This is a genomic window from Enterobacter sp. RCC_40 (genome assembly GCF_041360735.1).
GTDB lineage: Bacteria > Pseudomonadota > Gammaproteobacteria > Enterobacterales > Enterobacteriaceae > Enterobacter > Enterobacter ludwigii.
The window spans coordinates 795,307-850,902 of sequence record NZ_JBFUPR010000001.1 but is presented as its reverse complement, the minus strand read 5'-3'; the positions used below and the strand labels follow the sequence as shown (position 1 = coordinate 850,902).

Annotated in this window: 59 protein-coding genes, 1 pseudogene and 1 other annotated feature (1 of these 61 only partly in view); of the genes and pseudogenes, 35 read left to right on the top strand and 25 right to left on the bottom strand. The window is 53.1% G+C overall.

Translation table 11 applies throughout. The annotated features are described in order from the left end of the window. The 3 genes in view from sapC to sapF are tightly spaced (at most 1 nt apart) and all read left to right on the top strand, a layout consistent with a single transcriptional unit that may run on beyond the window. Positions 1 to 869, top strand: partial view of a putrescine export ABC transporter permease SapC gene (gene sapC / locus AB6731_RS04010; RefSeq protein ID WP_014170349.1) — the 3' portion only. 22 nt of this gene lie to the left of the window's left edge; 869 of the gene's 891 nt are visible here — the last part of the coding sequence; its start codon lies beyond the left edge, outside the window; it ends in the stop codon at positions 867 to 869. After that, entirely contained in the window at positions 869 to 1,861 is a 993-nt protein-coding gene (gene sapD / locus AB6731_RS04005) for a putrescine export ABC transporter ATP-binding protein SapD (protein ID WP_014170350.1), read from the top strand. The genes sapC and sapD overlap by 1 nt, the downstream gene beginning before the upstream one ends. Position 1,862: 1 nt before the next feature. Further along, complete coding sequence (sapF, locus tag AB6731_RS04000; RefSeq protein ID WP_014170351.1) at positions 1,863 to 2,669, top strand: putrescine export ABC transporter ATP-binding protein SapF; 807 nt, start codon at positions 1,863 to 1,865, stop codon at positions 2,667 to 2,669. Between the two features lie 147 nt (positions 2,670 to 2,816). Here the strand turns inward: sapF and AB6731_RS03995 are convergent, their stop codons facing one another. After that, on the bottom strand, positions 2,817 to 3,407 hold the full coding sequence (locus AB6731_RS03995; protein ID WP_020882452.1) for a TetR/AcrR family transcriptional regulator: 591 nt from the start codon (positions 3,405 to 3,407) through the stop codon (positions 2,817 to 2,819). Positions 3,408 to 3,539: 132 nt separating this feature from the next. On the opposite strand from AB6731_RS03995, the gene AB6731_RS03990 reads away from it, so the two are divergent. Both AB6731_RS03990 and AB6731_RS03985 read left to right on the top strand, forming a co-directional pair. Next, positions 3,540 to 3,935 (top strand): RidA family protein, encoded by a 396-nt coding sequence (locus AB6731_RS03990; protein ID WP_020882451.1) that lies wholly within the window; start codon positions 3,540 to 3,542, stop codon positions 3,933 to 3,935. 72 nt (positions 3,936 to 4,007) lie between these two features. Continuing rightward, positions 4,008 to 4,832: a helix-turn-helix domain-containing protein gene (locus AB6731_RS03985; protein ID WP_371005911.1), complete on the top strand. Its 825-nt coding sequence runs from the start codon at positions 4,008 to 4,010 to the stop codon at positions 4,830 to 4,832. A gap of 52 nt (positions 4,833 to 4,884) precedes the next feature. Here the strand turns inward: AB6731_RS03985 and AB6731_RS03980 are convergent, their stop codons facing one another. From AB6731_RS03980 to AB6731_RS03965, 4 genes are all read right to left on the bottom strand, one after another. Beyond that, entirely contained in the window at positions 4,885 to 6,234 is a 1,350-nt protein-coding gene (locus AB6731_RS03980; RefSeq protein WP_134178752.1) for a GGDEF domain-containing protein, read from the bottom strand. A gap of 323 nt (positions 6,235 to 6,557) precedes the next feature. Further along, the gene (locus AB6731_RS03975) at positions 6,558 to 6,701 is read right to left on the bottom strand and encodes a hypothetical protein (RefSeq protein ID WP_371005910.1); all 144 of its coding nucleotides are present in this window, start codon (positions 6,699 to 6,701) and stop codon (positions 6,558 to 6,560) included. Positions 6,702 to 6,808: 107 nt separating this feature from the next. Beyond that, on the bottom strand, positions 6,809 to 7,045 hold the full coding sequence (locus AB6731_RS03970; RefSeq protein ID WP_279257595.1) for a hypothetical protein: 237 nt from the start codon (positions 7,043 to 7,045) through the stop codon (positions 6,809 to 6,811). 113 nt (positions 7,046 to 7,158) lie between these two features. Beyond that, complete coding sequence (locus tag AB6731_RS03965; protein ID WP_371005909.1) at positions 7,159 to 7,983, bottom strand: helix-turn-helix transcriptional regulator; 825 nt, start codon at positions 7,981 to 7,983, stop codon at positions 7,159 to 7,161. Between the two features lie 317 nt (positions 7,984 to 8,300). Here AB6731_RS03965 and fabI point away from each other — a divergent pair, with 317 nt between their 5' ends. The 4 genes from fabI (at position 8,301) to pdeR (ending at position 14,571) form a co-directional block, all read left to right on the top strand. Next, positions 8,301 to 9,089: an enoyl-ACP reductase FabI gene (fabI, locus tag AB6731_RS03960; RefSeq protein WP_020882447.1), complete on the top strand. Its 789-nt coding sequence runs from the start codon at positions 8,301 to 8,303 to the stop codon at positions 9,087 to 9,089. 156 nt (positions 9,090 to 9,245) lie between these two features. Beyond that, entirely contained in the window at positions 9,246 to 10,232 is a 987-nt protein-coding gene (locus tag AB6731_RS03955) for a CMD domain-containing protein (RefSeq protein WP_371005908.1), read from the top strand. An 88-nt stretch (positions 10,233 to 10,320) separates the two neighbouring features. Then, positions 10,321 to 12,255: an exoribonuclease II gene (locus AB6731_RS03950; protein ID WP_020882446.1), complete on the top strand. Its 1,935-nt coding sequence runs from the start codon at positions 10,321 to 10,323 to the stop codon at positions 12,253 to 12,255. A gap of 324 nt (positions 12,256 to 12,579) precedes the next feature. Then, positions 12,580 to 14,571 carry a cyclic di-GMP phosphodiesterase gene (pdeR, locus tag AB6731_RS03945; RefSeq protein WP_014170361.1) on the top strand — a complete coding sequence of 664 codons (1,992 nt, stop codon included), beginning with the start codon at positions 12,580 to 12,582 and terminating at the stop codon, positions 14,569 to 14,571. On the opposite strand, the gene AB6731_RS03940 is transcribed toward pdeR, so the two are convergent. Continuing rightward, a complete protein-coding gene (locus AB6731_RS03940; RefSeq protein ID WP_014170362.1) occupies positions 14,568 to 15,434 on the bottom strand; it encodes a crotonase/enoyl-CoA hydratase family protein in 867 nt (288 codons plus the stop codon). The two genes, pdeR and AB6731_RS03940, sit on opposite strands and share 4 nt — an antisense overlap. Positions 15,435 to 15,626: 192 nt before the next feature. On the opposite strand from AB6731_RS03940, the gene AB6731_RS03935 reads away from it, so the two are divergent. The 3 genes from AB6731_RS03935 (at position 15,627) to osmB (ending at position 17,087) form a co-directional block, all read left to right on the top strand. Continuing rightward, complete coding sequence (locus AB6731_RS03935) at positions 15,627 to 15,809, top strand: hypothetical protein (RefSeq protein ID WP_025204000.1); 183 nt, start codon at positions 15,627 to 15,629, stop codon at positions 15,807 to 15,809. Between the two features lie 43 nt (positions 15,810 to 15,852). Then, positions 15,853 to 16,605: a DNA-binding transcriptional regulator YciT gene (locus tag AB6731_RS03930; RefSeq protein WP_020882444.1), complete on the top strand. Its 753-nt coding sequence runs from the start codon at positions 15,853 to 15,855 to the stop codon at positions 16,603 to 16,605. Between the two features lie 263 nt (positions 16,606 to 16,868). Then, positions 16,869 to 17,087, top strand: a complete 219-nt coding sequence (gene osmB, locus AB6731_RS03925) for an osmotically-inducible lipoprotein OsmB (RefSeq protein ID WP_008501216.1) — start codon at positions 16,869 to 16,871, stop codon at positions 17,085 to 17,087. Positions 17,088 to 17,191: 104 nt separating this feature from the next. Here osmB and yciH read toward each other — a convergent pair whose 3' ends face one another. The 5 genes from yciH to pgpB form a co-directional block, all read right to left on the bottom strand. Next, positions 17,192 to 17,518: a stress response translation initiation inhibitor YciH gene (gene yciH, locus AB6731_RS03920; protein WP_014170365.1), complete on the bottom strand. Its 327-nt coding sequence runs from the start codon at positions 17,516 to 17,518 to the stop codon at positions 17,192 to 17,194. Then, positions 17,518 to 18,255, bottom strand: coding sequence for an orotidine-5'-phosphate decarboxylase (gene pyrF, locus AB6731_RS03915; RefSeq protein WP_020882443.1), 738 nt, complete (start codon positions 18,253 to 18,255; stop codon positions 17,518 to 17,520). The genes yciH and pyrF overlap by 1 nt, the downstream gene beginning before the upstream one ends. Positions 18,256 to 18,440: 185 nt before the next feature. Then, positions 18,441 to 19,610, bottom strand: coding sequence for a lipopolysaccharide assembly protein LapB (gene lapB / locus AB6731_RS03910; protein WP_014170367.1), 1,170 nt, complete (start codon positions 19,608 to 19,610; stop codon positions 18,441 to 18,443). 6 nt (positions 19,611 to 19,616) lie between these two features. Then, positions 19,617 to 19,925, bottom strand: coding sequence for a LapA family protein (locus AB6731_RS03905; protein WP_013096374.1), 309 nt, complete (start codon positions 19,923 to 19,925; stop codon positions 19,617 to 19,619). Between the two features lie 148 nt (positions 19,926 to 20,073). Beyond that, positions 20,074 to 20,841, bottom strand: a complete 768-nt coding sequence (pgpB, locus tag AB6731_RS03900) for a phosphatidylglycerophosphatase B (protein ID WP_020882442.1) — start codon at positions 20,839 to 20,841, stop codon at positions 20,074 to 20,076. Between the two features lie 197 nt (positions 20,842 to 21,038). Here pgpB and ribA point away from each other — a divergent pair, with 197 nt between their 5' ends. Further along, positions 21,039 to 21,629: a GTP cyclohydrolase II gene (gene ribA / locus AB6731_RS03895; RefSeq protein ID WP_003856813.1), complete on the top strand. Its 591-nt coding sequence runs from the start codon at positions 21,039 to 21,041 to the stop codon at positions 21,627 to 21,629. 44 nt (positions 21,630 to 21,673) lie between these two features. On the opposite strand, the gene acnA is transcribed toward ribA, so the two are convergent. The 6 genes from acnA to topA form a co-directional block, all read right to left on the bottom strand. Beyond that, a complete protein-coding gene (acnA, locus tag AB6731_RS03890; protein WP_073397298.1) occupies positions 21,674 to 24,349 on the bottom strand; it encodes an aconitate hydratase AcnA in 2,676 nt (891 codons plus the stop codon). A 163-nt stretch (positions 24,350 to 24,512) separates the two neighbouring features. Beyond that, on the bottom strand, positions 24,513 to 24,611 hold the full coding sequence (ymiC, locus tag AB6731_RS03885; protein ID WP_032669830.1) for a small membrane protein YmiC: 99 nt from the start codon (positions 24,609 to 24,611) through the stop codon (positions 24,513 to 24,515). A 140-nt stretch (positions 24,612 to 24,751) separates the two neighbouring features. Then, the gene (locus AB6731_RS03880) at positions 24,752 to 24,922 is read right to left on the bottom strand and encodes a hypothetical protein (protein WP_032669764.1); all 171 of its coding nucleotides are present in this window, start codon (positions 24,920 to 24,922) and stop codon (positions 24,752 to 24,754) included. A 2-nt stretch (positions 24,923 to 24,924) separates the two neighbouring features. Continuing rightward, positions 24,925 to 25,065: a YmiA family putative membrane protein gene (locus AB6731_RS03875; protein ID WP_214579162.1), complete on the bottom strand. Its 141-nt coding sequence runs from the start codon at positions 25,063 to 25,065 to the stop codon at positions 24,925 to 24,927. 338 nt (positions 25,066 to 25,403) lie between these two features. Next, entirely contained in the window at positions 25,404 to 26,378 is a 975-nt protein-coding gene (gene cysB, locus AB6731_RS03870) for an HTH-type transcriptional regulator CysB (protein WP_006175683.1), read from the bottom strand. A gap of 187 nt (positions 26,379 to 26,565) precedes the next feature. Next, positions 26,566 to 29,163, bottom strand: coding sequence for a type I DNA topoisomerase (topA, locus tag AB6731_RS03865; protein WP_020882439.1), 2,598 nt, complete (start codon positions 29,161 to 29,163; stop codon positions 26,566 to 26,568). A 399-nt stretch (positions 29,164 to 29,562) separates the two neighbouring features. On the opposite strand from topA, the gene AB6731_RS03860 reads away from it, so the two are divergent. Then, positions 29,563 to 29,814: a YciN family protein gene (locus tag AB6731_RS03860; protein ID WP_020882438.1), complete on the top strand. Its 252-nt coding sequence runs from the start codon at positions 29,563 to 29,565 to the stop codon at positions 29,812 to 29,814. Between the two features lie 34 nt (positions 29,815 to 29,848). Here the strand turns inward: AB6731_RS03860 and sohB are convergent, their stop codons facing one another. Further along, a complete protein-coding gene (gene sohB / locus AB6731_RS03855; protein ID WP_020882437.1) occupies positions 29,849 to 30,895 on the bottom strand; it encodes a protease SohB in 1,047 nt (348 codons plus the stop codon). A 250-nt stretch (positions 30,896 to 31,145) separates the two neighbouring features. Here sohB and AB6731_RS03850 point away from each other — a divergent pair, with 250 nt between their 5' ends. Together AB6731_RS03850 and cobO are read left to right on the top strand one after the other, a co-directional pair. After that, positions 31,146 to 31,907 (top strand): YciK family oxidoreductase, encoded by a 762-nt coding sequence (locus AB6731_RS03850; protein ID WP_020882436.1) that lies wholly within the window; start codon positions 31,146 to 31,148, stop codon positions 31,905 to 31,907. Then, entirely contained in the window at positions 31,904 to 32,494 is a 591-nt protein-coding gene (gene cobO, locus AB6731_RS03845) for a cob(I)yrinic acid a,c-diamide adenosyltransferase (protein WP_371005907.1), read from the top strand. The genes AB6731_RS03850 and cobO overlap by 4 nt, the downstream gene beginning before the upstream one ends. Before the next feature lie 35 nt (positions 32,495 to 32,529). Here the strand turns inward: cobO and rluB are convergent, their stop codons facing one another. From rluB to rnm, 3 genes are all read right to left on the bottom strand, one after another. Next, complete coding sequence (gene rluB, locus AB6731_RS03840; RefSeq protein ID WP_008502809.1) at positions 32,530 to 33,405, bottom strand: 23S rRNA pseudouridine(2605) synthase RluB; 876 nt, start codon at positions 33,403 to 33,405, stop codon at positions 32,530 to 32,532. 96 nt (positions 33,406 to 33,501) lie between these two features. Further along, positions 33,502 to 34,122, bottom strand: coding sequence for an L-threonylcarbamoyladenylate synthase (locus AB6731_RS03835; RefSeq protein WP_003856793.1), 621 nt, complete (start codon positions 34,120 to 34,122; stop codon positions 33,502 to 33,504). Then, positions 34,119 to 35,012 (bottom strand): RNase AM, encoded by an 894-nt coding sequence (gene rnm / locus AB6731_RS03830; protein ID WP_311382626.1) that lies wholly within the window; start codon positions 35,010 to 35,012, stop codon positions 34,119 to 34,121. Before rnm ends, AB6731_RS03835 begins: the two co-directional genes overlap by 4 nt. A gap of 127 nt (positions 35,013 to 35,139) precedes the next feature. On the opposite strand from rnm, the gene trpL reads away from it, so the two are divergent. The 6 genes from trpL to trpA all read left to right on the top strand — a co-directional run bounded on the left by trpL (position 35,140) and on the right by trpA (position 41,813). Next, on the top strand, positions 35,140 to 35,184 hold the full coding sequence (trpL, locus tag AB6731_RS03825) for a trp operon leader peptide (protein WP_106993556.1): 45 nt from the start codon (positions 35,140 to 35,142) through the stop codon (positions 35,182 to 35,184). After that, positions 35,161 to 35,255, top strand: a sequence feature (Trp leader region). Its footprint overlaps the gene before it by 24 nt. A 25-nt stretch (positions 35,256 to 35,280) precedes the next feature. Beyond that, the gene (locus AB6731_RS03820; RefSeq protein ID WP_311382627.1) at positions 35,281 to 36,843 is read left to right on the top strand and encodes an anthranilate synthase component 1; all 1,563 of its coding nucleotides are present in this window, start codon (positions 35,281 to 35,283) and stop codon (positions 36,841 to 36,843) included. Beyond that, positions 36,843 to 38,438, top strand: coding sequence for a bifunctional anthranilate synthase glutamate amidotransferase component TrpG/anthranilate phosphoribosyltransferase TrpD (trpD, locus tag AB6731_RS03815; RefSeq protein WP_014170382.1), 1,596 nt, complete (start codon positions 36,843 to 36,845; stop codon positions 38,436 to 38,438). Before AB6731_RS03820 ends, trpD begins: the two co-directional genes overlap by 1 nt. Before the next feature lie 3 nt (positions 38,439 to 38,441). After that, positions 38,442 to 39,800 (top strand): bifunctional indole-3-glycerol-phosphate synthase TrpC/phosphoribosylanthranilate isomerase TrpF, encoded by a 1,359-nt coding sequence (gene trpCF / locus AB6731_RS03810; RefSeq protein ID WP_371005906.1) that lies wholly within the window; start codon positions 38,442 to 38,444, stop codon positions 39,798 to 39,800. A gap of 10 nt (positions 39,801 to 39,810) precedes the next feature. After that, entirely contained in the window at positions 39,811 to 41,004 is a 1,194-nt protein-coding gene (gene trpB / locus AB6731_RS03805) for a tryptophan synthase subunit beta (protein WP_020882431.1), read from the top strand. Next, the gene (gene trpA / locus AB6731_RS03800; protein ID WP_328704773.1) at positions 41,004 to 41,813 is read left to right on the top strand and encodes a tryptophan synthase subunit alpha; all 810 of its coding nucleotides are present in this window, start codon (positions 41,004 to 41,006) and stop codon (positions 41,811 to 41,813) included. Before trpB ends, trpA begins: the two co-directional genes overlap by 1 nt. 43 nt (positions 41,814 to 41,856) lie before the next feature. Here the strand turns inward: trpA and AB6731_RS03795 are convergent, their stop codons facing one another. Further along, positions 41,857 to 42,885, bottom strand: coding sequence for a zinc-binding dehydrogenase (locus tag AB6731_RS03795; RefSeq protein ID WP_371005905.1), 1,029 nt, complete (start codon positions 42,883 to 42,885; stop codon positions 41,857 to 41,859). A 25-nt stretch (positions 42,886 to 42,910) separates the two neighbouring features. Further along, on the bottom strand, positions 42,911 to 43,687 hold the full coding sequence (locus AB6731_RS03790; RefSeq protein ID WP_371005904.1) for an SDR family NAD(P)-dependent oxidoreductase: 777 nt from the start codon (positions 43,685 to 43,687) through the stop codon (positions 42,911 to 42,913). 176 nt (positions 43,688 to 43,863) lie between these two features. On the opposite strand from AB6731_RS03790, the gene AB6731_RS03785 reads away from it, so the two are divergent. The 8 genes from AB6731_RS03785 to AB6731_RS03750 all read left to right on the top strand — a co-directional run bounded on the left by AB6731_RS03785 (position 43,864) and on the right by AB6731_RS03750 (position 49,413). Further along, positions 43,864 to 44,778: a LysR substrate-binding domain-containing protein gene (locus tag AB6731_RS03785; protein WP_014170388.1), complete on the top strand. Its 915-nt coding sequence runs from the start codon at positions 43,864 to 43,866 to the stop codon at positions 44,776 to 44,778. A gap of 215 nt (positions 44,779 to 44,993) precedes the next feature. Next, complete coding sequence (locus AB6731_RS03780) at positions 44,994 to 45,275, top strand: hypothetical protein (protein WP_014170391.1); 282 nt, start codon at positions 44,994 to 44,996, stop codon at positions 45,273 to 45,275. A 38-nt stretch (positions 45,276 to 45,313) separates the two neighbouring features. Then, positions 45,314 to 45,658, top strand: a complete 345-nt coding sequence (locus tag AB6731_RS03775; protein WP_014170390.1) for a carboxymuconolactone decarboxylase family protein — start codon at positions 45,314 to 45,316, stop codon at positions 45,656 to 45,658. A gap of 43 nt (positions 45,659 to 45,701) precedes the next feature. Continuing rightward, the gene (locus tag AB6731_RS03770; protein WP_371005903.1) at positions 45,702 to 46,385 is read left to right on the top strand and encodes a cupin domain-containing protein; all 684 of its coding nucleotides are present in this window, start codon (positions 45,702 to 45,704) and stop codon (positions 46,383 to 46,385) included. After that, the gene (locus AB6731_RS03765) at positions 46,382 to 47,485 is read left to right on the top strand and encodes a flavin monoamine oxidase family protein (RefSeq protein WP_371005902.1); all 1,104 of its coding nucleotides are present in this window, start codon (positions 46,382 to 46,384) and stop codon (positions 47,483 to 47,485) included. Before AB6731_RS03770 ends, AB6731_RS03765 begins: the two co-directional genes overlap by 4 nt. Before the next feature lie 173 nt (positions 47,486 to 47,658). Continuing rightward, on the top strand, positions 47,659 to 48,015 hold the full coding sequence (locus tag AB6731_RS03760) for a cyclophilin-like fold protein (protein ID WP_032678298.1): 357 nt from the start codon (positions 47,659 to 47,661) through the stop codon (positions 48,013 to 48,015). Positions 48,016 to 48,124: 109 nt separating this feature from the next. Continuing rightward, positions 48,125 to 48,622: a cupin domain-containing protein gene (locus AB6731_RS03755; protein ID WP_371005901.1), complete on the top strand. Its 498-nt coding sequence runs from the start codon at positions 48,125 to 48,127 to the stop codon at positions 48,620 to 48,622. Then, positions 48,622 to 49,413 (top strand): carboxymuconolactone decarboxylase family protein, encoded by a 792-nt coding sequence (locus tag AB6731_RS03750; RefSeq protein ID WP_153852515.1) that lies wholly within the window; start codon positions 48,622 to 48,624, stop codon positions 49,411 to 49,413. Before AB6731_RS03755 ends, AB6731_RS03750 begins: the two co-directional genes overlap by 1 nt. A gap of 75 nt (positions 49,414 to 49,488) precedes the next feature. Here AB6731_RS03750 and AB6731_RS03745 read toward each other — a convergent pair whose 3' ends face one another. Then, positions 49,489 to 50,388, bottom strand: coding sequence for a LysR family transcriptional regulator (locus tag AB6731_RS03745; protein WP_014170396.1), 900 nt, complete (start codon positions 50,386 to 50,388; stop codon positions 49,489 to 49,491). A gap of 264 nt (positions 50,389 to 50,652) precedes the next feature. Between AB6731_RS03745 and AB6731_RS03740 the strand changes: the two genes are divergently transcribed. The 4 genes and pseudogenes from AB6731_RS03740 to AB6731_RS03725 all read left to right on the top strand — a co-directional run bounded on the left by AB6731_RS03740 (position 50,653) and on the right by AB6731_RS03725 (position 54,001). After that, positions 50,653 to 51,417 (top strand): SDR family NAD(P)-dependent oxidoreductase, encoded by a 765-nt coding sequence (locus AB6731_RS03740; RefSeq protein WP_371005900.1) that lies wholly within the window; start codon positions 50,653 to 50,655, stop codon positions 51,415 to 51,417. A 143-nt stretch (positions 51,418 to 51,560) separates the two neighbouring features. Continuing rightward, positions 51,561 to 52,430 carry an aldo/keto reductase gene (locus AB6731_RS03735; protein ID WP_371005899.1) on the top strand — a complete coding sequence of 290 codons (870 nt, stop codon included), beginning with the start codon at positions 51,561 to 51,563 and terminating at the stop codon, positions 52,428 to 52,430. Between the two features lie 314 nt (positions 52,431 to 52,744). Next, positions 52,745 to 53,165: pseudogene (locus tag AB6731_RS03730) on the top strand (hypothetical protein). Further along, positions 53,087 to 54,001 carry a mechanosensitive ion channel family protein gene (locus AB6731_RS03725; RefSeq protein WP_223862528.1) on the top strand — a complete coding sequence of 305 codons (915 nt, stop codon included), beginning with the start codon at positions 53,087 to 53,089 and terminating at the stop codon, positions 53,999 to 54,001. Before AB6731_RS03730 ends, AB6731_RS03725 begins: the two are co-directional and overlap by 79 nt. A gap of 168 nt (positions 54,002 to 54,169) precedes the next feature. On the opposite strand, the gene cspA is transcribed toward AB6731_RS03725, so the two are convergent. Beyond that, positions 54,170 to 54,382 (bottom strand): RNA chaperone/antiterminator CspA, encoded by a 213-nt coding sequence (gene cspA / locus AB6731_RS03720; protein WP_014170400.1) that lies wholly within the window; start codon positions 54,380 to 54,382, stop codon positions 54,170 to 54,172. Positions 54,383 to 54,971: 589 nt separating this feature from the next. On the opposite strand from cspA, the gene AB6731_RS03715 reads away from it, so the two are divergent. Next, positions 54,972 to 55,577: a transporter gene (locus tag AB6731_RS03715; RefSeq protein ID WP_371006130.1), complete on the top strand. Its 606-nt coding sequence runs from the start codon at positions 54,972 to 54,974 to the stop codon at positions 55,575 to 55,577. The last annotated feature ends 19 nt before the right edge of the window (positions 55,578 to 55,596 follow it).

Below are 55,596 nucleotides of genomic sequence, written 5' to 3'. Positions count from 1 at the left end.
GTGAAAAGCGCACGCCCGGTGCGCTGCGTACCGTGTGGCGTAAATTCTATGGTGACACCACGGCAATGATTGGCCTTTATGGCTTCGCCGGGCTGGTGTTGCTCTGCGTTTTTGGCTCCTGGTTTGCGCCCTATGGTATTGATCAGCAGTTCCTTGGCTATCAGCTGCTGCCCCCATCCTGGTCGCGCTACGGTGAAGTCTCTTTCTTCCTCGGTACGGACGACCTCGGGCGTGACGTATTGAGCCGCCTGTTGAGCGGCGCGGCGCCGACGGTCGGCGGTGCATTTGTGGTGACGTTTGCTGCCACCATCTGCGGTCTGGCGCTCGGCATCTTTGCCGGGTCGACGCATGGCCTGCGCTCGGCGGCACTGAACCACATTCTCGACACCCTGCTCTCTATTCCGTCCCTGCTGCTGGCCATTATTGTGGTGGCGTTTGTCGGGCCACACCTGTCGCATGCCATGTTCGCGGTCTGGCTGGCGATCCTCCCTCGCATCGTGCGTTCGGTATACAGCATGGTGCATGACGAACTGGAAAAAGAGTATGTCGTCGCAGCTCGCCTGGACGGTGCAACAACCTTAAACATCCTTTGGTTTGCCGTACTGCCGAACATCGCTGCCGGGCTGGTCACGGAGATCACCCGCGCCCTGTCGATGGCGATTCTGGACATCGCGGCGCTCGGTTTTCTCGATCTCGGCGCGCAGCTGCCGTCGCCTGAATGGGGCGCGATGCTCGGTGACGCGCTCGAGCTTATCTACGTTGCGCCGTGGACAGTCATGTTACCGGGCGCAGCCATTATGGTGAGTGTGCTGCTTGTCAACCTGCTGGGCGATGGTATTCGCCGTGCAATTAATGCGGGGGTGCAATAATGCCGCTTCTTGATATTCGCAACCTGACCATCGAGTTCAAAACCGGTGAAGGCTGGGTGAAAGCCGTCGATCGCATCAGTATCACCCTTGCTGAGGGTGAAATTCGCGGGCTGGTGGGTGAATCCGGTTCAGGGAAAAGCCTGATCGCCAAAGCCATCTGTGGTGTGGCGAAGGATAACTGGCGCGTCACCGCTGACCGTATGCGTTTTGATGATATCGACCTGCAACGCCTCTCTCCTCGCGAGCGTCGCAAGCTTGTCGGCCATAACGTATCGATGATTTTCCAGGAGCCGCAATCCTGTCTTGACCCGTCCGAGCGCGTGGGCAAACAGCTGATGCAGAACATTCCCGGGTGGACCTATAAAGGCCGCTGGTGGCAGCGGTTTGGCTGGCGTAAGCGTCGTGCTATTGAGCTGTTGCACCGCGTCGGGATCAAAGATCATAAAGATGCCATGCGCAGTTTTCCGTACGAACTGACCGATGGTGAGTGTCAGAAAGTGATGATTGCCATCGCGCTGGCCAATCAGCCGCGTCTGCTGATTGCGGATGAACCGACCAACGCGATGGAACCGACCACGCAGGCGCAGATTTTCCGCCTGCTGACGCGTCTGAACCAGAACAACAACACCACCATTTTGTTAATCAGTCACGACCTGCAAATGCTCAGCAAATGGGCTGATAAGATTGATGTGATGTACTGCGGGCAGACGGTCGAAACCGCCCCGAGTGAAGACCTCATCACCGCGCCGCATCATCCGTATACGCAGGCGCTGATCCGCGCCATTCCAGATTTTGGCAGCGCCATGCCACACAAGAGTCGCCTGAACACCCTGCCCGGGGCTATCCCGCTGCTGGAGTCCTTGCCGATTGGCTGTCGTCTGGGGCCGCGATGCCCGTATGCGCAGCGTAAATGTATTGAGACGCCACGCCTGACAGGGGCCAAAAATCATCTATATGCCTGTCATTTCCCGCTGAACATGGAGAGAGAGTGAAATGGTCGAAACCTTACTGGAAGTCCGTAACCTGAGTAAGACCTTTCGCTACCGTACCGGGCTGTTCCATCGTCAGACCGTTGAAGCCGTGAAGCCGCTCAGCTTTACCCTGCGCGAAAAACAGACGCTGGCGATCATCGGTGAGAACGGTTCCGGTAAATCCACGCTGGCGAAGATGCTGGCAGGCATGGTTGAACCCTCCGGCGGCGAAGTGCTGATAGATGACCATCCGCTGGAATTCGGCGATTACTCTTTCCGCAGCCAACGTATCCGCATGATCTTCCAGGATCCGTCGACATCGCTCAACCCGCGTCAGCGTATTTCGCAAATCCTCGATTTTCCGCTGCGTCTGAATACCGATCTCGAGCCAGAAGCGCGACGCAAACGCGTTTTTGAAACACTGCGGATGGTTGGGCTGCTGCCCGATCACGAGAGCTATTACCCGCACATGCTCGCCCCCGGACAGAAACAGCGTCTTGGGCTCGCGCGTGCGCTGATATTGCGCCCGAAAGTGATCATCGCCGACGAAGCGCTCGCCTCGCTGGATATGTCGATGCGGTCGCAGTTAATTAACCTGATGCTCGAATTACAGGAAAAACAGGGTATCTCGTATATCTACGTGACCCAACATCTGGGGATGATGAAACACATCAGCGACCAGGTGATGGTCATGCATCAGGGTGAGGTTGTTGAACGTGGCAGTACCGCGGATGTTATGGCCTCTCCGCTTCATGAACTGACTAAGCGATTGATTGCCGGCCATTTCGGTGAAGCTTTAACCGCGGATGCGTGGAGAAAAGATCGCTAGCGCGTTGGTGCAAGGGGCGGATTAACAACGCTCACCACACGCGAAATCCTCGCGGCGTTTTAACGCCCCTTATCCGACAAAAATGCCCCCGGCACACCCATTCCTTTAAGGGTTAAATAGCAGCTCGCGCGCGTTAACCCTTTCCTTTCACTGATGGCGTAACCCGCTTGCAAGCAGGACAAACACCTCAATCGCATGTGGCAACGTCTTCTGCGGATCCTCACTGGCGGCTATCAACAGTGCAGCATTGAGCGCAGCGCCATTTAACAGCTGCGCAGCGACGTTTGCATCCATGTCTTTCAGGACCTTGCGTTCAATCATTTTTTCTATGGTCTGACGGGTAGATTCCAGGCAGCTATTCTGGCTGGGCCAGTGGGCCGGGTCCCCCAGAACAGCCGGACCATCACGCAGTACAATACGCTGCACTTCCGGATCGAGCGCCATTTTGATGTAAGCGACGCCTTCGGCCAGCAGTCGCTCCCAGTCATTCTCGGCGCTGGCGGCAATTGCCTTCGCCTTTCGTGCCATTTCGCTGTCTATCTGGGCGACCACCGCAGCCAGCAAGCCTTTCTTGTCAGTGAAATTATGGTATAGCGCTCCACGTGTTAACCCCACGCTTGCGGTCAACTCATCCATGGAGGCTGCGGCATAGCCTTTCTCGGCAAAAGCTTTGCGCCCTGCCTGAATCATTTTTTCGCGATTTTCCTGGGCCGTTTCGGCACGGCTTTTTGCAGCCATAAGACGTCCTTGGTTACGTTGTGTTTTTCCGTTTGACATACGTGGCGTATGTGGTTTAGATTTTGACATACGCCGCGTATGTTAATACGACCTCGTGATCTCAACAATACCCCCAATCGAAAAGGAAATGCCATGCACCCACGTGAACCTGTATTTCCCGCTAATCGTCATGCCCTCTATGAAGAACATGGCTATTCTGCTGCCATTCGCTCTGGCGATCTGTTATTTGTCTCAGGCCAGGTTGGAAGCCGCAGCGACGGCACACCTGAAACGGATTTCGGCGCTCAGGTACAACTGGCTTTTGATAATCTCCAGGCTACGCTTTCTGCCGCGGGATGTACGTTTGATGATGTGATCGACGTGACGACGTTTCATACCGATCCTGAAAATCAGTTTTCAACCATCATGGAAGCCAAAAAATTAGCGTTCCCCCGCCCCCCTTATCCGAACTGGACGGCCGTGGGGGTAAACTGGCTTGCGGGCTTTGATTTTGAAATTAAGGTCATTGCCAGAATTCCACCGCAATAAAGCGAGTATTCGGCATAAGCCCCACCGGCAATTTATTAATTAGGTCATGACGCCACACGCTGTAGATATCGAATGAAAGAAAGTATTAGTAAATATATTCTCACCTGGGTAGAGGAAAATAACTTTTCTATTTTACATATTGATCAACTGGTTAAAGATACCGGGTATAGCAGAAGAACCATCGAAACATGGTTTAAAGAGAAATATCACTTCTCTTTAGGTGAGTACATCCTAAGGAGAAGGCTGAGCCTTGCGGCCATCATGCTCAGAATGACGTCGCTTCCCGTTACGGACATTGCTTATTTATTTCACTACCAAAGCAGCCAGGGGTTTTCAAGAGCCTTTAAAAAGATGACGGGACTCACCCCTTCTGAATACAGAAATGCAAAAGAGTGGGATTTTGATATCCTTCAGCCCTCATTTTTATTAGACGATCTTAAAACACCTGAAATAACACTCTGTGAACTCAATGAGATTTTTCCGTATACCCATGAGATTATAGAGCACGATCATCTTTTTGATACAGCGGTGCACGATGTCACTAAAAAAATCAAAAAACTCCTGCTTGAGAATCGCGATCGGATCCAACAGCTTGCCATAGTGCCGCGCCGACCAGAACGTCTGGGTAAAAGCCGTTCCTATCTGGTAGAAGTCTTAATTTCATATTGTTTAGACAGCACTAAAACAACAAAGAAAGACACACTTTTACTTACCGGAAAATATGCAAAAATGTCCTTTGAAGGCAGCTGGGAATGTTATAGCGCCTATAACAAAATTGCGTTTGTTAAGGCAATGGTGACGAACCGCCTGACGTTGCGCGATGGCATTCATTTAATGCGTTTTAACGCCTGCAGCGATGAGTGCGTTAACTTTGATATTTACATCCCTGTGTTATAACCCCGTTTTTTCTTGCGCGTAAATCACACCGCGGGAGGCGCGCAACGCCGGTTCAGACCGACCCTGCGGCCTGTCTGCACACGGTTCTGTTTTTACCACCGTGCTTGGCCTCATACAGTGCTTCATCCACATCACGAATGATATCGCTACTGTTGACGTTTTCCTGAATGGCTGAGCACACGCCAATACTTAACGTTACCGTCAGGGGCACCGCGTACAGGTTACCCTGCCCGGTGCGTTGCTCAACATTCTTGCGAATACGTTCTGCGACGGCTACGGCCATACTCCTGTCCGTGTCGGGCAACAGCAGGCCAAACTCTTCACCTCCCAGTCTGGCAAAGACGTCATTATCACGAATACTGTCTTTAATAATATCCACGACCGCCAGAATGACGCGGTCCCCCACAGGATGTCCCCAGGTGTCATTAATGGTCTTAAAGTTATCGATATCCAGCATCATAATGCTGGTGCCCTTTTCTGTTCTGAGCATGCGGAGCCGCTGAAGTGCCTCAAAAAAATACTTGCGGTTGAAGATCTGCGTAAGGGGATCGCGGTTAACCCGATCGCCAAAAAATCTCAGCAAGCTGAAGACATGTAACAGTAAGGTACAGATAACAAATAGTTTACTGAACACTTCTACCGCCCGGCTGATATACCAGAGCGACAGGTTATACGTATCGAGTAAGAGCAGGAAAAAGTTATAGGTGATCGCAGAAAGGCACACCACGATGATGCTGTTCCAGACGCCAGATGAAAAGCGTGTCACGTAAGTCATGTAGCAGGCCAGGGCCGACCAGAGAACTATCAGAGCGTTAACGTAGCGGACATCCCAGACAGGATGATACTGATCGGGGCGATACGCGGCTATCGTTAATGTCCAGGTTGGATTGTAGCTGCTCAAAGCATGGGCCAGCACCGGGAACATAACCAGGGGGATTAACGATATTAGCGCCAGCCAGACCTTATTCCGTAATGTGAACCGTCGCCGTGCCGTGTGTTTCTCCACCCATACAGCAAGCCCCAGCAAAAAAATCAAACTTAACTGGCGGAAAAAATAAAATACCGCCGTATCGTTAGTTTTTAGCGTATGGGTTAACCCTGCGTCTTCAGGAAGCTGAATGACGATAATCGTTTCTATGAAATAGATGAGACCGCTCAGAAACGCCATGCTCAGGATTAACAGGGATAAATGAGATCGGTCAGACGCATACTGCATCTGGATAAAAATAGAGATAATGGTATCCAGAAAAAATAGCGCAATCATGACGATCAAATAGGTTGTCATGGGTACCCTGAAACCTGGATTATCATTAACAAAAAAGGAGTTCACCGCGATCATCAGTGCAAACAGCAGCGCACCGGACAGCACGATCATTTTCTCAGCCAACGTAATGTTATTCATGTTCATTAATACCGCATAAATAAAAGACGTGAAACGGCAGAGCGATTTACACCATTCTCTGCTTAACATCGATGGGCAAACCGGTCAGGCTTGCCACCCTCTTTTCAGATGCTTCAGTTAACCGACCTCAGTCTGTTGAAGTGGATTATCCCGGTCGATGTCGTACCGAACCGGGATATTCCCTACTGCGCTTTACTCACCAGTGAGATCACTCTTACCTGCTTGTTGCGATAGGCTATCGCCAGCGCTGAATAGGCCCTCGCCGGTAACGTATGATGTTTGTATTGTGAATAGACGTTGATAACCTCATTATCTTTACCGGCTCACAGGGCGATTTGCATCCAGTCGGCGACCTGAGACTCATCAAGCCGATGGTGGCCTGAAAACCAGGACAAGGCTGGTTCCGTATTGCCTTTTCTCGCCTCGATAATCAGAGCGTCATACTGACTATGTTCCGCTGGTGTCATGGCCGACACCGTCGCGTAAGGAAAAGAAACCGTTCCGACAATTAGCGTCTTAACTAATAACTGTGCAATCCTCATGCATGCATTCCATATATCCGTATATGTTAAACTCAGTGATGCGTTTTATTCTGTAAAAGAAAATGTGAAAAATACTCCTCCCCTGAAGCATATTGAAAGAAATGGCGAAACTCCTCTAACTTTCGCTCATATTTCCCCCTATCCTCCTCCGAAATTCTTGTCAGGGCACAATCCTGCAGATTATCGATACCGAGCCATTCGCTAAATGCGACGGAATAGGCAATTGAGTCGATATCATCATCATCGAATCGATACAATTCTTCTTTCATCGTTCACAACTTCATTTGTAAAACATCTGTTTTGCGAGGAATATATAGCGTCAGGGCTCACAGATGAGAGCCCGTACTGACTGATTCGTTTTAATTACGAGACGGTGCCAGACTCAGACTATGGGTATATAAATATCAAATACGACCTTATCTTCGGAGCAGGAATGGAACGTCATTAAATGGGTTTCATTACGCAGCCTGAATTGATGATAAGACATTACCCACAAATAGTTCTTTTTGCTGAGCTTACCGTAGGCGCTCCAGGTACCGTCATACCGCATAACGGCATATTTACCGGAAAAATGATATTCCTGTTTTTGGTGCGACGTATTATCCGGTGACAGATAATCAATTATGACTTCAGCCATGTTTTCCCGGCTTTTATCCAGGCCTTCTGGACGCCGTCCCCCGATGGCGATTTCTTTTACCTTCCCACGATGATCAAGCAAAAGCTTTTTCAGCCTTTTGGTCACATCCTGTATCGCAGGATTAAAAATATGATCATATTCCGTCAGGGTATCGTTATAGGAAAACGTCCGCGCCAGCCGACAAATCTTCACGTCAGGTTTACGGAGCCCTTCTAATAACAGTGAAGGATGGTAACGCTGGAAGTCCCATATTTCATCGCTTCGATATTGAGACGGTGTTTTCCCGATCAATTTCTTAAACGCGCGGGCAAACCCCTGTCCACTATGATACTGAAAAATGTGAGCGATTTCGGTGACCGGCAGCGACGTCATTCTTAATAAAGACGCGGCATAGCTCATTCGTCTCCTGAGCATATACTCACCCAGCGACTGGTGGAATTGGTGTTTAAACCAGATTTCGAGCGTCCTTCTGCTGTAACCCGTTTTTACAACCAGCCGATCGATATGCTCCAGAGATAAAATATTATCTTCAACCCAGTCTATAACGTGTTTGTTAATGATTTCTTTCATGTTTTGACTCTAACTGGATTGTAATACGTAAAATCCACTGAACGGATCATTTTGCGCAAAAACGCCCGCCTCTGGTTGGATGAGGCGAACCGGTCGTGCAGTGATATAATGGACGGATGCCTGTGAAACAGCGTGATAACGCGTTCGCTCACCCCCTTCCATGACATACGTCACGGGCTTTGAGCGAGAAATAGCGTGACACAAGGGGCACTGAGTGGGATATAATTTCGAGCTAATTTCGAATGACTTTGAAATGTTGCCTGTAATGCTATGATTTACAAGGCAAAAAATAAGCAATGAATATAAGGATTAAATCTATGGGTTTTCTTTCCGGTAAGCGCATTCTGGTAACTGGCGTTGCCAGCAAACTGTCCATCGCATACGGCATCGCACAGGCTATGCATCGCGAAGGCGCTGAGCTGGCGTTCACCTACCAGAACGACAAGCTGAAAGGCCGTGTAGAAGAGTTTGCCGCGCAGCTGGGTTCCAGCCTTGTTCTGGAATGCGACGTTGCACAAGACGAAAGCATCGATGGCATGTTTGCTGAACTGGCAAAAGCATGGCCGAAATTCGACGGTTTCGTTCACTCCATCGGCTTCGCTCCTGGCGATCAGCTGGACGGCGACTACGTGAACGCGGTAACCCGTGATGGCTTCAAAATCGCTCACGACATCAGCTCCTACAGCTTCGTGGCAATGGCTAAATCTTGCCGTGCGATGCTGAACCCAGGCGCAGCTCTGCTGACCCTGTCCTATCTGGGCGCAGAACGTGCTATCCCTAACTACAACGTTATGGGTCTGGCTAAAGCGTCTCTGGAAGCAAACGTCCGCTACATGGCAAACGCGATGGGTCCAGAAGGTGTGCGTGTGAACGCTATCTCCGCGGGTCCAATCCGTACCCTGGCAGCTTCCGGTATCAAAGATTTCCGTAAAATGCTGGCGCACTGCGAAGCGGTTACGCCGATTCGTCGTACCGTTACCATTGAAGATGTGGGTAACTCTGCAGCGTTCCTGTGCTCTGACCTTTCCGCGGGTATCTCCGGCGAAGTGGTTCACGTTGACGGCGGCTTCAACATCGCTGCAATGAACGAGCTGGAAATTAAATAAGCTGTGACTCTCTTCCCTCACGGGAAGAGAGTTTTCCTTCCTCCGCCCGACCCCTTCGTTATTCCGTTCAGCTATTTGTTATCACCTAACAATATTTTTCCCCACATCTGCCTTACGCCAGGATATTGATCGCCATTTTGAGATCAAGGAACGCCCATGGAACAACGCCGTTTTTCCGGCAAAGGCCACTGGTACCACGAAACCCAGTCAAACCACGCGCAGACGGATGTTCTGCCTCTGGTGCCCGAAGCCGCTAACGTCGACGATCGTTTTTTGCTCGATTTAGCCCTGCCTGACGAGATTGTCGCCGCCTGTACTGGCTGGCTCACCCCTGCCAGAACCTTATGCCACCTGTTGTTTCCGCTCTCAATCTCCGTTAACCGGCTGCATACGCTCAGCGCCTACGACAGATTGAGTACTGCATTAACGGTCGCGCAGGCCTGTGGCGTCCAACGGTTGTGTAACCACTATGCCGCCCTCCTCGCCCCGCTTCCCGGCCCTGACTCCTCACGCGAAAGTAACCGCCGCCTGGCACAAATCACCCAGTACGCCCGTCAGCTCGCCAGCTCACCTGATGTCATCGATGATAAAGCACAGCAGCAGCTTGATGAGGTGGGCCTGACAACCTACGACATGGTGCTTATTAATCAGATTATCGGCTTTATCGGTTTTCAGGCACGCGTGGTGGCCGTCTTTCAGGCCCTGCTGGGGCATCCTGTACGCTGGCTGCCCGGCCATCATATTCAGCCGCACACGCTGCCAGCCGCTCCTGAGTCCTGGGTGGCGCTTTTACCTGTCGTTGAACTGCGTTATGCCAGCACGCATCAGCTTGAATCGCTTTTCCGCTGGCAGGCCGAACCCGCCCTTGAAGCGCTGACGCCGGTACTCAGCCATGAGCCCATCCTACTCGACCTGACGGGTGAGATCCTGGTAAACAGCCATGATGATATTTCTCTTGATTCGCCGGCGCTTTCGGCGGCAATCGACTTGTTGACGCGTTCTCCGGACCGCTTCAGTGCCGCACAGTTCACCCCGCTCACTGAACAAGGACTGCCTGCGGTACGGGCGATAAAACTGCTCACCCGGAGCGCGATGGATGGCTGGCTTGAACGCCTGAAAGTCGCGTTTGGCAAAGGGGAATAACCATACTAATTACCCAAAGACCGCTTGCTGTGACAGTGAGAATCGCGTAAAACTGTCAGCCGCTCAATGGCTACGAAAATAGAACATTATGTTTCAGGACAACCCGCTGCTAGCGCAGCTTAAACAGCAACTGCATTCCCAGACGCCGCGTGCAGAAGGGGTCGTAAAAGCCACGGAAAAGGGCTTTGGCTTCCTTGAAGTTGATGCGCAGAAAAGCTACTTCATTCCGCCACCGCAAATGAAGAAAGTGATGCATGGCGACCGCATTACGGCCGTCATTCATACCGAAAAGGAACGTGAGTCCGCCGAGCCGGAAGAACTGATCGAACCGTTCCTGACCCGCTTCGTGGGCAAGGTCCAGCGAAAAGACGATCGTCTTTCTATCGTGCCGGATCATCCCCTGCTGAAAGATGCCATTCCTTGCCGCGCCGCCCGTGGTGTTGAGCATGATTTCAAAGAAGGTGACTGGGCCGTAGCAGAAATGCGCCGTCATCCTCTGAAAGGCGATCGTGGCTTTTATGCTGAACTGACCCAGTTCATCACCTTTGGCGACGACCATTTCGTGCCATGGTGGGTGACGCTTGCACGCCATAATCTTGAGAAAGAAGCGCCAGACGGCGTAGCGACTGAAATGCAGGACGAAGGCCTGACGCGTCGCGACCTCACTGCCCTGGAGTTTGTCACTATCGACAGCGCCAGCACAGAAGATATGGATGATGCGCTGTATGCGGAAGAGAGCGCTGATGGCAAATTGCATTTGACCGTCGCCATTGCCGATCCCACCGCCTGGATCGTTGAAGGCAGTAAGCTGGACGATATGGCAAAAGTCCGATCGTTCACTAACTACCTGCCGGGCTTCAACATCCCCATGTTGCCGCGCGAACTGTCAGATGACCTCTGCTCACTGCGTCCAAATGAAGTGCGTCCGGTCCTTGCCTGCCGCATGACCATCGCCGCCGATGGCGCGATCGAAGACGATATTGAATTTTTTGCCGCAACCATCGAATCGAAAGCCAAGCTGGCCTACGACAATGTTTCCGACTGGCTTGAGAATACCGGCACCTGGAAACCGGAATCAGACGCGATTGCCGCACAGATCCGCCTGCTGCACCGCATTTGTCTGAACCGCGGCGAGTGGCGTAAAACCCATGCGCTGGTCTTTAAGGATCGTCCGGACTATCGCTTTGTGCTGGGTGAGAAAGGCGAGGTGTTGAATATCGTGGCCGAACCGCGTCGCATTGCGAACCGCATTGTTGAAGAAGCGATGATTTCTGCCAACATTTGTGCCGCTCGCGTCCTGCGTGACAAGCTGGGCTTTGGTATTTACAACGTCCACACCGGTTTTGATCCGGCCAATACCGAAGCGCTGGCGGCCCTGCTGAAGAACCACGATGTGCACGTTGACCCTGAAGAAGTGCTGACGCTGCAGGGCTTCTGTAAGCTGCGCCGCGAGCTGGATGCACAGCCATCCGGTTTCCTCGACAGCCGTATCCGTCGCTTCCAGTCCTTTGCTGAAATCAGCACCGAGCCGGGTCCACACTTTGGCCTCGGCCTGGAAGCCTACGCGACCTGGACGTCACCTATTCGTAAGTATGGCGACATGGTCAACCACCGTCTGCTGAAGGCGATCATTAAGGGTGAGTCCATTGCGCGTCCGCAAAATGACACCACCCTGCAGATGGCCGAACGACGTCGCCTGAACCGTATGGCGGAACGTGACGTGGGAGACTGGCTGTACGCACGCTACCTGCAGGATAAAGCGGGTACAGATACTCGCTTTGCCGCAGAAATCATTGATATCAGCCGGGGCGGTATGCGCGTTCGCCTGGTGGATAACGGTGCCGTCGCCTTTATCCCTGCCCCGTTCCTGCATGCCGTCCGTGACGAACTGGTCTGCAGCCAGGAAAATGGTACTGTGCAAATCAAAGGCGAAACAGTTTACAAAGTCACAGACGTGATTGACGTAAACATCGCTGAAGTTCGCATGGAAACCCGCAGCGTTATCGCGCGCCCGGTCGCCTGATAACCGCTTAAACTGTCGGCCGTTTCCCTTCGGGAAGCGCCGACAATTTTTCTTTTGAACCCCCGCCGCAAAATCATTATTTTTTCGTACTATTTTCAGCGTCTTCCCGCCCAAAATTGCCATAATTATCTACAGTAAAAGAGTGCCGTTATATTCGGTTACGTGAATTTTTATACAATAAATATCCTTTTTTGCCAGACGCGTTTTTTATAAGAAAACCGGGAAAAAACACGACGTTCATTTTTGGGTTGCCGCTGTTTCACAACGGAAAAGTCGACGGCAAATGAATGATTTGTGCGCTAATGAGCAGCTGCGGGAGAAAACATGATGGACGATCTGGAGCAGAATTTGCTGTTTCGTTACATGGGTACGCATAGCCCCTGGTGGCGAATGACAGCTGACAGCAACGCTCTGCACCTTGCCGCCAGCGAAAATGCCGATGTGACTGAGGTGGTGGCGCTGGATGATGAACAAGCCGAACTCATCCGCCAGTTAACCGTCATTACCTCCAGCATCTCCATGACGCTCTCGTTGTACGGGGAAGATGTCCCGGTTCATCTTGTGGGGCGCAAAATAACCCGAAATGAATGGGCCGGCACCGCGTCAGCGTGGAACGATACGCCCTCCGTGGCTCGTGACCTGGCTCAGGGCCTCTCTTTTGCTGAACAGGTTGTCTCTGAAGCCAACTCCGTCATCGTTATTCTCGATCATAACGGCAATATTCAGCGTTTTAACCGGCTGAGTGAAGAATATACCGGCCTGAAAGAACAAGAAGTTATTGGCCAGAACGTGTTCAAGCTGTTTATGAGCCGCAGCGAAGCGGCAGCTTCGAAGCGCAATATCACCGGTTTTTTTCGCAACGGCAGCTCCTACGAGGTCGAACGCTGGATCAAAACGCGTAAAGGGCAACGCTTGTTTTTGTTCAGAAACAAGTTTGTTCATAGCGGCAGCGGCAAAAATGAAATTTTCCTTATCTGTTCCGGCACCGACATTACCGAGGAGCGCCGCGCCCAGGAGCGTCTGCGCGTGCTGGCCAATACCGACACCATCACCGGTTTGCCAAACCGTAACGCGATCCACGAACTGATTTCTGACGCCATCGCCAGCCGCGGTGAAACGCAGGTCGGCGTGGTGTATCTCGACCTGGATAACTTTAAAAAGGTCAACGATGCCTACGGGCATATGTTTGGCGACCAGCTGTTGCAGGCTGTCGCTCTGGCCATTCTGAGCTGTCTGGATGACGGTCAGGTGCTGGCGCGACTTGGCGGCGATGAGTTTATTGTCATGGCCACAGATACCTCTCAGGGCGCTCTGGAAGCCATGGCGTCGCGGATCTTAACCCGTCTGCGCCAGCCGTTCAGAATCGGCCTGATAGAAATTTACACCGGTTGCTCGCTCGGTATCGCCCTCGCCCCGCAGCACGGTAACGACAGGGAAAGCGTCATCCGTAATGCCGATACCGCCATGTACACGGCGAAAGAGAATGGCCGGGGCAAGTTCTGCGTCTTCTCACCCGAGATGAACCAGCGCGTATTTGAATATCTCTGGCTGGATACCAACCTGCGTAAAGCGCTGGATAACGATCAGCTTCTGATTCACTACCAGCCTAAAATTACCTGGCGGGGTGAAATCCGAAGTCTGGAAGCGCTGGTGCGCTGGCAGTCGCCGGAGCGCGGTTTGATCCCTCCGCTGGAGTTTATCTCTTATGCCGAGGAGTCGGGATTGATTGTCCCGCTGGGCCGCTGGGTGATGCTTGATGTGGTGCGCCAGGTGGCTAAATGGCGCGATAAGGGGATTAACCTGCGCGTGGCGGTCAACGTCTCCGCACGTCAGCTGGCCGACCAGACCATTTTCAGCGATTTAAAGCAGGCGCTGAAGGATCTGGATTTTGAATACTGCCCCATCGACGTTGAACTCACGGAAAGCTGCCTTATCGAAAACGAAGAGCTGGCGCTCTCTGTGATCCAGCAGTTCAGCAAACTTGGCGCGCAAATTCATCTTGATGATTTCGGCACCGGCTACTCGTCTCTGTCGCAGCTGGCGCGGTTCCCTATCGACGCCATTAAACTCGATCAATCCTTCGTCAGGGATATACATAAACAATCGATCTCCCAGTCTCTGGTGCGGGCCATCGTCGCGGTGGCACAGGCCTTAAACCTGCAGGTCATCGCTGAAGGGGTCGAGAGCGCGAAAGAAGACGCCTTTCTGACCAAGAACGGCGTCAACGAACGGCAGGGCTTTCTCTTCGCTAAGCCGATGCCCGCTGCCGCATTCGAGCGATGGCTAAAGCGATATCAGTCGCGAAAACAACGTTAACTGGCTTTGCGTAATGCCCCATGATGGCGGTTTTGCAGCATCACCAGACGCTCCATATAGGCGATATCTTTTGGCTCGAGGCAAAACGCCGCATCAACCCAGTCTTCCGTGATATCCATCAGTTCACTGCGCGGCAGTTGCAGTACCCGGGTTCGGGCGCGCAACATTGCCCTTACCCCGTTCAGCTTCGGTCGCAGCGTGTCGATGAAGGTTCTGACGGAGACGTAGCTCTGCCCGGGCTCAAACAGCACATCGACCAATCCATGCTGTTCGTACCATTCTGCCGTATGCGACTCCCCCTTGTAGATGAGTTCTTCCGCCAGTTTCATCCCTGCCCGACGTGCGACCAGCGAATATGCCCCCATGCCCGGGAACAGGTTGAAGGCAATTTCCGGGAAGCCCAGACGGGCATCGCGCTGAGAGAGAACAAAATGGTGTGCCAGCGCAGCCTCAAACCCACCGCCTAGCGCACTGCCTTCAACCATTGCCAGAGAGACCGCGCCCGTATCAAACCCCCGCGACGCTGCGTGCACACAGTCGACGCAGGCACGTGCATACGCGCGTAACGCTTCACGCCGTCCATTTTGAATGCACTCTACGAAGAACTGTAAATCGCCTCCCGCATTATACATTTCAGGAACCAGTGACCCGGTTACCCAAAAATCGACCAGATACCCGGACTGGCGAACCAGCCAGGAGAGGTTCATGATCTCCTCAATTAACGCATGATTAAAACAAGGACGAGGTTGCGCCCGCAGCATCATCCAGATGGTGTGCCGCTCTTCCTCGTAGTAGGCTGACAACTGTGTGAAACGTTCAGTATCGGTAAACAGGGTGCAGGTAGGCTGGTTGATAACTGTCATAGTCTAATTCCTCACAGAAAAAGCGCCTTGCGCGCAGTTTTAGACTAATCCACTCATTAAGCCCGCAGCATGTGGGGGAATAAATTTATCACTTTCATTTATGTGATTTAGTTATTGCATTTTTTCCCTTCTCTTTTGATCCCATTTTCTGCATCATTGAAAATATTACCTTTTCGCACCTGGGGTGAGATTATGTCGACTATTGATGCACAAGCTGTAGCACAACGTATTGATACCGTGCTGGATATCCTGGTGGCAGGCGATTATCACTCGGCGATCCGTAATCTGGAGATCCTGAAGTCTGAACTTCTTGCTCAGAAGGGTGCTGAAAACGCGCCTGAGAACGGACAGCCAAAAGCGCCGTGGGAAGTTTGATCCTGCTGTTTCCGAACCTGTTTCGCTTTATTAATTGGATGCTATGAATTCCCGACAACAAATCATTTTGCAGATGGTCATTGACCAGGGACGCGTCAGCGTAGTCGATCTCGCTAAAACCACCGGCGTTTCAGAAGTCACCATCCGCCAGGATCTTAACCTGCTGGAGAAACAGAGTTACCTGCGTCGTGCGCATGGATATGCGGTCCCGCTCGATAGCGAGGACGTTGAGACGCGCATGATGAACAACTACGCCCTGAAGCGTGAGCTGGCGGAGTTTGCCGCGTCTTTAGTTAACAATGGCGAGACGGTGTTTATCGAAAACGGCAGTAGCAATGCCTTACTGGCGCGCACACTTGCCGAACAGAAAGACGTTACTATCATCACGGTCAGTAGCTATATCGCGCACCTGCTCAAAGAGACCCGCTGCGAGGTGATCCTGCTGGGCGGCATTTACCAGAAAAAAAGCGAAAGCATGGTTGGCCCCCTGACCCGCCAGTATGTTCAGCAGGTCCATTTCAGTAAGGCCTTTATTGGTATTGATGGCTGGCAGCCAGAAACGGGCTTCACCGGCCGCGATATGATGCGTTCTGATGTGGTGAATGCGGTGCTGGAAAAAGAGTGTGAAGCCATTGTGCTGACTGACAGCTCAAAATTTGGCGCCGTTCACCCTTATACCATGGGGCCAGTCTCTCGCTTTAGCCGCGTAATTACCGACGAACGTTTGAGCGATGAGCATCGTATTAAACTGGAAGATGACGGTCTTATCGTCAATATTATTAAAAAGTCGTCCTGAGTCCTTTAAGCGCCCGAATGTCGGGCGCCTATGCCCCTACTGTCTGAGATGATTCCTAACCCTCCTTTAAGAGTTTTTACCTGTTTAACCCGCCTTAAAGTCGTAAAATTAATGTTAGCGATATAACAGGAAGTGACTATCACCTGCGTGATTACGTAACGCCTGCGCGACCAGCTTTCACGGAAAACAGTTTTTAAGTATTCAATTCGTCTATACTTAAAGCGTAGCTCTTTCCGTGAATCGATAATTCAGGAGAAAGTATTATGACCTTAACCAGCAAAAAATTAGCCGCCGCTGTTCTGGCAATCACTGTAGCAATGTCCCTGAGCGCTTGCTCTAACTGGTCTAAACGTGACCGCAACACCGCAATTGGTGCCGGTGCTGGTGCTCTGGGCGGTGCGGTATTAACAGATGGTAGTACGCTGGGTACATTAGGTGGCGCTGCTGTCGGTGGTATTATCGGTCACCAGGTCGGCAAATAATTATTAAATAAGCCTCCACCGGTACTGCGATATTAGAACGCATTTCAGGTCTGACTTACGCACGTAAAAAAAAGAGCCACGGCAAATGCCGTGGCTCATCTATTTTAGCCGCCCGCCAGTTTCACTTTCATGCCTTTGGCTTCGAGCAGGGATTTAATTAAATCACGTTTATCGCCCTGGATTTCGATAATGCCGTCTTTCACGGCACCACCGCAGCCACATTTCTTTTTCAGATCGGCGGCCAGCTTAACCAGTTCCGCGTCGTCAAGATCAATGCCGGAGATAAGGCATACGCCCTTACCTTTGCGTCCACTGGTTTGACGCTGGATACGAACAATACCGTCCCCCTTCGGGCGCTCGGCTTTCGCTTTTGGTTCGTCTATACGCCCACTTTCTGTTGAGTAGACCAGACGACTGTTTGAATCAGTCATTATGCCCCCTTTTTCAGTGATGCGTTGATCGCCTTGAGCGTCTCTGACGGGTTAGCAGACTGCGTCACAGGACGCCCGATGACCATATAGTCTACCCCTGCCGCCAGCGCCTGTTCAGGCGTCATAATACGACGCTGATCACCTGCCTCGCTGCCGGCCGGGCGGATACCTGGGGTAACAAGTTTGAAAGCCTGGCCCAGTTCTGATTTGAAACGCACGGCTTCCTGCGCGGAACAGACGACACCATCAAGCCCGCAATTTTGCGTCAGGCGCGCGAGACGCTCTGCATGCTCAGCAGGTGACAACGTCACGCCGAGATCGCGTAAATCACTCTCATCCATACTGGTCAGCACGGTTACGGCAATCAGTAACGGTGCATCGCTGCCGAACGGCAGGAGCGCTTCACGGGCCGCGGTCATCATTCTTGCCCCACCCGATGCATGCACATTGACCATCCATACCCCCAGTTCTGCAGCAGCAGCCACGGCGTGCGCGGTAGTATTCGGGATATCGTGGAATTTAAGGTCGAGGAAAACGTCAAAACCGCGCTGTTGCAGGTCGCGTACGATCTGCGGTCCAAACAGCGTGAACATCTCTTTGCCAACTTTAAGACGGCAGTCGCGAGGGTCTATACCGTCGACAAAGGCCAGTGCCGCGTCACGTTTATTGTAATCAAGCGCAACAACAACAGGAGAATCAGTAATTACGCGGGAAGCGGAGGAAGTAACAGACGTCATGACCAGCCCTTTTCGTCTATGGGCGCGCAGCGGCGCGGAACAGATAAACGGCGAGCATTCTACCTGCCAGCGCTGCAAATTAACAGAATCGATTTACTCTCCTGCCTGGCCGGCAAACCGCACGGACTCGATGGGTTCTGAAAACCCATCAGTATGTTGTAACTAAAATAGATCGTTTTTAAAAATTACTGCCCATCAAGGCCTCGGATTGGCTTGATGGTCGACCATGCCCGGCATGAAGGACAGTGCCAGTACAGCGTATACGCCGTAAACCCACACTTCTGGCAACGATAGCGCGGTTTGCTTCGTACCTGCTCGCCTACCATGTCGCGCAGTACCATCAGGCTCTCTTTGGCGCGCCCTTCCTCTGCATCGTTGAGGTGGTAGTCCATCAGCTTATGGAATACCCGCATGGTCGGATGACGCTGCAGCTGACGCGTAATATAGACCTGCGCGGTATCACTGCCCTCATACTGCTCAACCACGTCCGAGAGCATCAGTTCGGCAGTCGCGCCGGTGTTCTCTTCCACGCAACGACGCAGGAACGCTACCCATTCATCCTGCTTATCCAGTTGTTGATAGCAGGTTTGCAGCATGTCGAGGGTTTCACTGACCAGCTCTTTATCCTGGTCGATAACCCGCAACAGGCTCTCTACAGCTTTGGCATAGTCGCCGTTCGCCATAAAGACGCGCCCCATCATGATGGAGATACGCGCACTGTTACGGTCAGCGGCGGCACCCTTTTTAAGCAACGCCATGGCTTTGTCCATGTCGTCGTTGCCCATTTGCTGAAGGGCCAGTTCACAGTAGAAGTGGGCTATCTCAACTCGCTGCTTATCTTTGCCCAGCTTCACCAGACGCTCGGCTGTATCAATGGCTTTCTGCCAGTCACTGGTGGCCTGATAAATCTGCAGCAGCTGCTGCAAGGCACTGACGCGGAAATCCGTTTCATCCACCAGCTGCGAGAACATGTCTTCTGCACGGTCGTACAGCCCCGCCGCCATGTAATCACGACCCAGCTGTTGTACCGCCAGCAGGCGTTGATCGTAGGTCAACGAGGCGCTTTCCATAAGGGTCTGGTGAATACGAATGGCGCGGTCAACCTCGCCGCGCGAGCGGAACAGGTTTCCCAGGGTGAGATGCGCTTCAACGGTGCCCGTATCCTCTTTGAGCATATCGAGGAACAGATCTACTGCTTTGTCCTGTTGATTGCTCAGGAGGAAGTTCACCCCAGCAACGTAGTCGCGGGAGAGTCGGTTAGCCTCATCCTGTTTTGTTTGTTGCGCACTTCTGCGGCCCATATACCAGCCATAGGCTGCGGCTACAGGCAAAAGCAGAAACAACAACTCCAGCATAGTCGATTATTCCTTGACGACCGGCACACCAGAGCTTTCCGGAATGTCGGACGCAGGCGCAATTTGATGTTCGAGTCGTTTAATTTTACGTTCAGCGCGCGCAAGTGAAACACGAACTTTCAACCAGAAAAGACCGCATACCAGCCAGCCAATCGCAAAGCCCGCGGCGAATAAAACCGCCAGAAGGCTCGATACACGATACTCGCCCTGCGCCAGCAGATAGTTAAACGTCACCTGTTGATCGTTTTGTGCACCCAATGTGACTGAAATGACAAAAATCGCCAATACCAGTAAGAAAATGAGTAAATATTTCACATTACTTCCCGTTATGTGGTTCAAGCGAATAAAGTATGTTCAACTCACCGCAATCAGCCTTATAAACTACCATTTTAGTGACGGGCGCGAAACGGAAAAAGTGACGCGCCAGTCATGGATTTATGGGCAAAACACGGAATATCAACCGTCAGGCGTCGCTTTGGTCCCTTTCGGCGATCTCTTCTTCCTCGACAGGCGGTGGCGTTAACGGACCGCAGATGCGTTCAGCAAGCCATGTTGCCAGCGTCACAAGCAGCCATGAGATCAGCGTAGCCACCACCAAATCCCGCGGCCAGTGCATACCCAGCAGCAAACGACTGCCCATCACCCCTGTGGCCCAGACCAGTAAAATCGCGATCGTGACAGTACGTCGCCGTGGCCAAAGCAGTCCTACTCCCAGTAACGCCCAACTGGCGGCAAACATGGTATGGCCGGAAGGAAAAGCAAACCCGGTCTCTTTTTGCCAGTGTTTACGTAAGAACTTCGGGATATCCTGCTGTTCCGCAAGCTGTTCTTTGACCAGCGCACCACGATCTTTACGTTTTAAATTGTAGAACTCATCCACCGGAACATGGTGCGCTTTTTCCAGCCAGACGACAAAAGGACGCGGCTCCTGGACATGATCTTTAACCCAGGACTTCACGCCCTGACCGATGAGGATCGCCCCACCCAGTATCGCAAAGAGCATCAGCGCCGCACGCAGACGAAAGCGCAAACACCACAGAAACCAGGCGCAAAGGATCACATGCGTGATAATTCCCCACGGCTGGGTGACCGTCTCCGTTATCCAGTATAATGTTTTCAGCCATGTGGCGTTCTGCCCCGGCTGCCACATCCAGCCTGAGACCCATACGGCCAGCGGCATAATAAGTAGAATGGCCGCACCTGCTGCCGTACGTCTGGCGATTGAAAGCATGTCTTCTCCTTTTTCGCTAAGCACCACAATCATAACTGAAATTCATCTGTTGGGTGGATATGTCGGATCGTGCGTTTAACGTCCATATAGCATGGCGCCCATTAGGCGAACGTGCTGAGCTTGTGGCAAAATGAACAGATACAGAAAGCCAAACAGGCGAAAGGCACGAAACGTGTCAGCCTACTCTGGAGAATCACATGCAGCTTAAACGTGTGGCAGAAGCCAAACTGCCAACCCCATGGGGCGATTTCCTGATGGTGGGATTTGAAGAACTGGCAACCGGACAGGATCATGTCGCGCTGGTGTTCGGTGACATTTCAGGACAGACGCCGGTACTCTCTCGCGTACATTCGGAGTGTCTGACTGGCGATGCCTTGTTCAGCCTGCGCTGTGATTGCGGTTTCCAGCTTGAAGCAGCCCTTTCTCACATCGCTGAAGAAGGTCGTGGGGTGCTGCTTTATCACCGTCAGGAAGGTCGTAATATTGGCCTGCTGAATAAAATCCGCGCCTACGCGCTGCAGGATCAGGGATACGATACGGTTGAAGCGAACCACCAGCTCGGGTTCGCCGCCGATGAACGCGACTTTACCCTGTGCGCCGATATGTTCAAGCTTCTTGGGGTAGATGAGGTCCGTCTGCTGACCAATAACCCGAAAAAGGTGGAAATCCTGACCGAAGCGGGGATCAATATCGTCGAACGTGTTCCGCTGATTGTCGGCCGTAACCCGAAAAATGCCCACTATCTTGATACCAAAGCCGCCAAAATGGGTCACCTCCTGAGCGAGTGATCGCGAGATGCCCGGCATCGCCATCGCGAGCCGGGCTGACTGCGTCAATCCAGCATTTTACGAATCACGTAATGTAATATGCCGTCGTTCTGGTAGTAGGTCAGCTCGGTTGCCGTATCAATGCGGCACCGGCATTCAAGCACTTCCGTTTTACCGTCTGCTCGCGTTAACGTCACCGGAACCGTTTTACCCGGCTGCAGGTTTTGCAGACCACTAATATCAATCTGCTCTTCCCCGGTCAGTCCCAGCGTTTTACGGGTGACGCCCTGCGGGAACTCTAGCGGCAGGATCCCCATCCCGATAAGATTCGAACGGTGAATACGTTCGAAAGATTCGGCAATGACCACGCGAACCCCAAGCAGGCGCGGACCTTTCGCCGCCCAGTCTCGACTGGAGCCGGAGCCGTACTCTTTACCGGCAATCACCGCCAGCGGCGTGCCTTCCTGCTGGTATTTAACGGCGGCATCATAAATCGAAACCACTTCCGTGCCAGGTAAATGACGCGTCATGCCCCCTTCCACGCCCGGAACCATTTCGTTGCGGATGCGGATGTTGGCAAACGTCCCGCGCATCATCACTTCGTGGTTACCACGACGCGATCCGTAGGAGTTGAAGTCCCGGCGTTCCACCCCACGGCTTTGCAGATAGCGGCCTGCCGGGCTGTCGGCTTTGATACTGCCCGCCGGCGAGATGTGGTCCGTGGTAACGGAATCGCCAAGCATCGCCAGAATACGCGCCCCGTGGATATCCTTAAGCGGAGCAGGTTCAGCCAGCATGTCATCGAAGAACGGTGACAGACGAATATAGGTCGAATCATCCTGCCAGCCATAGGTATCCGAGCCCACGACGTTAATTGTTTTCCATTCCGGCGTGCCCTCAAACACTTCCGCATACTCTTTGCGGAACATTTCGGTTGAGACCTTTTCAACGGCTCGCGCGATGTCGCGTGAAGACGGCCAGATATCTTTCAGGTAAACAGGCTCGTTCTTGCGATCGTGACCAATCGGGTCTGTCGTGAGATTGATATTCATGTTTCCCGCCAGCGCGTAAGCCACAACCAGCGGCGGCGAGGCCAGCCAGTTGGTTTTCACCAGCGGATGAATACGCCCTTCAAAGTTGCGGTTACCGGAAAGAACCGCACCCACGGTAAGATCGCCCTGCTTGATCGCCGTTTCAATCGGCTCAGGCAGCGGACCGGAGTTACCGATACAGGTAGTACATCCGTAACCCACGAGGTTAAAGCCCAGCTCGTCAAGGTACGGGGTGAGTTTTGCCTGCGCCAGGTAATCTGAAACCACTTTAGAGCCCGGGGCCAACGAAGCCTTAACCCACGGCTGCGGTTTCAGGCCAAGCTCAACGGCTTTTTTGGCCAACAGTCCCGCGGCCATCAAAACGCTTGGGTTCGAGGTGTTGGTGCAGGAGGTGATAGCGGCAATAACCACCGCGCCATCCGGAAGTTGATACTGATGTCCGTTCAGGACATAGTCTATTGGACGGTGATCTTTTTTCGCGACATTAACTTCCAGTTCATTGCTGGCGGCAAAAGCTTTCGGTACGTCCGGTAACGCGACCCGATCCTGCGGACGTTTTGGCCCGGCAAGGCTCGCCTCGACGCTTCCCATATCCAGCTCAAGCGTGCTGGTAAATACTGGCTCATCACCCGGGTTTCGCCACATCCCCTGCGCTTTAGTGTAGGCCTCGACCAGCGCGACCTGCTCTTCACTGCGACCACTCAGGCGCATATATTCCAGCGTGACGTCATCGATGGGGAAGAAGCCACAGGTCGCGCCATATTCCGGCGCCATATTGGCGATCGTGGCGCGATCGGCCAGCGGCAGCGAATCCAGCCCGTCACCGTAGAATTCAACAAATTTACCCACCACGCCATGCTTACGCAGCATCTGGGTGACGGTCAACACCAGGTCGGTGGCGGTAATGCCTTCCGACAGCTTACCGGTGAGTTTGAAGCCCACCACATCAGGAATGAGCATCGACACCGGCTGACCAAGCATAGCCGCTTCCGCTTCAATACCCCCGACGCCCCACCCCAGCACACCGAGGCCGTTAATCATGGTGGTATGTGAATCCGTCCCGACCAGCGTATCCGGATAAGCCACCCACTCTTTATCCTGCAATTCACTCCAGACGGCTTTGCCCAGATATTCGAGGTTAACCTGATGGCAAATACCGGTTCCAGGCGGAACCACGCTAAAGCGGCTGAACGCCTGTTGCCCCCATTTCAGGAAGACATAGCGCTCGTGGTTACGTTCCATCTCCAGACGTACGTTTTCACCAAAAGCGTCATCATTACCAAAGTGGTCAACGGTCACGGAGTGGTCAATCACGAGGTCAACGGGAGAAAGCGGATTCACTTTTGCCGTATCGCCCCCGAGGCGCTTAACGGCTTCGCGCATGGCGGCTAAATCAACCACGGCAGGAACACCGGTAAAGTCCTGCATCAGGACCCTCGCCGGGCGATAGGCTATTTCTCTGTCGGCATGGGCACTCTTCAGCCACCCCGCCAGCGCCTGGATATCCTCGAGGGTGACGGAATCGCCATCCTGCCAGCGTAAGAGGTTTTCCAGCAAAACTTTCAAGGACTTGGGTAAACGCGAAATGTCCCCAAGCGTTCTGGCAGCCAGTGGCAGGCTATAGTAATGCCAGGTTTTGTTTTCTGCCTGTAATGTGTCCTTACTGGCTTCGCGTAGGGTTAACGACATAAGCTCCTCCTTAATTACAGAGATGTCCTGACAATCATCAGGGCTGTAATTAAAGATAACACAAAGATGTCGTAACGTTTTGATAACAACCCGAATTGATAAATTTAGGAATGGTCCAGTAAAGTGCGAAAACAAAAAACCCCGCCGCAGCGAGGTTTTGGATTTACAGGAAGGCAAGCCAGATGAGCTGAGACCAGAACAGGATCGACACAGAAAAAACGCCGAGCCATGACCAGTATTTGTGAGACATCATGTTATTCATCATAGGGTACACCAGGCATTATTTTTAAAAAGGCTCCGAGGTTTGCCCTCAGTTCTATATTGCTGATGTGTATTTATTAAAGAGTACAAAGGTGCAGAGTCTTTATTCAGACTATTTGCATCATTACGCAATTAACTAAATTATTGTTTTTTGGGTTCGTCTTCTGCGAACACATCAATAAAGGCTTGCTGCTGTGGCGTCAGTTTCCAGGACGCGGGGACAACGGTCGCAGGTGCTTTGCGTCCTTTGTGACCACTGTCACGATGCTGACACATCTGTTTTACCGTTTCTGTACGTACCGTCACTGCCATATTCAACCCCAATATTTCCAGGCAAGGAGAGCAACCACTACCCAAAACAGGGCGGAGACGAGAAAGACCGCCAGCCAGGCTTTACGCTTGAGCGCAGGATCCCTTTGCGGTTCTTCACTTCCTGAAGGCATTGCTAACCTCATACAATCGATATCGCTTATCATTTAGGACCAAACAATTGGTACAATTAATCATCTGTTGAGATAAATCCTAAAGAAACTTTAGCCGAAAAGCCAGTGAATTTACGCATCAATGGGTGGGAAATATTCAATCTTTTGACCAGAAATAAATAATTGAAAAGAAATATTTGCGTAGCCGTAAATTAGTTTCTACTTTTGTCGCCAATTCACGACATTAAAACCATACAGATTAAATGGGTAATGACATTATATGGCAGGGAAAATGTAGATGATGATAATTATGATTTAGCTTTAAGGAGTTAATTCGGTATCTTTCCGTGAGGGAAAGATACCGGGAGTGATTATTTTGCCGGAAGTTTGATGTCTTTAAACATCTCTTCAATATCTTCATTTGAACGTAATGCAACCGCCGTATCGACCACGTCACGCGTTAAATGCGGGGCAAAGCGTTGAATAAAATCATACATATAGCTGCGCAGGAAGGTGCTGCGACGGAAACCAATTTTGGTCGTGCTGTGGCTGAAAATATCGTGCGCATCAAGACGAACCAAATCCGGGTCTGAAACCGGGTCGACGGCCATGCTGGCAATCACCCCAACGCCCAGGCCAAGCCGCACATAGGTTTTAATGACATCAGCATCCGTGGCGGTAAAGACAATGCGCGGCGTTAATCCCGCCCGGTTAAAGGCCGTATCAAGCTCAGAGCGTCCGGTGAAGCCGAAGGTGTATGTCACTAAAGGATATTGCGCCAGCTCTTCAATAGTCACCGACCCTTTCCCCGCCAGCGGATGATCCGGGGTCACTACGATAGAACGGTTCCAGTGGTAGCACGGTAGCATAACCAGATCGTCATACAGGTGAAGCGCTTCTGTCGCGATGGCAAAGTCCGCGTTGCCCTTTGAAACCGCTTCAGCGATTTGCGTGGGCGAGCCCTGATGCATATGCAAAGAGACGCGCGGATAACGTTCTATAAAGCCCTTAATAACGCCTGGCAGCGCATAACGCGCCTGAGTATGCGTTGTGGCAATATAAAGCGAGCCTTTATCCGGCCAGGTATGTTCACCCGCCACGGACTTAATAGCGTCAACTTTGGAGAGGACTTCCCGGGCAATACGAATGATTTCCTGCCCGGCGGGTGTCACCTGCGTGAGGTGCTTACCGCTGCGAGCGAAAATCTGGATACCTAATTCGTCCTCCAGCATACGAACCTGTTTGCTGATGCCCGGTTGCGAGGTATATAACCCCTCAGCGGTAGAAGAGACGTTGAGGTTGTGATTCACCACCTCAACGATATAACGAAGCTGCTGTAATTTCATGCCAGACCATCCGATTTAGCGCACGCGTTCAATCGCTTAAGACGATTTGATAATAAGAAAAGGGTTAACTATAACCACTATATCATTTATAGCCTGACTGTATAGTACGGAACAAAAAATAATAACAAGGTAATAAAAAAGGGCCGGAAGTCCGGCCCTTTTACAGGTAAGTTACGGTAAGGGAAGATTATTTCTTGCCTTCAACCCATTTTCCGTCGACAAAGAAGGCGGACCAGCCGGTCGCTTTACCCTCTTTCTCAGCCGCAACGTACTGCTGTTTTGTTTTACGGCTAAAACGTACCACCGTTTTATTCCCTTCAGGATCCTGCTGTGGCGCATCGGCCAGATAACGCAGTTTCTCAGGCAGACGGTCGCGGAAGCGATGCAGCTCTTCCACCAGCGGCGCGCGGGTTTCACGCGATTTCGGGAAGGTGTTGGCCGCGAGGAAGACCCCGGCAGCACCGTCACGCAGCACGAAATAGGCGTCAGACTTCTCACACGGCAATTCTGGCAGCGGAACCGGATCTTCCTTCGGCGGCGCGACTTCACCGTTACGCAGAATCTTACGGGTGTTCTTACACTCGTCGTTGGTGCACGCCATGTATTTCCCGAAACGCCCCATTTTCAGGTGCATTTCCGAGCCACACTTCTCGCACTCAACGATAGGGCCGTCATAGCCTTTGATGCGGAACTCACCCTCTTCGATCTCATAACCATCACACGTTGGGTTATTCCCGCAGACGTGCAATTTGCGTTTCGGATCGATCAGGTAGCTGTCCATCGCCGTGCCACATTTCTTACAACGACGTTTGGCACGCAGGGCATTGGTTTCTGCATCGTCACCTTCCAGCACGTTAAGAACTTCGTTCTCAGGTACCAGGTTGATGGTGGTTTTGCAGCGCTCTTTCGGCGATAACGCATAGCCGGAGCAACCGAGGAAGACGCCTGTTGTCGCAGTACGGATCCCCATCTTACGGCCACAGGTTGGGCAATCGATGCTGGTCAGTACCATCTGGTTAGGCAGCATGCCGCCCTCTTCAGGATCTTTCTCCGCTTTTTCAAGCTGGTTGGTAAAGTCGCTGAAGAAGCTGTCGAGCACTTTCTTCCATTCCGCCTGATGGCTGGCAACCTGGTCAAGGCTGTCTTCCATCTGTGCGGTAAAGTCGTAGTTCATCAACTCGCGGAAGTTAGCTTCCAGACGGTCGGTTACGATCTCACCCATTTTTTCAGCGTAGAAACGGCGGTTTTCAACACGCACATAGCCACGATCCTGAATGGTCGAAATGATTGACGCATAGGTTGACGGACGACCAATACCGCGTTTTTCCAGCTCTTTTACCAGCGATGCTTCGCTAAAGCGCGCAGGCGGCTTGGTAAAGTGCTGAGCTGGCACGAGGTCAACCAGAGAGAGTTCATCCCCTTTGTTCACCGCCGGCAGCGTTCGGTCTTCGTCGCCTTTACGCAGTGCAGGCATGACTTTCGTCCAGCCGTCGAAACGCAGGATACGGCCACGCGCTTTCAGACGGAAATCACCCGCACCAACGGTAAGCGTAGTGGAATCATACTGCGCGGGTGTCATTTGACACGCGACGAACTGGCGCCAGATAAGCTGGTACAGCTTCTGGGCGTCGGCTTCCATATCCTTCAGCGATTCCGCTAACACAGAGACGTCAGAAGGACGAATGGCTTCGTGCGCTTCCTGTGAGTTCTCTTTGCTGGCGTACTGGTTAGCGCTTTCCGGCAGGTATTTCTTACCGAAATTGTCACCGATATAGCCGCGCACCATGTTAACCGCATCCTGACTCAGGTTAGTCGAGTCGGTACGCATGTAGGTGATGTAACCCGCTTCATACAAGCGCTGGGCCATCATCATGGTTTTCTTCACGCCATAACCCAGACGCGTGCTTGCGGCCTGTTGCAGCGTAGAGGTAATAAACGGTGCGCCAGGCTTACTGCTGGTCGGTTTGTCTTCACGCTCCAGAACCTGATAGCGTGCTTTTTCCAGCAACGCCACCGCGGCCATGGTCTGGTCACGGTTTTCAGGACGGAAAGGCTTGTCGTTCTGATGGCTCACCTGCAGCGGCAGAGCATCCCCGCCCGGCGTGGTGACATTCGCGTCGACTTCCCAGAACTCTTCTGGCACAAACGCTTTAATTTCGCGTTCACGTTCAACGACAAGACGCACGGCAACGGATTGCACACGGCCTGCGGACAGACCACGGGCAATCTTTTTCCACAGCAGTGGAGACACCATGTAGCCCACAACACGGTCCATAAAGCGACGTGCCTGCTGCGCGTTTACACGGTCAATGTTCAGTTCGCCCGGCTTTTCAAACGCCTGACGAATCGCATTCTTCGTAATTTCGTTAAACACTACACGGCTGTAGCGTTTGTCATCACCACCGATCACTTCCCGCAGGTGCCACGCAATGGCTTCCCCTTCGCGGTCAAGGTCGGTTGCGAGATAGATGTGGTCTGCTTTTTCAGCAAGCTGTTTCAGCTCATTAACAACTTTTTCTTTCCCGGGCAGCACTTCGTATTGTGCATCCCAGTTGTGCCATGGGTTAACACCCATGCGGTTGACAAGCGCGCTACGTTCATCCTTTTTAGGCTTTTTAGCCCCTTTGGTGGAGGTAGAGTCTGCGCTCTTTTTGCTGGCTGAGCCACTGGTCGGCAAATCGCGGATATGACCCACGCTGGACTTAACCACGTAGTCATTACCCAGATACTTATTGATCGTTTTGGCTTTTGCCGGGGACTCAACGATGACGAGAGCTTTACCCATATTCACCTTTACCTAATTTAATTCTTCCAGGAATACGCCGCACGTTGATTTCCCTTCCACTGACGACGCGTCATTGATATTGCGACTGCGTCAGGGGATATCAACCCCTTTGTCTTACCGAACGTCAGAGAAAAGACGCCCAGGTGATTGAGTTTTCGGGTATTTTTCTCACGCCTCATATGATTCGTGACGAATTACCGGTCGAATGTCAAGCAATTCTGTTGCCAGAATGACGAAAGCGCACACTCTACCTGATAAAATCCGTTACGCAACTTTATTAGCATGCAAAAGCAAATCACGCCAGCCAGGCTCCTGCGCCTTATCCCCTCAGATTACAGGGAAAATTTGCCCCCAAAGCGCCCTCGGCGTAGACTATTGTCACTGTTTAAGGAGTGGATTATGCACAATACGACCCAACCAATTGACCGAGTCTCTCTGCTTATCGAAGCAAACAAGCTTATCCGTGATCATGAAGATACTCTGGCGGGCATTGAAGCCACCGGCGTAGAACAGCGTAATGGCGTGCTGGTTTTCAGCGGCGAATACTTCCTTGACGAACAGGGGCTACCTACCCCGAAAAGCACCGCCGTGTTTAACATGTTTAAATACCTGGCGCATACGCTTTCAGAGAAATATCACCTGGTTGATTAATGCAAAACGCGAGGCCTGAGCCTCGCGTTTTTGTTTACAGCAACGGTTTTTGTCCGCGCTGTAGCCAGCGGAGCAACAGCCGATCGGCACTTTCTGCCGCACTGTTGGTAAAGCGATCGAGCAGACGCTTGCGCTGCGTAAAGCGCACGCCCACCAGCTCACGGCCGTCCATCAGGTTCAGCAGCAGGTCATCGCTGGTGCCCACCTCATCTACCAGTCCTTTCTCCTGGGCCTGGATCCCGTACCAGTGCTCCCCCGTCGCGACCTGCTCAATATCGAGCGATGGGCGCATACGGTGCACAAAGTCTTTAAAGAGGTGATGCGTTTCATTGAGATCTTCACGGAATTTCTGACGCCCTTCTTCCGTGTTTTCCCCCAGCAGCGTCAGAGTGCGTTTGTACTGCCCGGCCGTGTGCAGTTCAATGTCGATCTCTTTGTTTTTGAGGAAGCGGTTAAAGTTAGGGATTTGCGCAACCACACCGATTGAACCAATAATAGAAAACGGTGCCGCCACAATTTTATCCGCGACGCAGGCCATCATGTAGCCACCGCTCGCCGCGACTTTATCCACCGCGACGGTCAGCGGGATCTGTTTTTCACGCAGGCGCTGCAGCTGTGACGCAGCCAGTCCGTAACCGTGTACCACACCGCCCGGGCTTTCAAGACGCACCACCACCTGATCCTGCGGTTTTGCCACGGCAAGAACGGCAGTGACCTCTTCGCGCAGAGACGAAACTTCATGCGCATCCATGCTGCCTTTAAAGTCGAGCACATAGACGCGTGGCTTTGCCTCATCCTGCGGTGCATTGAGCTTGGCTTTCGCTTTTGCCGCTTTGGCTTCCTGTTTATGCTTTTTCTTCTGCGCTTTAAGCCACTGCTTCTGTTGATGGCTATCGAGCAGCGACAGAGACATATCTTCCTGCATCTCTTTATACTGCTCACTCAGGCGGGTAATGCGTAACTCCCCACGCTGACGCTTACGCTGCGTCAGGTTTACAATCAGAACGGCAATCACCGCAATGGCAATCACCACCGTTGCGATTTTGGCCAAAAACAACCCATACTGAGAAAGTAATTCCACGCGTTCCACCTTGTTTAACCACGATTCTTTCACGGCAGTGTACAACAGCCCTGCCCATGCGTCTCGCTCGTGACATTACCTCTACGAGCCTGCTTCAGGAATCCCCTCATGGGGGTTTAAATATTTGCAAATTGTTAATTTTACAGTAATGCCTCCTGTAGACTGATTGAATTCTCATGCTAATTCGGGCATAAAGCCGAAAAGTCATAAAGAAGGCGTCATTGCGTCACTGCGCGCCAGAGGAGTCCCCGTGCATTATCAACCGCAAAAAAATCTGCTGCAAAATCGCATCATTCTGGTCACCGGTGCCAGCGACGGAATTGGTCGCGAGGCGGCCCTGACCTACGCTGACTATGGCGCGAGCGTTATTCTTATTGGTCGTAACGAAGAGAAACTGAAAAGCGTCGCGCAGGAAATAGAGGCGGCAGGCGGCATTCCGGCCCCGTGGTATACCCTCGATTTACTCACCTGCACGCCAGCGGTGTGCCAGGAGCTTGCTCACCGTATTAGCGCCCACTACCCGCGGCTGGACGGTGTCCTGCACAATGCGGGTTTGCTGGGAGAAGTCCGTCCTATGGATGAACAGGATCCCGATATCTGGCAGCAGGTGATGCAGGTCAACGTCAACGGCACGTTTTTCCTGACGCAGGCATTGCTTCCTTTATTACTTAAATCCGAGTCCGGCTCGCTGGTCTTTACCTCCTCAAGCGTAGGCCGCGAAGGTCGAGCCAACTGGGGGGCATATGCCGTCTCGAAATTCGCGACTGAAGGGATGATGCAGGTGCTGGCGGAAGAGTATCAAAGCCGCCATCTGCGCGTAAATTGCATTAACCCGGGAGGAACGCGCACCAAAATGCGCGCCAGCGCCTTCCCGTCGGAAGACCCGCAGAAACTGAAAACACCCGCAGACATTATGCCGCTTTATCTCTGGCTGATGGGCGACGACAGCCGTCGTAAAACGGGGATGACCTTCGATGCCCAGCCGGGCCGTAAACCAGGGATTTCGCAATGAGTGAAGAACGCCATCAACAACGCCAGCAGCGTCTGAAGGAACAGGTCGATGCGCGCGTTGCGGCCGCACAGGACGAGCGCGGGATAATTATCGTCTTTACCGGTAACGGCAAAGGTAAAACTACCGCGGCATTTGGCACCGCCACGCGTGCTGTCGGTCACGGGCAGAAAGTGGGCGTCATTCAGTTCATCAAAGGCGAATGGCCGAACGGCGAACGTAATCTGCTTGAACCGCATGGCGTTGAATTTCAGGTGATGGCGACAGGTTTTACATGGGATACGCAGAACCGTGAAACCGATACTGCAGCTTGTCTTGCAGTCTGGGAGCACGCCAAAAGAATGCTGGCAGACCCCGCCCTGAATATGGTTCTGCTGGATGAGATAACCTATATGGTGGCCTACGACTATCTCCCGCTGGATGCGGTACTGGAGGCGTTACAACAACGCCCGGCGCACCAGACGGTTATCGTCACAGGGCGTGGCTGTCATCGGGAAATACTGGAGCTTGCTGATACCGTCAGCGAAGTGCGTCCGGTCAAACACGCGTTTGACGCGGGAATCAAAGCGCAAATCGGTATTGATTACTAAGAAAAAAGCCCGGTGATATTCACCGGGCTTTTATGTTAACCGTTGTTGTTGCGGCTGCCAGAGCGGCGGTTGCTGCTCACCTGGCTATGGCGTTTCACCGCACGACGGATCTGATTCGCCTTCATACGACGACGATCTTTTTCCACCGCCACTTTAGAGGTGGTTTCTGGCGTCAGGCCAACCAGTTCACGCAGGTAGTTAGTCTGTGTCAGATCCAGCTCGGTATAACCACCCCGTGGCAGACCTTTTGGCAGCAGGATGTCGCCATAACGGACACGGATCAGACGGCTCACCTGCACACCTACCGCTTCCCAAAGACGACGCACTTCGCGGTTACGGCCTTCAGTCAGGGTAACGTTGTACCACTGGTTAATGCCTTCGCCACCGGTAAATTTGATGGTTTTAAATGCCGCAGGACCGTCTTCCAGCTGAACGCCGCGTGACAGATCGCGCAGTTTATTCTCATCAACCTGGCCGAAGACACGCACGGCGTATTCGCGTTCCACTTCACGGCTAGGGTGCATCAGACGGTTTGCCAGTTCACCATCAGTGGTAAACAGCAGCAGGCCGCAGGTATTCACGTCCAGACGCCCCACGGCAATCCAGCGAGCGCCGCGCAGTTTAGGCAGACGGTCAAACACCGTCGGGCGACCTTCAGGGTCGTTGCGCGTACACAGCTCGCCTTCTGGCTTGTAATACGCCAGCACGCGGCAGATCTGCTCAGCGGACTCTTTCACGGAAATAAGATGACCGTCGATGCGGATCTTCAATCCCGGTACGATTTCTACGCGGTCACCCAGCGTGGCGATTTTACCGTCCACACTCACGCGACCCGCTTCAATAATGGCTTCGATTTCACGGCGTGAACCGTGGCCGGCACGCGCCAGCACTTTCTGTAACTTCTCGCTCATTGAGCTTCCTCAGGTGTCGCCTTCACAGGCGTCGAATCAGGTCAAAAGAGGGCTCAGCCCTGCTTTGATGGCCGCGTAGTATATCTGCTTACACCCTTACAAGAAAGGCTTAACATCACCCACGCCTTCACGAATCACTTCTGGCGCATCTTCGGTTAAGTCAACAACGGTGGTTGGCTGCTGACCAAGGTAGCCGCCATGAATAATCAACTCGACCACCTTTTCCAGACGGTCTTTAATCTCTTCGGGATCGGATTCGGTGAACTCGCTGCCAGGCAACATTAAAGAAGTCGAAAGCATCGGCTCGCCGAGGGTTTCCAGCAGCGCCTGCGCAATCGGGTTGGACGGTACGCGCATCCCGATGGTTTTACGCTTTTCCTGTAACAGTCGGCGCGGCACTTCCTTGGTTCCTTTAAGAATAAAGGTGTAGTTGCCCGGCGTGTTATTTTTGATCAGACGAAACGCCACGTTATCGACATACGCGTAGGTCGACAGTTCGGAAAGATCGCGGCACATCAGGGTAAAGTTATGGCCGTCCGGCAGCTGACGAATGCGGCAAATGCGCTCCATCGCCCCTTTGTCTTCAATTTTACAGCCCAGCGCGTAGCCAGAATCGGTCGGGTAGACAATCACGCCGCCTTTGCGAACGATCTCCACGGCCTGATTAATTAAGCGTGGCTGCGGGTTATCCGGATGAATATAGAAAAACTGACTCATACTTCCCTCTCTTCAATTTTCTGCGGCTGTTCCCAGAGCTGCCAGACGGGCTCAACGCCTGCGGGCAACCAGAGCTTGCGTCCCAGCTCGATCCACGCACAGGGCTGATGGAAATCCGACCCTTGCGAACCCAGCAGACCGAACTGACGCGCGTAGGTTGCGAGCTGCGCACGCTCATTGGGCGCCTGCTGACACTGGGCGACTTCCATCGCCTCACCGCCACATTCGGCAAAGTGTGCCAGCAGTCTTTTCAGCCACTTAGCAGAAAGATTATACCGCCCCGGATGGGCGAGCACGGCCTTACCGCCAGAATGATGAATGACATCAATAGCTTGTTTTATTGTACACCACTGTGGCGGAACGTAACCGGTTTTCCCGCGTGCCAGATATTTTTTAAACACGTCCGCCATCGTTGTGGCTTTGCCCGCCTCAACCAGAAAACGGGCAAAATGGCCGCGCGTCACCGCCCCACCGTTTGCCAGTTTCTGTGCACCTTCCAGCGCTCCGGGAATATGCGCTTTTTCCAGTCGCTCACCAATCATTTCGGCGCGTTCGTTGCGGCGCGATTTTTGTTCTTGCAAAAACGCACGCATTGCCGGATGTTCAATATCGATATTGAGGCCAACAATGTGAATTTCGTGATTTTCCCAGACGGTCGAAATTTCGACGCCGGGCACCAGATTCAGCGCCAGTCCGCTGCGGGCAATTTCGGCGCGCGCCGCGGGAATAGCATCTGTCGTATCGTGATCGGTTATCGCCAGCGTGCCGACACGCATTTCAACGGCGCGATGAACCAGGACTTCGGGTGTCAGCAGGCCATCAGAGGCCTGAGTATGGCTGTGTAAATCATAAATTACGGCGTAGGTGGTATCGCTCAAAGCACTTCCCATAGCAGGTTAAAGACATCCGAAACCCCTATGATAACGGCTTGGCGCGAAATTCTGAAATCAAGGGTTGACAACTTGTCATCGAACTAGTTAACTAGTACGCAAGTTCACACGAGAAAGGTATCTGAAAATGACAGCACATTTCACTCTGCACGGTTGGTGGCGCACATCCTGATTATCGGGCAGTGTCACACGTCTGCAAAATGCAAACAGATACCCAGCCCGCGACTAAGCGGGCTTTTTTTTGAACAGAATAAATGAGAACAACATAATGCAAACAGCCAAACCACACCTCGAATTGCTGACCTGCGAGGCGGTCTATCGCCACAACCCAACCGCGCTGTTTCATCAGGTCTGCGGTGCGCGTCCGGCAACGTTGCTGCTGGAATCCGCGGATATTGACAGTAAAGACGATCTTAAGAGCCTGCTGCTGGTCGACAGCGCATTGCGCATTACCGCGCTGGGTGACACTGTCACGATTAAGGCGCTCTCTGAGAACGGTGCCGCGCTGCTGCCACTGCTGGACGCCTCCCTGCCAGCAGGCATCGAGAATGAACGCCACCCGGAAGTGCGGGTACTGCATTTCCCGCCGGTCAGCCAACTGCTGGACGAAGATGCACGCCTCTGTTCTTTGTCAGTCTTCGATGCCTTCCGCCTGCTGCAAAACCTGGTCTCGGTACCAGAAGATGAACGCGAAGCGATGTTCTTTGGCGGGCTGTTTGCTTACGATCTGGTCGCCGGTTTCGAAGACCTGCCGGAAACCGAACAGGGCAACCGCTGCCCTGACTACTGCTTCTACCTGGCCGAGACCCTGCTGGTGATCGACCATCAGAAAAAATACACCCGTATTCAGGCGAGCCTGTTCACGCCATCCGTGACCGAGAAAACACGTCTTGAGCAGCGCATTGCTCAGCTGCAACAGCAAATGACCGAAGCGCCACCCGCACTGCCGGTTCAGCATATAGAGAAGATGACCTGTGAGGTTAACCAGACTGACGATCAGTACGGTGCCGTGGTGCGTCAGATGCAAAAGGCGATTCGCGCCGGGGAAATTTTCCAGGTCGTCCCGTCCCGTCGTTTCTCACTGCCCTGCCCGTCGCCGCTGGCGGCCTATGACGTGCTCAAAAAGAGCAACCCAAGCCCGTATATGTTCTTTATGCAGGACAACGAGTTCACCCTGTTTGGCGCGTCACCGGAAAGCTCCCTGAAATACGACGCCACCAGCCGCCAGATCGAGATCTACCCGATTGCCGGTACACGCCCGCGCGGGCGTCGCGCCGATGGATCTCTGGATCGCGATCTCGACAGCCGTATCGAACTGGAAATGCGCACCGACCACAAAGAGCTCTCCGAGCACCTGATGCTGGTCGACCTGGCGCGTAACGATCTGGCCCGCATTTGTACTCCCGGTAGCCGCTATGTGGCTGACTTAACGAAAGTCGACCGTTACTCCTTCGTGATGCACCTGGTGTCCCGCGTGGTGGGTGAACTGCGCAACGACCTCGACGTGCTGCACGCCTATCGCGCCTGCATGAACATGGGCACCCTGAGCGGTGCGCCGAAAGTCCGTGCGATGCAGCTTATCGCCGCCGCCGAAGGGCGTCGTCGCGGCAGCTATGGCGGTGCGGTGGGTTATTTCACCGCGCACGGTGACCTTGATACCTGCATCGTTATCCGCTCTGCCTATGTTGAAGACGGCATTGCCACCGTCCAGGCGGGCGCCGGGGTGGTTCTTGATTCTGTTCCGCAGTCTGAAGCTGACGAAACGCGCAATAAAGCTCGCGCGGTATTGCGCGCCATCGCTACCGCACACCATGCACAGGAGATTTTCTGATGGCTGACATTCTGCTGCTCGATAACATCGACTCCTTTACCTATAACCTGGCAGATCAGCTGCGTGCGAATGGTCACAACGTCGTTATCTATCGTAACCACGTGCCGGCGCAAACCCTGATTGAGCGTCTGGCAACCATGCAAAACCCGGTGCTGATGCTCTCTCCTGGCCCCGGCGCCCCCAGTGAAGCGGGCTGTATGCCTGAACTGCTGACCCGTATGCGCGGCAAGTTGCCTATTATCGGCATCTGCCTGGGGCATCAGGCGATTGTTGAAGCCTATGGCGGATACGTCGGCCAGGCGGGTGAAATCCTGCACGGTAAAGCCTCCAGCATTGAACATGACGGTCAGGCGATGTTTGCCGGACTGCCGAATCCGCTGCCGGTGGCGCGCTACCACTCGCTGGTCGGCAGCAACATCCCGGCAGGCCTGACCATTAACGCCTCGTTCGAAGGCATGGTGATGGCCGTACGTCACGATACCGATCGTGTCTGTGGGATGCAGTTCCATCCGGAGTCAATCCTCACCTCTCACGGCGCGCGTCTGCTGGAACAGACCCTGGACTGGGCGCTGCAGAAACTGGAACAGACCAACACCCTGCAACCTGTTCTGGAAAAATTGTACCAGGCACAGACCCTGAGCCAGCAGGAGAGCCACCAGCTCTTCTCCGCCGTGGTTCGCGGTGAACTGAAGCCTGAACAACTGGCGGCCGCGCTGGTGAGCATGAAAGTTCGCGGTGAAAGCCCGCAGGAAATTGCCGGTGCGGCAACGGCGCTGCTGGAAAATGCCGCCCCGTTCCCGCGCCCGGACTATATGTTTGCGGATATCGTCGGTACCGGTGGTGACGGCAGCAACAGCATCAATATCTCCACCGCCAGCGCCTTCGTGGCGGCTGCCTGTGGTTTGAAAGTGGCAAAGCACGGTAACCGCAGCGTCTCCAGCCGGTCGGGATCGTCAGATCTGCTGGCCGCATTCGGTATCAACCTCGAGATGAACGCCGAACGTTCGCGTGAAGCCCTGGACGACCTGGGCGTCTGCTTCCTGTTTGCGCCGAAATATCACACCGGTTTCCGCCATGCGATGCCGGTTCGCCAGCAGCTTAAAACCCGCACGCTGTTTAACGTGCTCGGCCCGCTGATCAACCCGGCCCATCCGCCGCTGGCGCTAATTGGCGTCTACAGCCCGGAGCTGGTTCTGCCGATTGCAGAGACCCTGCGCGTGCTGGGTTATCAACGTGCCGCGGTGGTTCACAGTGGGGGAATGGATGAAGTGTCGCTGCATGCGCCAACGCTGGTGGCCGAACTTCGCGACGGTGAAATCCTGAGCTATCAGCTGGAGGCGAGCGACTTTGGTTTAACGCCTTACCATCAGGAAGCGCTGGCGGGCGGCACGCCTGAAGAAAACCGTGACATTCTGACGCGCTTATTACAAGGTAAAGGAGAGGTCGCCCACGAGGCCGCCGTGGCTGCCAACGTCGCGATGCTGATGCGTTTGCACGGCGAGGAAGATCTCAAAGCCAACGCACAAAAAGTTCTGAACGTACTGCGCTCAGGTGCAGCTTACGATCGCGTTACCGCACTTGCGGCAAGAGGGTAAAGAATGCAGACCGTTTTAGCGAAAATCGTTGCCGATAAGGCCATCTGGGTGGAAGCACGTAAAGCACAGCAGCCGCTGGCCAGCTTCCAGAATGACGTTGTCCCGAGCAGCCGTCGTTTCTATGATGCTCTGCAGGGCGCACGCACCGCGTTTATTCTTGAGTGCAAAAAAGCGTCTCCGTCGAAAGGCGTTATCCGTGACGATTTCGATCCGGCGCGAATTGCCGGTATCTACAAACATCATGCGTCAGCCATCTCCGTGCTGACGGATGAGAAGTATTTCCAGGGCAGCTTCGATTTCCTGCCTGTTGTCAGCGGGATCGCGCCACAACCGATCCTGTGCAAAGACTTTATTATCGACCCGTATCAGATTTGGCTCGCTCGCTTTTACCAGGCCGATGCCTGCCTGCTGATGCTCTCAGTGCTGGATGACGAACAGTATCGCCAGCTCGCTGCGGTCGCGCACAGTCTGAACATGGGCGTGCTGACCGAAGTGAGCAACGAAGAGGAGCTGGAACGCGCCATTGCGCTGAAAGCCAAAGTGGTCGGCATCAACAACCGCGATCTGCGTGACCTGTCGATTGACCTGAACCGCACGCGCCTGCTGGCGCCGCGTCTGGGCTCTGGCGTCACCGTGATCAGTGAATCCGGTATTAACAGCTACGCTCAGGTCCGCGAGCTGAGCCATTTCGCCAACGGTTTCCTGATTGGTTCTGCAATGATGGAACATGACGATCTCAATGCCGCGGTGCGCCGTGTACTGTTGGGTGAAAACAAAGTGTGCGGCTTAACCCGTGAAGAGGATGCCCTGGCTGCGTATGACGCCGGTGCGATTTACGGCGGGCTGATTTTTGTCGCCTCCTCCCCGCGCGTGGTGACCGAAGCGCAGGCGCGTCAGGTGATGACGGCAGCGCCACTCAGCTATGTGGGGGTCTTTCGCAACGCGGATATCGCCGACGTGGTAGCAAAAGCCGAAGCGTTATCTCTGCATGCGGTACAGCTTCATGGCAACGAAGATCAGGCCTATATCGATTCCCTGCGAAGCGCGCTGGCACCTCAGGTGCAAATCTGGAAAGCGCAGAGCGTGGGCGACAGGTTGCCTGAGCGTAACCTGAATCATGTTGATAAATACGTACTCGATAATGGCCAGGGCGGCACGGGACAGCGTTTTGACTGGTCCCTGTTGCACGGCGAAGTGCTGGACAATGTTTTGCTGGCGGGTGGACTTAGCCCGGATAACTGCGTGGAGGCCGCCAAAGCGGGCTGCGCGGGCCTCGATTTCAATTCAGGCGTAGAGTCGCAGCCGGGCATCAAAGATGCCAGTAAGCTGGCCTCGGTATTTAAAACTCTGCGTGCATATTAAGGAAGAGAAGATGACGACATTACTAAACCCCTATTTTGGTGAGTTCGGCGGGATGTACGTCCCGCAAATCCTGATGCCCGCCCTGCGCCAGCTGGAAGAAGCGTTCGTGAGCGCGCAGAAAGATCCGGCGTTTCAGGCTGAGTTTACCGACCTGCTGAAAAACTACGCTGGCCGTCCAACGGCCCTGACGAAATGCCGTAACCTGACAGAAGGCACCAAAACCACGCTGTATCTTAAGCGTGAAGATTTGCTGCACGGCGGTGCGCATAAAACCAACCAGGTGTTGGGTCAGGCGCTGCTTGCAAAACGGATGGGTAAAACCGAAATCATCGCTGAAACTGGCGCAGGCCAGCACGGGGTGGCATCAGCCCTTGCCAGCGCCCTTCTCGGTCTGAAATGCCGCATTTACATGGGCGCAAAAGACGTTGAGCGCCAGTCGCCTAACGTATTCCGTATGCGTCTGATGGGCGCAGAAGTGATCCCGGTGCACAGTGGCTCCGCGACGCTGAAGGATGCGTGTAACGAAGCGCTGCGCGACTGGTCTGGCAGCTATGAAACCGCGCACTATATGCTTGGCACCGCTGCAGGCCCGCACCCGTTCCCGACGATTGTGCGTGAATTCCAGCGCATGATTGGCGAAGAGACCAAAGCGCAGATCCTGGAAAAAGAGGGTCGCCTGCCGGATGCGGTGATCGCCTGCGTTGGCGGTGGCTCTAACGCTATCGGCATGTTCGCTGATTTCATCGACGAAACCAGCGTCGGGCTGATTGGCGTTGAACCTGCAGGCCACGGGATTGAAACCGGTGAGCACGGCGCACCGTTGAAACATGGTCGCGTCGGGATCTACTTCGGTATGAAAGCGCCGATGATGCAGACCGATGACGGCCAGATTGAAGAGTCATACTCTATCTCGGCAGGCCTGGATTTCCCTTCCGTTGGGCCTCAGCACGCCTTCCTGAACAGCACCGGTCGTGCGGACTACGTTTCCATTACCGATGACGAAGCCCTGGAGGCGTTTAAAACGCTCTGTCGCCACGAAGGGATCATTCCTGCCCTGGAGTCCTCTCACGCCCTGGCGCATGCGCTGAAAATGATGAAAGAGAACCCGGAAAAAGAGCAACTGCTGGTGGTTAACCTTTCCGGTCGCGGTGATAAAGACATCTTCACCGTTCACGATATTTTGAAAGCACGAGGGGAAATCTGATGGAACGCTACGATAACGCATTTGCAGCACTGAAATCTCGCCAGGAAGGCGCGTTCGTTCCCTTCGTGACGCTGGGTGACCCGGGTCCTGAGCAGTCGCTGAAAATTATCGACACCCTGATTGAAGCCGGTGCCGATGCGCTGGAACTGGGTATTCCGTTTTCCGATCCTCTGGCCGATGGCCCGACTATCCAGAATGCAACGCTGCGGGCATTCGCGGCCGGTGTCACCCCGGGGCAATGTTTTGAGATGCTGGCCGCTATCCGCCAGAAGCACCCGACCATTCCGATTGGCCTGTTGATGTATGCCAACCTGGTCTTCAGTCGCGGTATTGATACCTTTTATGCAGAATGCGCGCGCGTGGGCGTTGACTCGGTGCTGGTGGCAGACGTACCGGTTGAAGAATCTGCGCCGTTCCGCCAGGCGGCGATGCGCCATAACGTGGCACCTATCTTCATCTGCCCGCCAAACGCCGATGATGAACTGCTGCGCCAGATTGCCTCTTATGGTCGCGGGTATACCTACCTGCTCTCCCGTGCGGGTGTAACCGGCGCGGAGAACAAAGCGGCGCTGCCTCTGCATCATCTGGTCGAGAAGCTGGCTGAATACCACGCGGCCCCTCCGCTGCAGGGCTTTGGGATTTCATCTCCCGTTCAGGTCACGGCGGCAATTGACGCTAACGCAGCCGGTGCAATCTCAGGCTCCGCTATCGTTAAAATCATTGAGAAGAACGTGGACAAGCCAGAGCAAATGCTGGCTGAGCTGAAAACGTTTGTGAGCGCAATGAAAGCTGCAACCCGTAAAGCGTAACCTCTCCACCGTCTGGCTCCCCGCCAGACGGTGTTTCTGCCGATCAGTTATCCGGGTTCATCGTAAGCACTATCCGGTAGCGCGCCTTTCCCTGCCGTAACCTGTCGAGCGCCTCATTTGCCTGTTCAAAGGGCATCAGCTCTGTGACTGGCAGCGTCTGAAAGAGGTGGCTGAAACGCAGTGCGCGTTCGGTTTGCGACGGGGTGCTGACAAATGAACCTGTCAGGGTGCGTTCCGCGCCAATCATCATACCCGGCATGACCTGCAACGGTGTGCGTCCGGCACCCAACAGGATCGCTTTTCCTCTGGGGGCCAGGGCTGGCAATAACGCTGAAACCGCGTCTGCATCCGGGGCAGTGGCCACAATAATCTCGACACCGCCTTCCGCTCTCAGCCGTTCCGCCGCGTTTTCCGTCTGCGCATCGATATAGTGATGAGCGCCCAGCTGTAAAGCGTCATGCGCCTTTTCACTGCCGCGCGCAATCACGATAACCTCAAACCCCATCCTACGGGCGTACTGAATCGCCATATGGCCTAAGCCACCAATACCGAGAATAGCCACCCTGTCTCCCGCGCTGGCACCGGATTGACGCAACGCGTTAAAGGTTGCCGTACCGGCGCACAAGATCGGGGCCGCGTGAACGGAAGTGAGCGCTGAAGGAATGGCAATCAGCGCGGTATGGCGGATAACAACATACTCGGCGTAACCTCCGTCACAGCTCAGCCCCGGCGTTAGCTGATTTTCACACAGGTGAAAAAGCCCGTTACGGCAACGCGGGCAATGCTGGCAATATCCCCCAAGACGCCCGACGCCCACGCGCTGACCGGTGTGCCAGATCCCGGGAACTGCATCTCCTTTCCGGGTAATGTGGCCCACAATTTCATGGCCCGGAATGCGCCCGGGCTGCCCCGCTTCCGGTACCTTCTCCGCATCCTGAAGATCGGCACCGCAAACGCCGCATACCTCAATTTTGATCAGTACGTCCTCGGGTCCCGGCTCGGGCAACGGTCTGACGACCATTTCAAGCACGCCCGGCGAGGAAACCTGCATAGCACGAAAAGTTTTATTCACGGTATCACCTGTGATGAGCGGTGTATTATGCGTTACGGCCAGCCATGACGCCGCCGTCAATGTCCCAGATTGCGCCGGTGACCCAGCCTGTCTTGTCAGAAAGCAGGAAGGCTACCGTTTCAGCCACATCGCCCGGCGTACCCACGCGGCCAATCGGATGGAAGCTGTCGAAGCTCTTCATCACCTCTTTTACATCGTCTTTCGGGATGAAGCCTTCATAAATTGGCGTGTGAACAACGGCCGGAGACACGGCATTGACGCGAATGCCTTTCCCGCCCAGCTCAATAGCCAGGTTTTTGGTCCACGCATGCAGGCCGGCTTTCGCCATGGAATATGCGGAAGACGGCGTGGCCCCGATGGCCTGCTGTGCCCACATAGAGCCGATATTGACGATGGAGCCTTTAATACCGGCATCAATCATATTGCGCACCACATCACGGGTGATGAAGAAGGTCGCGCGGTTGATGCTCATGTACATGTCGTAATCTGACGCTTCATGTTCAGTAAACGGTTTCGGGAAGAACACGCCAGCGGCATTGACCAGCAGGCTGATGTCTTTGTGTTCAGCATTGATGATATTCATCATGTGCTGCATACCCTCTTCTTTCATCAGGTCAGCCACGATGATGGATACCGCCCCGTCGACCGCCAGCGCCTGACGAGCCTGCTCCGCTTTGTCCTTGCGGTTCCCCACCAGCACCACGCTGCCACCGTTTTTCAGAACCCGCTTCGCCGTTTCGAAGCCCATACCGCTTGTACCACCGACCACTAACAGCTTTTTACCGGCAAAAGATGCGTTCATTGCTAACCTCTTTTAAAACATTTGGTTGTCATTGATGAAAAGCCTCGCTCCTCATCGTGTGCATCCAGAATGCCACCCTGCATCAGGGTTGACGACTGAGAAGAAATTGCGACACAGGAAAGAAAATCTTCTTCGCTCAGGTATACTGAAAGAAAGAATAAATCGGAGTACCTGCAATGCGTTCCCTGAACAGACTTAAATGGCTACATGCTTTTGAAGCGACCGCCCGTCACGGTAGCTTTACCGGTGCGGCACAAGAGCTTGGCGTGACGCCTGCCGCAGTGGGCCAGCTTGTTCGTTCGCTCGAAGACTGGGTTGGCCATCCGCTGCTTCGCCGTACGCGGTCGGGTAAGGAGCGCCTGACGCTGGTGGATGAGGCTCAGGATGCGCTGCAGGACATTACGCAGGGCCTGGACAAGCTGGAAAGCGGGTTAAACAAACTGCGCGGACGTCGCGCACGTTCTGTCGTGGTCGTCACCGCCTCTCAGGTACTGATGATGAACTGGCTGATGGAGCGTCTTAACCGCTTCTCAGAAACGCATGACACAATCGATCTGCGGCTTAACGTCACGGAAAAGCTGATGGACGTATCGCACGGCGAGGCGGATATCGGCATTCGCTGCGGACAGGGAGACTGGCCCGGCGTGAATAAAACCTGGCTGATGGATGAAGAGGCGGTGCTGGTCTGTAGCCCCCGCCTGGTGCCTCCGGAGAAAATTGCCTGTGGTGACTGGCTCGCCACGCAGAAGCTGATCCACGATGACACGCCGCACCCGGGCGCGAATTTTCCCTCATGGGACGACGTTCTCCGTACCGTCAATGCCCCTGGCGCGCTGGAAAGCAGGCTGCATATTAACTCCACCTCCGCGGTTATTCTCTCGGCCCTGAGCGGCCGGGGGGTGGCGATTGTACGTCACGCGCTGGTGAAACAGCTGATTGAAACCGGGCAACTGGTTCAATTGCACCCAGACCATCGCTGGCCGTTAACATGGTCTTACTACCTGGTGACCCCGCAGCACACCGCCATGCGTGAAGAAGTAAAAATATTTCACGACTGGCTTCTTCATGACGTGGTCTCTGACAATCCATAACCCGCCTTTTTTAAGCATCATGCGGCAAGGGTCATCGCGTACCGGCATGATGCTTCTCTCTTCAGACGTCCGACATAGTTTTTCTTTTCTGCAACGCAAGATTAACTGATTTGTTGAAGATAACCGGCTTTCTCATAATCGCCCTCAACGAACGGTAAAGCAGGCCGGTACCTTATCCGGCCGCCTTGCCTTAACCCTGAGCGAAGGAGAGAACGATGGCTTATCTGCAAATCAGCCTTGATATCAGTAATGAAAACCGTGCGGCAGCCGCCGGGGTCTACCAGCAATACAAAACCCCGTTCCTGACCACCATCGACGGTGCCACCTCTAAAGAACTGCTTGTTCGTGACGAGGACGTACAGGTCCTGCACGGATTTAAAACCGTGTCCCAGGCACAGGCGTATCTCAGCAGTCCGCTTTTCACCCAGGACGTCGTTGAAGCACTGAAACCGTATCTGAACAGCGCGCCTGAAATCCGCATTTACGACGTCCTGTAACGGGCATTTTCTGAAACCTACACGTACCGGAGCTATGAATGTTTTTAAACTGGAATGAATATCGCACCAGCCTGCTGGCCACCGTCGGGAAATTTGCCAGACTGCAGCCTGAATTTATGAAAGGCTTACAGCAGATGGATAAAGGGGCTTCTGAAAATCAGCACCTTGATCCCAAGACCCACGAACTGATTGCGCTGGCTGTTGCCGTTACCACTCGCTGTGATGGTTGCCTGGCGGTACATGTGGAAGCTGCGGTTAAGAAAGGCGCAACGCGTGAAGAGATAGCTGAAGCGCTTTCCGTTGCCATCAGTCTGAACGCCGGTGCTGCGTTAACCTATACCGCCCGGGCTCTGGATGTTTTTGACAACCTGCCAACAAAATAAACCTGCATACGGCACCGCCTGCGGTGCCGTTTAATGACTGACTATGATGTTACTGAATTCTGATTTTTCACTGCGAGCCATCATTACTCCTGATGACTACCGCTGGGTGCCTTCCCCGCAACCTGGTGTGGAGCGCGTCATGCTTGATCGCATTGGCCACGAGCAGGCCCGCGCAACCAGCCTTGTCAGGTATGCTCCTGATTCTGTGTTTCCTGAGCACACCCACCCCGGCGGAGAAGAGATTCTGGTGCTGAGCGGTACCTTTACGGAAAACGGAACCGATTATCCGGCTGGCTGGTATCTGCGCAGCCCGGACGGCTCGTCGCATCGACCGTCCAGTCGTGACGGCACCACCCTGTTCGTTAAGCTGCGCCAGTTCGCCGCCGAAGAACAGGAACCGGTCAGGATCAATACCAACGAGGCGAGTCGCTGGCACGGCCAGCCGCACAGACTCATTTGTCCCCTGTTCGCAAGCGTAGCGGAAACCACCCAGCTTCAGCGGATCGCACCGGGTGAACGACTCTTCTGCGCTCCGCTCGCCGGAGGAGCCGAGCTCCTGCTTCTCGAAGGGGAAATCAGCGCACCGGAAGGTCGTTACCTGAAAGGAAGCTGGCTCAGATTTCCTGAAGGCGATTTGCCGGCGCTGACGGCCGCCGCCTCTGGGGCACTTTTTTATCTTAAAACGGGACATCTCAGCCCGACCACACTGACCGGAGCGATACCATGAAAGGCAGCGTTATTATCATTGGTGCGGGTGTCAGCGGCCTGTATGCGGGCACACTGCTTGAAAAAGCGGGAGTGGATTACGTGATACTGGAAGCGAGGAAAAGAACCGGCGGTCGCGTACTTTCAGGTCAGGTGTTAGCAAACACGCCTGATGGGGTTCATGTGGACATGGGTGCGACCTGGTTCTGGCCGGAAATTCAGCCTGACTTCGCACACCTGGTTCATCAACTTGGATTAACGCCTCTCCCTCAGGGGCGACCAGGGGATATGCTTTATGAACGCCAGACGACGTCCCCTGCGCAACGTTATCCTGCCTATGTGACATCACCGGAGTCGTTCAGGCTTCAGGGTGGAATGCAGGCGCTGACGAGCGCATTAACACGCCAGATCCCGGCGCAGAAGATTAAGTCAGATCATCAGGTGGTTTCCATTTCCCGTCTCGGCGAGGGTATGCAGGTCGCGACGCAGTCCGAAACGGGCGAAGGCTCACTTTTCACCGGTGAACACGTTTTCCTCGCCCTGCCTCCCGCGCTGGCAGCAAAAATGACGTTCGAGCCGGCATTGCCGGAGCAAGTACTTTCACAGTGGCGTAAAACGCCGACCTGGATGGCGCCTCACGCAAAATATGTCGCCCTGTACCAGACCGACTTTTTGCAGGCACAGCATCTCTCCGGTGATGTAAGCAGCCGTGTGGGTCCGATGGTTGAAATTCACGATGTGTCAGAGCCCGATACCGGCAAAACGGCTATCTTTGGTTTTATTGGCGTACCGGCAAAATCGCGATGGACGGTGAGCGAGGCCGAACTCAAGCGACTGTGCCGGGAGCAACTGGTGCGACTCTTCGGAGAAGACGCGGCAGAGCCTGAAGCCGAGTGGATAAAAGACTGGGCCGCCGATCCGTTTACGACGACAGAATTTGACCTGCAGCAGGACGTCGGGCACGCACAGCCTCAACAGGTTCCGGCGCAGGAAGAATGGGCTGATAAATTAACCGGGATTGCCAGCGAATGGTCACCGCAATTTTCGGGTTATCTGGCCGGCGCAATTGACGCTGCTGCTGAAGGCGTTGGGCACTGGTTACGCCACGTTGCCAGACCCTGAGGCCTGTATCTGCCGATAACAAACATTTTGCTTCCCGGACCGGATTAATGAAATTTATTCATTTTTCTATTCTGATAACGCCTATTAACACGCGGTTTATTTCTGTTAAGAATAGTTGCCAATGACTGCAGACGAATGCCGGCTGGCGCAACGAACTCATACAGGAAAACCCGATGAAGATAAAAATTATACTCAACGACAAGACGCTGACCGCAACGTTAAATAGCAGCCAAACCAGTCGTGACTTTATCGCACTGTTGCCCCTTACGCTGCAGCTGAAAGATTATGCCGGGGAAGAGAAAATCAGCGATCTTCCTCGCCGCCTGTCCACGGCCGGCGCACCTGCGGGTACCGCGGCCGCTAAGGGTGATATCACGCTATATGCCCCGTGGGGAAATCTGGCGATTTTCTATAAAGCACACGGATATGCGTCGGGATTAATTACGCTGGGGCAATTAGACGAACCGGATGCCTTGCCCGTATCACCTGCTGAATATACTGCCCGATTTGAGCTACTGACGGATAAGTAGACGCCCGAATATGTATTTCCGGCACAGCCGGCAAATCTCATCACAACACATTTATCCCCTTCTCTTTTTCCCGGTACCGGGTTTGCCGTTTCATTCACAACAGGAGAGTATGATGATCCGTTTCACCTCTGTAGCAGCATCACTATTGGTATTTGCCGGTATGTCCGCACACAGCGAAACCACCCCTTCAGCTCAAATGACCGTGTCTGAAACGGGCAGTCGCGCGACGGTTGCCGAACCCGCTGATCACTTTACCGGACGTGCTTACATTGACCCCCTCTTCTCACCTGTCGCCCCGCAAAGAACAGGCGCCGCGTATGTCACCTTCGTGCCCGGCGCACGTTCCGACTGGCATACCCATCCGCTTGGGCAAACACTGGTGGTCACGTCCGGGACGGGCTGGGTGCAGGAGTGGGGGCAGGGGCGAAAAACCGTGCACGCCGGGGATGTCATTCAATGCCCGCCAGGGGTTAAACACTGGCACGGCGCAACGGATAAAACCACGATGGTGCATATGGCCATTCAGGAATCGAATGAGCAGGGGCAAAACGTGAACTGGCTTGAAAAAGTCAGCGATGCGCAGTACCTGCAGGCGGGAGGGCATTAATGCTGAACAGAACCGCCCTGCTTATCGTTTCACTCTTATTGATTAACGGATGTGTCTCCCAGACTACTCAAAACAGGAGTTCGACAATGAAACCGGAAGACTCACGGGACGCTGTAACCCAGGTCGCGCCAGCAATGGCTGCCTATTCAGAACAGTTTATTGAAAAAGATCTCTGGAATCGCCCGGAACTGTCGCGACGCGATCGAAGCCTGGTGACGGTTGCAGCGCTGATCAGCCGCAATGATACGGCGGAACTTCCCCACTACCTCAACGTGGCGCTGGACAGCGGCGTAAAACCTGCGGAAATCTCAGAGACAATCACCCACCTGGCTTTTTACGCCGGCTGGCCGAACGCCACCTCTGCGGCGCTGATCGCGCGTCAGCTGTTTGCTCAACGCCATATCGATACCGCTTCCTTGCCAGGCGGAAAGGTGGATTTCCTGCCGCTGGATGAAGAGTCGGAAAACAAGCGTGCCACGCTGGTTGAATCAAACTTTGGCAAGGTCTCGCCGGGCGTAGTGAAATACACGACCGACGCGCTATTCCAGAACCTGTGGCTCAGGCCCGGACTGGCGCCTCGGGACAGAAGTCTGATCACCGTCAGCGCGTTGGTCACTGCCGGCCAGGTGGCCCAGGTTCCTTACCATCTCAACCGCGCCATGGACAATGGTTTAACCCGGCCCCAGGCGTCCGAAGTCCTGACGCAACTGGCCTTTGTTGCGGGCTGGCCCAATGTTTTCTCGGCGATGCCGGTCTTTAAAGAGGTGTTTGCCGGCAGGGATAATGCCTGACATTTAGCCACGCAACTGTAAACGCCAGGCACCGGATGAGGGGCCTGGCTTTGCGTTGCTGACAAACGTCTCTCTTCAGGGATGTTTGTAATGGCGTAGCGCGTCGACCACCAGCTGGAATGCTTTCGATAGATTTCGGTTCTCGGGATAGTAAATATAATAGCCATCCCAGTAGGGACACCAGTCGTCGAGCACGCTAATAAGCTCCCCACGGGCGATATGCTTTTCTGCGATATCACGCGGAACATGCGCCAGGCCGTACCCTTCCACTGCAGCCTGAAGGCACTGATAGATCCGGCTAAAGACCAGCTGGCCAGTGACTTTCACGTTCAGGCTTTTACCCTCTTTTTCAAATTCCCAGACGTATAAATTGCCATGCGTAGGAAACCGCAGGTTGATGCAGTTGTAATCAATCAGATCGTTAGGGTGCTGCGGCTGAGGATTGCGGGAAAAATAATCAGGTGAGCCGACCACGGCAAAACGGACATCCGGGCCAATACGCACGGAAATCATGCCGTTGGAGATCTGTTCCCCCAGACGGGTTCCTGCATCAAACCGCCCGGAAACAATATCCGTCAAGGCATAGTCATCAATCAGCTCCAGACTAATGTCAGGATATTCTTTAAGCAGCGGTTCCAGCTTCGGCCAGATAACAGACCCGATAGCATAATCTGATGTTGATATACGCACCGTACCCGCGGGTTTGCTGTTGAGATCTTTCAGGGACTGCAAACGACCCTGAATACCATCGATGTAAGGCCCCAGGTCATCCAGCATGGACTGACCAATATCGGTTAACGCAATACTGCGCGTGGTGCGAGTCAGCAATTTCATCCCCAGACGAGATTCGAGGGTACGCATAGTATGGCTCAGGGCTGACTGCGATACGCCTAATTGGGCCGCAGCTTTGGTGAAGCTTTTTTCGCGCGCAACGGCAATAAAAGCCATTAAGTCATTAAGATTTTCTCGTGCCAATCTGGGCCTCTGATATCCGGAAAATGGGTGGCTGATTCATCCCAATACACTGTCTCTTCAGACGAAAAGCGTTCTGGCGGTATGGCGTTCATTATAAATGACGGCCGCCTGCGCTGTACGAGAAGCAGTCTATCTAATTTATGAAAATTCCTCATTACTGCATTTTGATTTAGTCAGTTTTAACAACATCACATTTCCCGCAGAATACTTTTACACAACGTGAGACGTCTGCATTGCACGTGATTCCACGGTAAGAGGTATCAAATGGTTAAGTATGATTTTAGTGGCAAGGTGGCGCTGGTCACCGGCGCGGCTTCCGGTATGGGGCTCGCGACCGTCAGGGCATTTTGCGAATCTGGCGCAACGGTGGTGATGGCGGATATTCGCGAGGATGCGTTATCTCGCGAAGCGGATGCGCTACTGGCTGAAGGGTATACCGTGAAACCCGTTGTCTGCGACGTGACTGACGAAGAGCAGGTCAGACGCATGATTGAGAACGCAGTACAGGCGTTTGGTCAGCTCGACGCCGCCTATAACAACGCCGGTATTCAGAGCCCCATTGCAGAAACCGCAGATGCCAGCGGCGAAGAGTTTGATCGCGTCAACGCGATTAACCTGCGGGGTATCTGGAACTGCATGAAATATGAGCTGCAACAAATGCGCCGTCAGAAAAGTGGCGCTATCGTTAACTGTTCGTCTCTGGGCGGGCTGGTCGGCATTGCCGGGCGCGGCGTTTATCATGCGACAAAGCATGGCGTCCTCGGGCTGACCAAAAGCGCAGCGCTGGAATATGCCGCACGTGGAATACAAATCAACGCCGTTTGTCCCGGCATTATCCGCACGCCAATGGTCGAAAATATGCTGAACAGCGAGCCTGACGCAATGGCCGAGTTCATGAAACTGCAGCCGATTGGTCGCCTGGGCGAGCCCGAAGAGATCGCGCGCGCCGTCTTATGGTTGTGCAGTTCCGATGCCAGCTTCGTCACCGGACAGGCTCTGGCAATTGATGGCGGTTATACGGTTCAGTAATCAGATGTCATTCTGGTTTATTCCCGACAGGGTGTAGACCAGTGTATTCAGCGATTTGAAAGAATAAAGACGATTACCACGGGTTCGTCGTGGTTCTGTTTATACTTTTGAATGGTGTCTAAACAGGGTGGAGGGACTCTTCAGTGGAATATACAGTATTAAGCAACAACCTCAGAATGCCGATGGCGGGTTTTGGTGTTTTTCAGGTCACCGATAAAGAAGAATGTAAACAGTCAGTGCTGAGCGCCATTCGTACAGGCTATCGCCTCATTGATACCGCAGCAGTGTACGGCAATGAAGACGCCGTGGGCGATGCCGTTCGTGAAGCCATCGCTGAAGGTCTGTGTACCCGCGAGGAGTTATTTATTACCTCTAAGCTGTGGGTGCAGGACATGGCAAGCTACGAGACCGCCAATGCCGGTATTGAGGCCTCGTTAAAAAAATCGGGGTTAGACTATTTCGATCTCTACTTATTGCATCAGGCAATGCGCGATTATTTCAGCGCGTGGCGGGCTTTGGAAGATGCGTATGATGCCGGAAAGCTAAAAGCGATTGGCGTGTCTAATTTCTACGCCCACGTGCTCACCAACTTCTGTGAAACGGTCAGAATTAAGCCCATGGTAAATCAGGTGGAATTACACCCTTACTTTGCGCAATCTGACGCGCTCGAGACCATGAAATATTACAACGTTCAGCCAGAAGCCTGGGCACCACTTGGCGGCGGAAGGCACAAACCGTACGAAAATGAAATGCTCAAGGGGATTGCCGAAGCGCATCAAAAAACCATCGCTCAGATCATTCTGCGCTGGAATGTGCAACGTGGCGTTACCGTCATTCCTAAATCCACGCACCAGAACCGGATTGAAGAGAACCTGGCTATCTGGGACTTCTCTCTGACTGATGCCGAAATGGCGCAAATCAGTTCGCTCGACTTAGGCTATGTTGGCGATGCGGTTAAACACTTTAACCCTGAGTTTGTTCGCGGGTGTCTGGGTGTAAAAATCCACGACTAAGCGCGACGCGGCGTGCCACCCTCTTCCACTTCTGCAGAGAATGTTACGCCCCTCTCCCTGCTTCGGTACCGAACAGGGAGAGGATATATGTTTTAGCGATCCAGATGCTGAAGGTGGGCATCGTCTGCTTTTATTGCCTGGAACGGTTCTGGAAATAAAGTTACCGACCGAAACAAAATAGGTCTGTGCGACTTAGGATTCAGGCCGTGGACTTGTCTGTACCGGATATGCCATTATATGATTTGGTTAAATCTTTGTATTTATCTTTTGAATAAGGTTAATACAAAATGGCATACTTATTCAGGCGATAAGCGATGGTGTACTTGGATTATTTATTAACATTTATAGAAAGCAATCCGGCTCTGGCCATTGGATTTAATCTTATTCTGTTGGTCATTTCAGGTTTTTTTGCGCACCTGATGTGCAAATTCCTGCTCATAAAAATCGTTCGTAAGGTCTTCTTTGCCAGCCATAAACAGGATGTCCCGCTGGAAAAAGATCGTCGCATAGCCGAAAAGCTGTCGAATTTCATTCCGGTTATTATCGTTTATTACGTCCTGCAGTTTATGCCCAATATGCCTGCATCGCTGGTGACGGCAATAAATACCATTTGTGGGATTCTATTCTTTATTTTTCTGTCGGTTTTCTTCAATGAGATGCTGGATATTGTCAACAGCTCATATTTACGCAAGACGAAGCGTAAAAATCACTCTATCAAAGGCTATATCCAGATAGGGAAAATATTTATTCACGTCATCGCCGCGATCATGATCCTTGCCGTCATGTCGAATAAATCCCCCGCGATTATTATTTCCAGCCTCGGGGCCGTGGCGGCCGTGCTGATGTTAGTCTTTCAGCATACCCTGCTTTCGCTCGTTGCCAATATCCAGCTTTCGTCAAATGACGTCCTGCAGTTGGGGGACTGGATTGAAATGCCCGATAAAAACCTGAGTGGCGAAGTGACCGACATTGCGCTGCACACCATTACTATCCGTAACTGGGATAACACGATCTCGCGTATCCCGACCAAAAACTTTCTGACCGAAACGTATACCAACTGGCAGGCCATGTTTTCGTCAGGCGCGCGCCGGATTATGCGCAGCACCACGATCGATCAGCACTCCGTTACATTTCTGACGCAGGAAACGCTGGCCCCGATGCTGGCCCTGCGCGGCACGAATGAACCGCTGGCAAAACTCATCGACGGGCGTGATCCCATGGGCATACCGGACAGTTGGTTTATGGATAATGGCCTGACAAATTTAACGCTCTTTCGGCACTACCTGATGGCCTGGCTCGCCGATCGGCCTGATATTATCAAAGATATGTATATTGTGGTGAGAACGCTGAAGCCTACGCCGTCGGGTATTCCCCTGGAAATTTATTGCTTTACCTCTTCCGTACTGTGGATGGAGTATGAAAATACTCAGTCAGCGATATTTGAATACATCACGGCTGTCGCCGGTCAATTCTCGCTCCGCTTATATCAGTATCCGGCAGGACATGATTTCTGGCGTTTATCTCAGGAACACAGCCTTCGGGACCGCACCCCACCTCCAGGTGAAGGTTAAGCTTTTTTGAAAACAGGCCGGTAAAACGGAATAATAGACAGCCTATCATCATCCTGAAGCCATAAAAAAAACCCGCACTCGGCGGGTTTTTTTTATTATCGGTGAAGCTTAACTGCTCAGACTCGCGTCTTCATCGCTATCGTAAGGCTCACCGACAATGTGCGCGACTTACAGCGGAGAAACGTTACCCGCTGCTGGGCCTTTAGCGCCATTTTCAATGGTGAAGGACACTTTCTGGCCTTCATCAAGAGATTTGTAGCTGTCGCTCTGAATAGCAGAGAAATGTACGAATACATCTTTGCTGCCGTCGTCAGGAGTGATAAAGCCAAAACCTTTATCAGAGTTAAACCATTTTACTAAACCAGTCATTTTATTAGACATAGATAATTCCTTATTTTTTGAGCCACTAAGCGCGGCGATGATGGCCTGTATTTAGAGAGTAACTTATTTGGCACTTAGGAGGAGGCTCACGAAGAAGAGTATCTATTGATAACACCTGAACTGAGGACTGCTTTACTAAACTGCTTTAATAAGGTCTGTATTCCAAACCGATGACGCTATTTAGGCACAGAAAAAATTTTTAAGCAAAGTTTTTATTTTTTATTATAACCACTTAAACACCCGGACGGCTGAATGGCTATGAAAATTAAGGCGCTGGAACAGCGTATTCACGCCCTGTTTAGCTAAAGCATACCGCCTCTTTTGAGTGTGGATACCCGTCTGACGATGGGTCATCGTATGCGCGTGACTGCTCAACCAGAGGCTGAACTCGTGTGGCATGGGATTACATCGCTAAGCCGACTTTCCATCTGGATTTCTGATGCAAGGCTGAAGTCTGAGGTGGAAAGTTAATGCGCCCGCGCTAAGTAGCTCAAAATGCTTAAAATTCATGCCTATAGCGCACAAAGTGAAATAGATTTACGCTCGAAGCCACTTATCATAGGTATTTTGAATGAAAGTGGTGGTGTTAATGTCTGTGCTCAAAAGCTTTTTCTTCTTTCTTTTCGCGTCAGCAGCCTGCACTGTGCCCGTGCTTTGCCTGTGGGCGGATATCTATTTATTTAATCTGGATATACCGGAGATATCGCTGACCGAAATTGTGCAGGAAACAGTTTTAGGGGGCATCGTATTTATACACTTCCTGCTGGCGAAGAAATGGGCATTCATGCGCTATTGCAACATCCTGATTGGCGGCTTTTTCCTCTCCATGCTGATTCGAGAACTGGATGCATTTTTTGATCTTCTGGCTCACGGAAGTTGGGTATGGTTTGCACTGCTTTCCGCCGTTTGTGCTTTGCTTTATCCCGTTATCCATTATCGTCTTACCCTTACGCAACTGGCAGACTATACCCGTACCCCGTGGTACGGCGTGATGCTCAGTGGTCTGTTGGCAGTCCTGGTCTTCTCCCGGCTGTTTGGAATGCACGGATTGTGGTACGCGATACTTGATCAAAGCTACGTCAGGGTGGTCAAAAATGTCGTGGAGGAAGGCAGCGAATCATTCGGGTATATGCTCTGCCTTATAGCATCTGTAGGGTACTACTGCTCTTTCCGGTCGCTCCCCCGCCAGAAATGATTCTGGTATTTAGAGAGCA

Excerpts from the sequence above, each read along its gene's own strand:
- sapD (WP_014170350.1), top strand. The coding sequence starts at position 869 with ATGCCGCTTCTTGATATTCGCAACCTGACCATCGAGTTCAAAACCGGT.
- sapF (WP_014170351.1), top strand. The coding sequence starts at position 1,863 with ATGGTCGAAACCTTACTGGAAGTCCGTAACCTGAGTAAGACCTTTCGC.
- AB6731_RS03995 (WP_020882452.1), bottom strand. The coding sequence starts at position 3,407 with ATGGCTGCAAAAAGCCGTGCCGAAACGGCCCAGGAAAATCGCGAAAAA.
- AB6731_RS03990 (WP_020882451.1), top strand. The coding sequence starts at position 3,540 with ATGCACCCACGTGAACCTGTATTTCCCGCTAATCGTCATGCCCTCTAT.
- AB6731_RS03985 (WP_371005911.1), top strand. The coding sequence starts at position 4,008 with ATGAAAGAAAGTATTAGTAAATATATTCTCACCTGGGTAGAGGAAAAT.
- AB6731_RS03980 (WP_134178752.1), bottom strand. The coding sequence starts at position 6,234 with ATGAATAACATTACGTTGGCTGAGAAAATGATCGTGCTGTCCGGTGCG.
- AB6731_RS03975 (WP_371005910.1), bottom strand. The coding sequence starts at position 6,701 with ATGACACCAGCGGAACATAGTCAGTATGACGCTCTGATTATCGAGGCG.
- AB6731_RS03970 (WP_279257595.1), bottom strand. The coding sequence starts at position 7,045 with ATGAAAGAAGAATTGTATCGATTCGATGATGATGATATCGACTCAATT.
- AB6731_RS03965 (WP_371005909.1), bottom strand. The coding sequence starts at position 7,983 with ATGAAAGAAATCATTAACAAACACGTTATAGACTGGGTTGAAGATAAT.
- fabI (WP_020882447.1), top strand. The coding sequence starts at position 8,301 with ATGGGTTTTCTTTCCGGTAAGCGCATTCTGGTAACTGGCGTTGCCAGC.
- AB6731_RS03955 (WP_371005908.1), top strand. The coding sequence starts at position 9,246 with ATGGAACAACGCCGTTTTTCCGGCAAAGGCCACTGGTACCACGAAACC.
- AB6731_RS03950 (WP_020882446.1), top strand. The coding sequence starts at position 10,321 with ATGTTTCAGGACAACCCGCTGCTAGCGCAGCTTAAACAGCAACTGCAT.
- pdeR (WP_014170361.1), top strand. The coding sequence starts at position 12,580 with ATGATGGACGATCTGGAGCAGAATTTGCTGTTTCGTTACATGGGTACG.
- AB6731_RS03940 (WP_014170362.1), bottom strand. The coding sequence starts at position 15,434 with ATGACAGTTATCAACCAGCCTACCTGCACCCTGTTTACCGATACTGAA.
- AB6731_RS03935 (WP_025204000.1), top strand. The coding sequence starts at position 15,627 with ATGTCGACTATTGATGCACAAGCTGTAGCACAACGTATTGATACCGTG.
- AB6731_RS03930 (WP_020882444.1), top strand. The coding sequence starts at position 15,853 with ATGAATTCCCGACAACAAATCATTTTGCAGATGGTCATTGACCAGGGA.
- osmB (WP_008501216.1), top strand. The coding sequence starts at position 16,869 with ATGACCTTAACCAGCAAAAAATTAGCCGCCGCTGTTCTGGCAATCACT.
- yciH (WP_014170365.1), bottom strand. The coding sequence starts at position 17,518 with ATGACTGATTCAAACAGTCGTCTGGTCTACTCAACAGAAAGTGGGCGT.
- pyrF (WP_020882443.1), bottom strand. The coding sequence starts at position 18,255 with ATGACGTCTGTTACTTCCTCCGCTTCCCGCGTAATTACTGATTCTCCT.
- lapB (WP_014170367.1), bottom strand. The coding sequence starts at position 19,610 with ATGCTGGAGTTGTTGTTTCTGCTTTTGCCTGTAGCCGCAGCCTATGGC.
- pgpB (WP_020882442.1), bottom strand. The coding sequence starts at position 20,841 with ATGCTTTCAATCGCCAGACGTACGGCAGCAGGTGCGGCCATTCTACTT.
- ribA (WP_003856813.1), top strand. The coding sequence starts at position 21,039 with ATGCAGCTTAAACGTGTGGCAGAAGCCAAACTGCCAACCCCATGGGGC.
- acnA (WP_073397298.1), bottom strand. The coding sequence starts at position 24,349 with ATGTCGTTAACCCTACGCGAAGCCAGTAAGGACACATTACAGGCAGAA.
- ymiC (WP_032669830.1), bottom strand. The coding sequence starts at position 24,611 with ATGAATAACATGATGTCTCACAAATACTGGTCATGGCTCGGCGTTTTT.
- AB6731_RS03880 (WP_032669764.1), bottom strand. The coding sequence starts at position 24,922 with ATGGCAGTGACGGTACGTACAGAAACGGTAAAACAGATGTGTCAGCAT.
- AB6731_RS03875 (WP_214579162.1), bottom strand. The coding sequence starts at position 25,065 with ATGAGGTTAGCAATGCCTTCAGGAAGTGAAGAACCGCAAAGGGATCCT.
- cysB (WP_006175683.1), bottom strand. The coding sequence starts at position 26,378 with ATGAAATTACAGCAGCTTCGTTATATCGTTGAGGTGGTGAATCACAAC.
- topA (WP_020882439.1), bottom strand. The coding sequence starts at position 29,163 with ATGGGTAAAGCTCTCGTCATCGTTGAGTCCCCGGCAAAAGCCAAAACG.
- AB6731_RS03860 (WP_020882438.1), top strand. The coding sequence starts at position 29,563 with ATGCACAATACGACCCAACCAATTGACCGAGTCTCTCTGCTTATCGAA.
- cobO (WP_371005907.1), top strand. The coding sequence starts at position 31,904 with ATGAGTGAAGAACGCCATCAACAACGCCAGCAGCGTCTGAAGGAACAG.
- rluB (WP_008502809.1), bottom strand. The coding sequence starts at position 33,405 with ATGAGCGAGAAGTTACAGAAAGTGCTGGCGCGTGCCGGCCACGGTTCA.
- AB6731_RS03835 (WP_003856793.1), bottom strand. The coding sequence starts at position 34,122 with ATGAGTCAGTTTTTCTATATTCATCCGGATAACCCGCAGCCACGCTTA.
- rnm (WP_311382626.1), bottom strand. The coding sequence starts at position 35,012 with ATGGGAAGTGCTTTGAGCGATACCACCTACGCCGTAATTTATGATTTA.
- AB6731_RS03820 (WP_311382627.1), top strand. The coding sequence starts at position 35,281 with ATGCAAACAGCCAAACCACACCTCGAATTGCTGACCTGCGAGGCGGTC.
- trpD (WP_014170382.1), top strand. The coding sequence starts at position 36,843 with ATGGCTGACATTCTGCTGCTCGATAACATCGACTCCTTTACCTATAAC.
- trpCF (WP_371005906.1), top strand. The coding sequence starts at position 38,442 with ATGCAGACCGTTTTAGCGAAAATCGTTGCCGATAAGGCCATCTGGGTG.
- trpB (WP_020882431.1), top strand. The coding sequence starts at position 39,811 with ATGACGACATTACTAAACCCCTATTTTGGTGAGTTCGGCGGGATGTAC.
- trpA (WP_328704773.1), top strand. The coding sequence starts at position 41,004 with ATGGAACGCTACGATAACGCATTTGCAGCACTGAAATCTCGCCAGGAA.
- AB6731_RS03790 (WP_371005904.1), bottom strand. The coding sequence starts at position 43,687 with ATGAACGCATCTTTTGCCGGTAAAAAGCTGTTAGTGGTCGGTGGTACA.
- AB6731_RS03785 (WP_014170388.1), top strand. The coding sequence starts at position 43,864 with ATGCGTTCCCTGAACAGACTTAAATGGCTACATGCTTTTGAAGCGACC.
- AB6731_RS03780 (WP_014170391.1), top strand. The coding sequence starts at position 44,994 with ATGGCTTATCTGCAAATCAGCCTTGATATCAGTAATGAAAACCGTGCG.
- AB6731_RS03775 (WP_014170390.1), top strand. The coding sequence starts at position 45,314 with ATGTTTTTAAACTGGAATGAATATCGCACCAGCCTGCTGGCCACCGTC.
- AB6731_RS03770 (WP_371005903.1), top strand. The coding sequence starts at position 45,702 with ATGATGTTACTGAATTCTGATTTTTCACTGCGAGCCATCATTACTCCT.
- AB6731_RS03765 (WP_371005902.1), top strand. The coding sequence starts at position 46,382 with ATGAAAGGCAGCGTTATTATCATTGGTGCGGGTGTCAGCGGCCTGTAT.
- AB6731_RS03760 (WP_032678298.1), top strand. The coding sequence starts at position 47,659 with ATGAAGATAAAAATTATACTCAACGACAAGACGCTGACCGCAACGTTA.
- AB6731_RS03755 (WP_371005901.1), top strand. The coding sequence starts at position 48,125 with ATGATGATCCGTTTCACCTCTGTAGCAGCATCACTATTGGTATTTGCC.
- AB6731_RS03750 (WP_153852515.1), top strand. The coding sequence starts at position 48,622 with ATGCTGAACAGAACCGCCCTGCTTATCGTTTCACTCTTATTGATTAAC.
- AB6731_RS03740 (WP_371005900.1), top strand. The coding sequence starts at position 50,653 with ATGGTTAAGTATGATTTTAGTGGCAAGGTGGCGCTGGTCACCGGCGCG.
- AB6731_RS03725 (WP_223862528.1), top strand. The coding sequence starts at position 53,087 with ATGCTGGATATTGTCAACAGCTCATATTTACGCAAGACGAAGCGTAAA.
- cspA (WP_014170400.1), bottom strand. The coding sequence starts at position 54,382 with ATGTCTAATAAAATGACTGGTTTAGTAAAATGGTTTAACTCTGATAAA.
- AB6731_RS03715 (WP_371006130.1), top strand. The coding sequence starts at position 54,972 with ATGTCTGTGCTCAAAAGCTTTTTCTTCTTTCTTTTCGCGTCAGCAGCC.